General features: G+C 68.0%; 55 protein-coding genes, 1 tRNA gene, 1 other RNA gene and 1 riboswitch (2 of these 58 only partly in view). Of the genes, 27 read left to right on the forward strand and 30 right to left on the reverse strand.

From position 1 onward, the window contains the following. From dcd to apbC, 3 genes are all read right to left on the reverse strand, one after another. On the reverse strand, positions 1 to 271 hold the 5' end (the start) of the coding sequence (dcd, locus tag BCO18175_RS30130) for a dCTP deaminase (RefSeq protein WP_006398615.1). 299 nt of this gene lie to the left of the window's left edge; the window shows 271 of its 570 coding nt (coding positions 1-271); it begins with the start codon at positions 269 to 271; its stop codon lies off the left edge, out of view. Between the two features lie 112 nt (positions 272 to 383). Continuing rightward, the gene (gene sodC, locus BCO18175_RS30135) at positions 384 to 920 is read right to left on the reverse strand and encodes a superoxide dismutase [Cu-Zn] (RefSeq protein ID WP_174916422.1); all 537 of its coding nucleotides are present in this window, start codon (positions 918 to 920) and stop codon (positions 384 to 386) included. Between the two features lie 133 nt (positions 921 to 1,053). Beyond that, positions 1,054 to 2,145 (reverse strand): iron-sulfur cluster carrier protein ApbC, encoded by a 1,092-nt coding sequence (gene apbC, locus BCO18175_RS30140; protein ID WP_174986327.1) that lies wholly within the window; start codon positions 2,143 to 2,145, stop codon positions 1,054 to 1,056. A 351-nt stretch (positions 2,146 to 2,496) separates the two neighbouring features. Here apbC and BCO18175_RS30145 point away from each other — a divergent pair, with 351 nt between their 5' ends. Both BCO18175_RS30145 and metG read left to right on the forward strand, forming a co-directional pair. Continuing rightward, positions 2,497 to 3,141, forward strand: a complete 645-nt coding sequence (locus tag BCO18175_RS30145) for an OmpA family protein (protein ID WP_174986329.1) — start codon at positions 2,497 to 2,499, stop codon at positions 3,139 to 3,141. A gap of 376 nt (positions 3,142 to 3,517) precedes the next feature. Continuing rightward, entirely contained in the window at positions 3,518 to 5,674 is a 2,157-nt protein-coding gene (gene metG / locus BCO18175_RS30150) for a methionine--tRNA ligase (RefSeq protein ID WP_174986331.1), read from the forward strand. A 57-nt stretch (positions 5,675 to 5,731) separates the two neighbouring features. Here the strand turns inward: metG and BCO18175_RS30155 are convergent, their stop codons facing one another. After that, positions 5,732 to 9,814, reverse strand: coding sequence for a translocation/assembly module TamB domain-containing protein (locus tag BCO18175_RS30155; protein ID WP_174986333.1), 4,083 nt, complete (start codon positions 9,812 to 9,814; stop codon positions 5,732 to 5,734). A gap of 28 nt (positions 9,815 to 9,842) precedes the next feature. Beyond that, complete coding sequence (locus BCO18175_RS30160) at positions 9,843 to 11,657, reverse strand: autotransporter assembly complex protein TamA (RefSeq protein WP_174986334.1); 1,815 nt, start codon at positions 11,655 to 11,657, stop codon at positions 9,843 to 9,845. A 266-nt stretch (positions 11,658 to 11,923) separates the two neighbouring features. Between BCO18175_RS30160 and BCO18175_RS30165 the strand changes: the two genes are divergently transcribed. The 4 genes from BCO18175_RS30165 (at position 11,924) to panD (ending at position 14,526) form a co-directional block, all read left to right on the forward strand. Beyond that, positions 11,924 to 12,112: a DUF3460 family protein gene (locus BCO18175_RS30165; RefSeq protein ID WP_174916416.1), complete on the forward strand. Its 189-nt coding sequence runs from the start codon at positions 11,924 to 11,926 to the stop codon at positions 12,110 to 12,112. Between the two features lie 4 nt (positions 12,113 to 12,116). Next, positions 12,117 to 12,989: a segregation and condensation protein A gene (locus tag BCO18175_RS30170; RefSeq protein WP_174916415.1), complete on the forward strand. Its 873-nt coding sequence runs from the start codon at positions 12,117 to 12,119 to the stop codon at positions 12,987 to 12,989. Positions 12,990 to 13,254: 265 nt separating this feature from the next. Beyond that, entirely contained in the window at positions 13,255 to 14,094 is an 840-nt protein-coding gene (gene panC, locus BCO18175_RS30175) for a pantoate--beta-alanine ligase (RefSeq protein WP_174986336.1), read from the forward strand. A 45-nt stretch (positions 14,095 to 14,139) separates the two neighbouring features. Continuing rightward, on the forward strand, positions 14,140 to 14,526 hold the full coding sequence (gene panD / locus BCO18175_RS30180; RefSeq protein ID WP_039368025.1) for an aspartate 1-decarboxylase: 387 nt from the start codon (positions 14,140 to 14,142) through the stop codon (positions 14,524 to 14,526). A gap of 126 nt (positions 14,527 to 14,652) precedes the next feature. On the opposite strand, the gene BCO18175_RS30185 is transcribed toward panD, so the two are convergent. The 4 genes from BCO18175_RS30185 to BCO18175_RS30200 form a co-directional block, all read right to left on the reverse strand. After that, positions 14,653 to 15,321: a ParA family protein gene (locus BCO18175_RS30185; protein WP_174986338.1), complete on the reverse strand. Its 669-nt coding sequence runs from the start codon at positions 15,319 to 15,321 to the stop codon at positions 14,653 to 14,655. Between the two features lie 136 nt (positions 15,322 to 15,457). Next, positions 15,458 to 15,871: a DoxX family protein gene (locus BCO18175_RS30190; protein ID WP_174986340.1), complete on the reverse strand. Its 414-nt coding sequence runs from the start codon at positions 15,869 to 15,871 to the stop codon at positions 15,458 to 15,460. A gap of 149 nt (positions 15,872 to 16,020) precedes the next feature. Beyond that, entirely contained in the window at positions 16,021 to 16,161 is a 141-nt protein-coding gene (locus BCO18175_RS30195; RefSeq protein ID WP_174986342.1) for a hypothetical protein, read from the reverse strand. 81 nt (positions 16,162 to 16,242) lie between these two features. After that, positions 16,243 to 17,745: a cobyric acid synthase gene (locus BCO18175_RS30200; protein WP_174986343.1), complete on the reverse strand. Its 1,503-nt coding sequence runs from the start codon at positions 17,743 to 17,745 to the stop codon at positions 16,243 to 16,245. Between the two features lie 74 nt (positions 17,746 to 17,819). On the opposite strand from BCO18175_RS30200, the gene cobU reads away from it, so the two are divergent. The 4 genes from cobU to BCO18175_RS30220 are packed head-to-tail and all read left to right on the forward strand — an operon-like array spanning position 17,820 to position 21,235. After that, positions 17,820 to 18,374: a bifunctional adenosylcobinamide kinase/adenosylcobinamide-phosphate guanylyltransferase gene (cobU, locus tag BCO18175_RS30205; RefSeq protein WP_174986345.1), complete on the forward strand. Its 555-nt coding sequence runs from the start codon at positions 17,820 to 17,822 to the stop codon at positions 18,372 to 18,374. Further along, positions 18,368 to 19,312, forward strand: coding sequence for an adenosylcobinamide-phosphate synthase CbiB (gene cbiB, locus BCO18175_RS30210; RefSeq protein WP_174986347.1), 945 nt, complete (start codon positions 18,368 to 18,370; stop codon positions 19,310 to 19,312). Before cobU ends, cbiB begins: the two co-directional genes overlap by 7 nt. Beyond that, entirely contained in the window at positions 19,305 to 20,324 is a 1,020-nt protein-coding gene (gene cobD, locus BCO18175_RS30215) for a threonine-phosphate decarboxylase CobD (RefSeq protein WP_174986349.1), read from the forward strand. The genes cbiB and cobD overlap by 8 nt, the downstream gene beginning before the upstream one ends. Then, complete coding sequence (locus BCO18175_RS30220) at positions 20,321 to 21,235, forward strand: cobalamin-binding protein (RefSeq protein WP_174986351.1); 915 nt, start codon at positions 20,321 to 20,323, stop codon at positions 21,233 to 21,235. The genes cobD and BCO18175_RS30220 overlap by 4 nt, the downstream gene beginning before the upstream one ends. An 89-nt stretch (positions 21,236 to 21,324) precedes the next feature. Here BCO18175_RS30220 and cobC read toward each other — a convergent pair whose 3' ends face one another. The 5 genes from cobC to BCO18175_RS30245 are packed head-to-tail and all read right to left on the reverse strand — an operon-like array spanning position 21,325 to position 25,578. Next, positions 21,325 to 21,909, reverse strand: coding sequence for an alpha-ribazole phosphatase (gene cobC / locus BCO18175_RS30225; RefSeq protein ID WP_174986354.1), 585 nt, complete (start codon positions 21,907 to 21,909; stop codon positions 21,325 to 21,327). Continuing rightward, positions 21,894 to 22,670 carry an adenosylcobinamide-GDP ribazoletransferase gene (locus tag BCO18175_RS30230; protein WP_174986356.1) on the reverse strand — a complete coding sequence of 259 codons (777 nt, stop codon included), beginning with the start codon at positions 22,668 to 22,670 and terminating at the stop codon, positions 21,894 to 21,896. The genes cobC and BCO18175_RS30230 overlap by 16 nt, the downstream gene beginning before the upstream one ends. Then, positions 22,660 to 23,715, reverse strand: a complete 1,056-nt coding sequence (gene cobT, locus BCO18175_RS30235; RefSeq protein WP_174916403.1) for a nicotinate-nucleotide--dimethylbenzimidazole phosphoribosyltransferase — start codon at positions 23,713 to 23,715, stop codon at positions 22,660 to 22,662. The genes BCO18175_RS30230 and cobT overlap by 11 nt, the downstream gene beginning before the upstream one ends. Before the next feature lie 52 nt (positions 23,716 to 23,767). Next, positions 23,768 to 24,583 carry an ABC transporter ATP-binding protein gene (locus tag BCO18175_RS30240; RefSeq protein WP_174986358.1) on the reverse strand — a complete coding sequence of 272 codons (816 nt, stop codon included), beginning with the start codon at positions 24,581 to 24,583 and terminating at the stop codon, positions 23,768 to 23,770. Beyond that, positions 24,580 to 25,578: a FecCD family ABC transporter permease gene (locus BCO18175_RS30245; RefSeq protein WP_174986359.1), complete on the reverse strand. Its 999-nt coding sequence runs from the start codon at positions 25,576 to 25,578 to the stop codon at positions 24,580 to 24,582. Before BCO18175_RS30245 ends, BCO18175_RS30240 begins: the two co-directional genes overlap by 4 nt. 159 nt (positions 25,579 to 25,737) lie before the next feature. Then, positions 25,738 to 25,988: riboswitch (cobalamin riboswitch) on the reverse strand. A gap of 154 nt (positions 25,989 to 26,142) precedes the next feature. On the opposite strand from BCO18175_RS30245, the gene BCO18175_RS30250 reads away from it, so the two are divergent. From BCO18175_RS30250 to BCO18175_RS30270, 5 genes are all read left to right on the forward strand, one after another. Beyond that, the gene (locus BCO18175_RS30250) at positions 26,143 to 26,493 is read left to right on the forward strand and encodes an ATPase (RefSeq protein WP_174916400.1); all 351 of its coding nucleotides are present in this window, start codon (positions 26,143 to 26,145) and stop codon (positions 26,491 to 26,493) included. Further along, positions 26,490 to 26,804: a cell division protein ZapA gene (locus tag BCO18175_RS30255; protein ID WP_006478091.1), complete on the forward strand. Its 315-nt coding sequence runs from the start codon at positions 26,490 to 26,492 to the stop codon at positions 26,802 to 26,804. Before BCO18175_RS30250 ends, BCO18175_RS30255 begins: the two co-directional genes overlap by 4 nt. A gap of 80 nt (positions 26,805 to 26,884) precedes the next feature. Continuing rightward, a non-coding RNA gene (gene ssrS / locus BCO18175_RS30260) (6S RNA) lies at positions 26,885 to 27,066 on the forward strand. A gap of 71 nt (positions 27,067 to 27,137) precedes the next feature. Then, a complete protein-coding gene (locus tag BCO18175_RS30265) occupies positions 27,138 to 27,599 on the forward strand; it encodes an EVE domain-containing protein (protein WP_174916399.1) in 462 nt (153 codons plus the stop codon). A gap of 181 nt (positions 27,600 to 27,780) precedes the next feature. Continuing rightward, positions 27,781 to 28,521 carry an SIMPL domain-containing protein gene (locus BCO18175_RS30270; protein ID WP_174916398.1) on the forward strand — a complete coding sequence of 247 codons (741 nt, stop codon included), beginning with the start codon at positions 27,781 to 27,783 and terminating at the stop codon, positions 28,519 to 28,521. A 111-nt stretch (positions 28,522 to 28,632) separates the two neighbouring features. On the opposite strand, the gene lgt is transcribed toward BCO18175_RS30270, so the two are convergent. Then, positions 28,633 to 29,523 (reverse strand): prolipoprotein diacylglyceryl transferase, encoded by an 891-nt coding sequence (gene lgt / locus BCO18175_RS30275; protein ID WP_174986361.1) that lies wholly within the window; start codon positions 29,521 to 29,523, stop codon positions 28,633 to 28,635. Between the two features lie 89 nt (positions 29,524 to 29,612). Next, complete coding sequence (locus BCO18175_RS30280) at positions 29,613 to 30,527, reverse strand: LysR substrate-binding domain-containing protein (protein WP_174916396.1); 915 nt, start codon at positions 30,525 to 30,527, stop codon at positions 29,613 to 29,615. 135 nt (positions 30,528 to 30,662) lie between these two features. Here BCO18175_RS30280 and ilvD point away from each other — a divergent pair, with 135 nt between their 5' ends. Then, on the forward strand, positions 30,663 to 32,336 hold the full coding sequence (gene ilvD, locus BCO18175_RS30285; RefSeq protein ID WP_174986363.1) for a dihydroxy-acid dehydratase: 1,674 nt from the start codon (positions 30,663 to 30,665) through the stop codon (positions 32,334 to 32,336). A gap of 127 nt (positions 32,337 to 32,463) precedes the next feature. Beyond that, positions 32,464 to 32,790: a c-type cytochrome gene (locus tag BCO18175_RS30290; protein WP_174916394.1), complete on the forward strand. Its 327-nt coding sequence runs from the start codon at positions 32,464 to 32,466 to the stop codon at positions 32,788 to 32,790. A 140-nt stretch (positions 32,791 to 32,930) separates the two neighbouring features. Here the strand turns inward: BCO18175_RS30290 and BCO18175_RS30295 are convergent, their stop codons facing one another. Genes BCO18175_RS30295 through BCO18175_RS30305 form a run of 3 tightly spaced genes read right to left on the reverse strand, consistent with a single transcriptional unit; the run spans position 32,931 to position 35,695 of the window. Next, positions 32,931 to 33,707: a DUF2486 family protein gene (locus BCO18175_RS30295; RefSeq protein ID WP_174986365.1), complete on the reverse strand. Its 777-nt coding sequence runs from the start codon at positions 33,705 to 33,707 to the stop codon at positions 32,931 to 32,933. Positions 33,708 to 33,732: 25 nt separating this feature from the next. Then, entirely contained in the window at positions 33,733 to 34,149 is a 417-nt protein-coding gene (locus tag BCO18175_RS30300) for a DNA polymerase III subunit chi (protein ID WP_174916392.1), read from the reverse strand. A gap of 34 nt (positions 34,150 to 34,183) precedes the next feature. Further along, the gene (locus BCO18175_RS30305) at positions 34,184 to 35,695 is read right to left on the reverse strand and encodes a leucyl aminopeptidase (protein ID WP_174986367.1); all 1,512 of its coding nucleotides are present in this window, start codon (positions 35,693 to 35,695) and stop codon (positions 34,184 to 34,186) included. 122 nt (positions 35,696 to 35,817) lie between these two features. Here BCO18175_RS30305 and lptF point away from each other — a divergent pair, with 122 nt between their 5' ends. The 3 genes from lptF to BCO18175_RS30320 are packed head-to-tail and all read left to right on the forward strand — an operon-like array spanning position 35,818 to position 38,472. Further along, the gene (lptF, locus tag BCO18175_RS30310; protein WP_174986369.1) at positions 35,818 to 36,909 is read left to right on the forward strand and encodes an LPS export ABC transporter permease LptF; all 1,092 of its coding nucleotides are present in this window, start codon (positions 35,818 to 35,820) and stop codon (positions 36,907 to 36,909) included. A gap of 3 nt (positions 36,910 to 36,912) precedes the next feature. After that, positions 36,913 to 38,061 (forward strand): LPS export ABC transporter permease LptG, encoded by a 1,149-nt coding sequence (lptG, locus tag BCO18175_RS30315; RefSeq protein WP_174986371.1) that lies wholly within the window; start codon positions 36,913 to 36,915, stop codon positions 38,059 to 38,061. Positions 38,062 to 38,088: 27 nt separating this feature from the next. Then, positions 38,089 to 38,472 carry a sirohydrochlorin chelatase gene (locus BCO18175_RS30320; RefSeq protein ID WP_174967696.1) on the forward strand — a complete coding sequence of 128 codons (384 nt, stop codon included), beginning with the start codon at positions 38,089 to 38,091 and terminating at the stop codon, positions 38,470 to 38,472. 81 nt (positions 38,473 to 38,553) lie between these two features. Here the strand turns inward: BCO18175_RS30320 and cobA are convergent, their stop codons facing one another. The 6 genes from cobA to BCO18175_RS30350 all read right to left on the reverse strand — a co-directional run bounded on the left by cobA (position 38,554) and on the right by BCO18175_RS30350 (position 44,748). Beyond that, positions 38,554 to 39,303: a uroporphyrinogen-III C-methyltransferase gene (cobA, locus tag BCO18175_RS30325; protein WP_174986373.1), complete on the reverse strand. Its 750-nt coding sequence runs from the start codon at positions 39,301 to 39,303 to the stop codon at positions 38,554 to 38,556. A gap of 70 nt (positions 39,304 to 39,373) precedes the next feature. Beyond that, entirely contained in the window at positions 39,374 to 40,690 is a 1,317-nt protein-coding gene (locus BCO18175_RS30330) for a sulfate adenylyltransferase subunit 1 (RefSeq protein WP_174986376.1), read from the reverse strand. Between the two features lie 22 nt (positions 40,691 to 40,712). Then, positions 40,713 to 41,675: a sulfate adenylyltransferase subunit CysD gene (cysD, locus tag BCO18175_RS30335; RefSeq protein ID WP_174967693.1), complete on the reverse strand. Its 963-nt coding sequence runs from the start codon at positions 41,673 to 41,675 to the stop codon at positions 40,713 to 40,715. 76 nt (positions 41,676 to 41,751) lie between these two features. Continuing rightward, positions 41,752 to 42,504 carry a phosphoadenylyl-sulfate reductase gene (locus BCO18175_RS30340; protein ID WP_174967692.1) on the reverse strand — a complete coding sequence of 251 codons (753 nt, stop codon included), beginning with the start codon at positions 42,502 to 42,504 and terminating at the stop codon, positions 41,752 to 41,754. Continuing rightward, entirely contained in the window at positions 42,501 to 43,043 is a 543-nt protein-coding gene (locus BCO18175_RS30345) for a DUF934 domain-containing protein (protein ID WP_174967691.1), read from the reverse strand. The genes BCO18175_RS30340 and BCO18175_RS30345 overlap by 4 nt, the downstream gene beginning before the upstream one ends. A gap of 25 nt (positions 43,044 to 43,068) precedes the next feature. After that, entirely contained in the window at positions 43,069 to 44,748 is a 1,680-nt protein-coding gene (locus BCO18175_RS30350; RefSeq protein ID WP_174986377.1) for a nitrite/sulfite reductase, read from the reverse strand. A gap of 214 nt (positions 44,749 to 44,962) precedes the next feature. Here BCO18175_RS30350 and BCO18175_RS30355 point away from each other — a divergent pair, with 214 nt between their 5' ends. The 4 genes from BCO18175_RS30355 (at position 44,963) to BCO18175_RS30370 (ending at position 47,621) form a co-directional block, all read left to right on the forward strand. Further along, on the forward strand, positions 44,963 to 45,904 hold the full coding sequence (locus BCO18175_RS30355) for a CysB family HTH-type transcriptional regulator (protein ID WP_085041128.1): 942 nt from the start codon (positions 44,963 to 44,965) through the stop codon (positions 45,902 to 45,904). Positions 45,905 to 45,969: 65 nt separating this feature from the next. Next, on the forward strand, positions 45,970 to 47,127 hold the full coding sequence (locus BCO18175_RS30360; RefSeq protein WP_174986379.1) for an ABC transporter substrate-binding protein: 1,158 nt from the start codon (positions 45,970 to 45,972) through the stop codon (positions 47,125 to 47,127). Between the two features lie 96 nt (positions 47,128 to 47,223). Beyond that, positions 47,224 to 47,308, forward strand: a tRNA-Leu gene (locus BCO18175_RS30365). A gap of 145 nt (positions 47,309 to 47,453) precedes the next feature. After that, entirely contained in the window at positions 47,454 to 47,621 is a 168-nt protein-coding gene (locus tag BCO18175_RS30370) for a hypothetical protein (protein WP_174967688.1), read from the forward strand. A gap of 37 nt (positions 47,622 to 47,658) precedes the next feature. On the opposite strand, the gene BCO18175_RS30375 is transcribed toward BCO18175_RS30370, so the two are convergent. Continuing rightward, the gene (locus tag BCO18175_RS30375) at positions 47,659 to 48,561 is read right to left on the reverse strand and encodes a LysR family transcriptional regulator (protein ID WP_174986381.1); all 903 of its coding nucleotides are present in this window, start codon (positions 48,559 to 48,561) and stop codon (positions 47,659 to 47,661) included. 118 nt (positions 48,562 to 48,679) lie between these two features. Here BCO18175_RS30375 and BCO18175_RS30380 point away from each other — a divergent pair, with 118 nt between their 5' ends. Together BCO18175_RS30380 and BCO18175_RS30385 are read left to right on the forward strand one after the other, a co-directional pair. Then, positions 48,680 to 49,417: an SDR family oxidoreductase gene (locus BCO18175_RS30380; protein ID WP_174986383.1), complete on the forward strand. Its 738-nt coding sequence runs from the start codon at positions 48,680 to 48,682 to the stop codon at positions 49,415 to 49,417. A 39-nt stretch (positions 49,418 to 49,456) separates the two neighbouring features. Continuing rightward, complete coding sequence (locus BCO18175_RS30385; protein ID WP_174986385.1) at positions 49,457 to 50,356, forward strand: SDR family oxidoreductase; 900 nt, start codon at positions 49,457 to 49,459, stop codon at positions 50,354 to 50,356. 36 nt (positions 50,357 to 50,392) lie between these two features. Here BCO18175_RS30385 and BCO18175_RS30390 read toward each other — a convergent pair whose 3' ends face one another. Further along, on the reverse strand, positions 50,393 to 51,283 hold the full coding sequence (locus BCO18175_RS30390) for an alpha/beta fold hydrolase (protein ID WP_174986387.1): 891 nt from the start codon (positions 51,281 to 51,283) through the stop codon (positions 50,393 to 50,395). A gap of 106 nt (positions 51,284 to 51,389) precedes the next feature. Here BCO18175_RS30390 and BCO18175_RS30395 point away from each other — a divergent pair, with 106 nt between their 5' ends. Further along, a complete protein-coding gene (locus BCO18175_RS30395) occupies positions 51,390 to 52,286 on the forward strand; it encodes a LysR family transcriptional regulator (protein WP_174986389.1) in 897 nt (298 codons plus the stop codon). A 43-nt stretch (positions 52,287 to 52,329) separates the two neighbouring features. Here BCO18175_RS30395 and BCO18175_RS30400 read toward each other — a convergent pair whose 3' ends face one another. The 3 genes from BCO18175_RS30400 to BCO18175_RS30410 all read right to left on the reverse strand — a co-directional run. After that, positions 52,330 to 53,259 (reverse strand): LysR family transcriptional regulator, encoded by a 930-nt coding sequence (locus BCO18175_RS30400; RefSeq protein WP_174986392.1) that lies wholly within the window; start codon positions 53,257 to 53,259, stop codon positions 52,330 to 52,332. A gap of 166 nt (positions 53,260 to 53,425) precedes the next feature. After that, the gene (locus BCO18175_RS30405; RefSeq protein WP_174986394.1) at positions 53,426 to 54,199 is read right to left on the reverse strand and encodes an SDR family oxidoreductase; all 774 of its coding nucleotides are present in this window, start codon (positions 54,197 to 54,199) and stop codon (positions 53,426 to 53,428) included. 179 nt (positions 54,200 to 54,378) lie between these two features. Continuing rightward, positions 54,379 to 54,421, reverse strand: the 3' portion of a protein-coding gene (locus BCO18175_RS30410) for a DinB family protein (RefSeq protein WP_174967681.1). Its footprint extends 458 nt past the window's final position; the window shows 43 of its 501 coding nt (coding positions 459-501); its start codon lies beyond the right edge, outside the window; it ends in the stop codon at positions 54,379 to 54,381.

Below are 54,421 nucleotides of genomic sequence, written 5' to 3' on the forward strand. Positions count from 1 at the left end.
CGAACGAGTTCGGCGGGATGATGCACACGTCGCCCTTGAAATCGACAAACGAACCCTCGTCGAAGTTCTTCGGATCGACGATCGTCGAGTTGATGTTCGTGAAGATCTTGAATTCGTCCGCGCAGCGGATGTCGTAGCCGTAGCTCGACGTGCCGTAGCTGACGATCCGGCGGCCGTCCTCGGACGCGCGAACCTGATCGGGCACGAACGGCTCGATCATCTTGTGCTCTTCGGCCATGCGCCGAATCCATTTGTCGGACTTGATGCTCATATCTGGGCGCCTGGAAACGCTGCGTGACAGTCGGTGAGGGCCGCTCGCGCGAGGCAGCGGCCGGGAAAGGCGCACATTTTACGCGATCATCGGCCCGCGCACGCGGCGGCCGTCAACGGATCACGCCGCAGGCGAGCGCGGGCCCCGCGCCATGCTGCGGAAACGCGGGATCGCTCGCGTCGCGGTGCACCAGCGCCGCCCGGTTCATCGCCGAGCGCACGCCATCGAGGGCCAGATCGGGCGCGACGATGAAGCCGGCCGCGACGCCGTTCGCATCCGCGTGGATGTTGCCGAGATCGCCGGCGACGCGAGCGCCCGCGCGCAGCCGGTCGGCGGCCGGCGCGAACACCTGGCCGGCGCTCGAGCCGTCGCCCGCGTTGCAGTCGCCGCGTTCGTGTACCTGTAACGCGTGATCGCTGTTCGGCGGCAGGCCAGCCAGGTTGTAGGTAACCTGTACGCCGTCCGGACGCTCGACGAACGTCACCGCACCGCGCGCCTGCGAGCCGACCGTCGGCTGCAGTTGTGCGTCGGCCCGTTTTTCGTGCGACGAGGAAAAGGAAGTGCAGCCGGCCAGCAGGCCCAGCGCGGCGGCGGCCAGCAGCGCGCACTGCACGCGGCCGGCGCGCACGCCGTGATGTCGTTGTTTCATTCGATCCTCATGCCGGCTGGCGGCCGTTTGACACGACGGCCGCGCCGGGCGGGTAAAGGGACCCGGGAAAAGTCGCCATGATACCGCGCCTCGCGGCGCCGTAAACAGCCTGAGGCCCCGCCCCGCAAGGGTTTTACGTATTTTGAACAACGATCGACGGGAACTTCGACGTCATGTCGCGCGATCGCTCGGCAATCGCCAGCGCAACCCCGCGCGCGATGTCGCGGTAGCGACGTGCCAGCGCGCCGTCGGAATCGGCGGCAACCGTCGGCGTGCCGCTGTCGGCGCGCTCGCGGATCGCGATGTCGAGCGGCAGGCTGCCGAGCACGTTCACGCCGTAGTCCTTCGCCATCCGCTCGGCCCCGCCGGCGCCGAAGATGTGCTCCTCGTGGCCGCAGTTCGAACAGATGTGGATGCTCATGTTCTCGACGATGCCGAGGATCGGAATCCCGACCTTCTCGAACATCTTCAGGCCCTTCTTCGCGTCGAGCAGCGCGATGTCCTGCGGCGTCGTGACGATCACCGCGCCCGTGACGGGCACGCGCTGCGCGAGCGTGAGCTGGATGTCGCCCGTGCCCGGCGGCATGTCGACGATCAGGTAGTCGAGCTCGCGCCAGTTGGTCTGGCGCAGCAACTGCTCGAGCGCGGAGGTCGCCATCGGGCCGCGCCACACCATCGGGTTGTCTTCCTCGATCAGGAAGCCGATCGAGTTCGCCTGCAGCCCGTGGCCGACGAGCGGGTTCATCGACTGGTTGTCGGGCGACTCGGGACGCTGGCCGTGGATGCCGAGCATCGTCGGCAGCGACGGGCCGTAGATGTCGGCGTCGAGGATGCCGACCGACGCGCCTTCCGCGGCAAGCGCGAGCGCGAGGTTGACGGCCGTCGTGCTCTTGCCGACGCCGCCCTTGCCCGACGCGACCGCCACGATGTTCTTCACGTTCGGCAGCAGTTTCACGCCACGCTGCACCGTGTGCGCGACGATCTCCTGCGACACGGCGACGCGCGCGTCGCGCACGCCGGCCACGGCCTGGAGCGCTGCGGTGACGCGTGCGCGCACGTCGTCGTGCTGGCTGCGCGCGGGATAACCGAGCACCACGTCGAGCACCACGACGTCGCCGTCGATCGCGACGTTGCGCACGCCCTTGTTCGCCGCATACGGACGGCCGGTATTGGGGTCGACGACGGCCGCCAAAGCGGCGTCGACTTGTGCCCGGTCAATGCTCATCGAAACTCCGTGAAAACGTTTTTCTCGCGCGCAAACGTCAAAAAATATCAAATTACGCTGCGAAAATCGGGAAAAGTGAAAGAATCTGTTGCACGCCATTGCGCGAACGCGCGACCCGGCGCACTCTTCGCCTGCGGCATGCTATGGGGCCAAATCGGCCACTAACCGCCTATATTGTAGAGGCTGACGCGTCGCCCTGTCCCAACAGCCACGCTGACGGACAGGGCATGCGGCCACCTCGGCGGCTGCCGCGCGCACCGGCCTGCCCTCCTTTTCCGGGCGGCCCGCGCAGGGAGCCGTAACTGTTGTTGTCGTCGTTGTCGACTCGTTCAACCAAGAGAGGAATCCAAGATGAACATGAAAATCGCGACCCGCTTGTCCGTCTTCGCATTGGCCGGCGCACTGCTGGCAGGCTGCGCCACGCAGCAAGGCAACAACACGGCCGTCGGTACCGGCACGGGTGCGGCGCTGGGCGCAGGCATCGGCGCGCTGGCGGGCGGCGGCAAGGGCGCGGCGATCGGTGCAGGCGTCGGCGCACTGGTCGGCGGCGTGACGGGTTACAACTGGCAGGCGATCAAGAACAAGCTCGCACCGTCGGCAGCGAAAACGGGTACGCAAGTGACCGAGCAGCCGGACGGCTCGCTGAAGCTGAACGTGCCGAGCGCGGTGACCTTCGCGACGAACCAGTACGCGATCACGCCGGCCTTCACGCCGCTGCTGAACGACCTGGCCTCGACGCTGAGCCAGAACCCGCAAGTGACGGCATCGATCGTCGGCTACACGGACAGCACGGGCTCGGCGCAGCTGAACCAGACGCTGTCGCAGAACCGCGCGCAGAGCGTCGTGAACGCACTCGCGCAGCGCGGCGTCAACGCCGGCCGCCTGTCGGCGCAAGGCATGGGCGCGTCGAACCCGATCGCGGACAACGCGACCGAAGCCGGCCGCGCACAGAACCGCCGCGTCGAAATCTACCTGCGCGCAGCGCAGGCGCAGTAAGCGCACGACGAGGGGAAGGCGCGGGCACGCCGCCCGCGCGGCCCCGCCGGACAAGGCTTCCGGCGGAGCCGGTAACAAATCGAAAATATTTTCGAACTTCTGTCGCGGGCCGTGGTCAGTATTTACGGTACGCGGCTGGTGTTGCCGGCGCGTCACCATTCTCCTCTTGTCGTTGTTGCTCCGGGGCCGTATCCGCCCCGGTTTTTTTTGCCCGCAGAATTCATGCTGCACCGCAGCACATCACCGTCGGGCACGCCGCTTGCGCGGCCCCGCCCGTTTCGGCGCCCGGTCATGGGCGCCTGCCCGCGTCGCTGGTGCGCGCCCCTGCTAGAATCGCAGTTTCCCGTCGTTTTTCCGCCGTTCCTCTACAGACCCTATGTCCGCATCCGACCTCACTTCCGTGCAGGCTGCGGCGCCGCAAGGCGGCCGCCAGATCCTCGTTACGTCCGCACTGCCCTATGCCAACGGGCAGATCCACATCGGCCACCTGGTCGAGTACATCCAGACCGACATCTGGGTGCGGACGCTGCGAATGCATGGCCATGAGGTCTACTACATCGGCGCCGACGACACGCACGGCACGCCGATCATGCTGCGCGCGGAGAAGGAAGGCCTCACTCCGAAGCAGCTGATCGATCGCGTGTGGACCGAACACAAGCGCGACTTCGACAGCTTCGGCGTGTCGTTCGACAACTTCTACTCGACCGATTCGGACGAGAACCGCGTGCTGAGCGAGAAGATCTACGTCGCGCTGCAGGAAGCCGGCTTCATCGCCGAGCGCGAGATCGAGCAGGCGTACGATCCCGTCAAGGAAATGTTCCTGCCGGACCGCTTCATCAAGGGCGAGTGCCCGAAGTGCCACGCGAAGGACCAGTACGGCGACAACTGCGAAGTGTGCGGCTCGACCTACCTGCCGACCGAACTGCTGAACCCGTATTCGGTCGTGTCGGGCGCAACGCCGGTGCGCAAGACGTCGAAGCACTACTTCTTCCGCCTGTCCGATCCGCGCTGCGAAACGTTCCTGCGCGAATGGGTGAGCGGCCTCGCACAGCCCGAAGCGACCAACAAGATGCGCGAGTGGCTCGGCGACGCCGGCGAAGCCAAGCTCGCCGACTGGGACATCTCGCGTGACGCGCCGTACTTCGGCTTCGAGATCCCGGGCGCGCCCGGCAAGTACTTCTACGTGTGGCTCGACGCGCCGGTCGGCTACTACGCGAGCTTCAAGAACCTGTGCGACCGCAACGGCGTCGACTTCGACGCGTGGGTCCGCCCGGGCTCGACCACCGAGCAGTATCACTTCATCGGCAAGGACATCCTGTACTTCCACACGCTGTTCTGGCCGGCGATGCTCGAATTCTCGGGCCACCGCACACCGACCAACGTGTTCGCGCACGGCTTCCTGACGGTCGACGGCGCGAAGATGTCGAAGTCGCGCGGCACGTTCATCACCGCGCAGAGCTACATCGACACGGGCCTGAACCCCGAATGGCTGCGCTACTACTTCGCCGCGAAGCTGAACGCGACGATGGAAGACATCGACCTGAACCTCGACGACTTCCAGGCGCGCGTGAACAGCGACCTCGTCGGCAAGTACGTGAACATCGCGAGCCGCGCGGCAGGCTTCCTGATCAAGCGCTTCGACGGCCGCGTGCAGGACAGCGCGATGAACCATCCGCTCGTCGCGAAGCTGCGTGACGCGATTCCGCAGATCGCCGCGAACTACGAAGCGCGCGAATACAGCCGTGCGCTGCGCCACACGATGGAGCTCGCGGACGAAGTGAACGCGTACGTCGACGGCGCGAAGCCGTGGGATCTCGCGAAGGATCCGGCCAACGCAGTCGCGCTGCACGAAACCTGCAGCGTGAGCCTCGAGTCGTTCCGCCTGCTGTCGCTCGCGCTGAAGCCGGTGATGCCGCGCGTGGCCGAAGCCGTCGAGTCGTTCTTCGGGATCGCACCGCTCGCCTGGGCCGATGCCGCGAAGCCGCTGTCGTCGGAACAGCCGATCAAGGCGTACCAGCACCTGATGACGCGCGTCGACCCGAAGCAGATCGAAGCGCTGCTCGCCGCGAACCGCGATTCGCTGCAAGCCGAAGCCACCGGCGCGGCCGCCGCGAGCGCCAATGCCGCGAAGGATGCGAAGAACAATGCCAAGGCGAACGCGAAGCAGGCGGTCGTGAACGGCGCGGACGACGCACCGATCTCGATCGACGATTTCGCGAAGATCGACCTGCGCATCGCTAAGATCGTCGCGTGCCAGGCCGTCGAGGGCTCGGACAAGCTGCTGCAGCTCACGCTCGACGTCGGCGAGGAAAAGACCCGCAACGTGTTCTCGGGCATCAAGTCCGCGTACCAGCCCGAGCAGCTCGTCGGCAAGCTGACCGTGATGGTCGCAAACCTCGCGCCGCGCAAGATGAAGTTCGGCCTGTCCGAAGGGATGGTGCTCGCCGCATCGGCAACCGACGAGAAGGCCGAGCCGGGCCTCTACATCCTCGAGCCGCACAGCGGCGCGAAGCCCGGCATGCGCGTGAAGTAAGCCACGCGCTGCGCCGCTTGCACAAAAAAGCCCCGCACGAATCGTGCGGGGCTTTTTTCATGGCTGCTCGGCGCGCCGCGCCTGCCCGCCGTCACTGCCGAACCACCGGTCGAAGCGCCGCGTGTAGTTCAGGTCGACGCCCTGGAACGTGCCGCCGTACGCGGACACCGACCAGAAGCGCGTCAGGTTGATCGTCGCCTTGAACGCGTTGGCCGCCGATTGCAGCCCCTGCTCGAAGCCGAGCACGAACCGCTCGTTGATCGCCTTCGACACCAGCACGACCTGCGGATCGGTCAGCCCGACTTCGCTGCGGCCGACCGAAACCTCGTCGAGACCGAAGGTCTGCGCGACGCGCTTGCCGGTCACGCTGCCGAGCAGCCCGAGCGCCGCCGTCATCGCGCCCTGCTGGCCGACGTTGTTGCCCTGGTCGGTGCCGTGCCCGAACAGCAGCCACGACAGCTTTTCGTTGTCCGTGACGTTCGGCTCCGACACGAGCTTGACCGTCAGCGACTGGATCGTGCCCGTCACCTGCACACCGGCCTCGACCTCCTGGTTGCGCCGCATCGCGAGGATGTTGACGCCCGGGTTCGACACGGGGCCGTTGAACGTGAAGAAGCCGTTCTCGATCGCGAGCTTGCGGCCGAACGACGTGTACGTCGATCCTTCGGTCACGCGCACGTTGCCGACCGCACGCAGCGGCACGCCCGGCGCGCTCATCACGGTGATCGTACCGCGCAGCCCGAGATCCGCGCCGTGGCCCTTGAAGCGGAAGTTGTTGCCGAGGCCGATGTCGATGTTCGCGCGAGGCGCGAGCGACGGCGCCGGCTTGTCCTCGGCCGGCTTCGGCTTCGCGACCGCGGTGCCGGTCGGCGTCTCGCCGCGCACCGTGCCGCCCGGCTCCACGATCACGACATCGTCCGACAGGTGCGGCGCCGATTCCTCCGGCAGGTCGAACAATGCGCGGTCGACGACGAACTTGCCGTCGATGGACAACGCGCCGCGCGGCCCGTCGTTCGCGACGGTTGCCTTGCCCGACAGCGACAGCTTGCGATCCGGCGCCGCGAACAGTTCGAGCTTGTCCGCGACGATGCTCGCGGTCAGGTCGGGCGCCTCGCCATCGAGGCGCACACGGCCGAGCGCGCGCAACGTACCGTCGCCGCCGTGGAACTCGACCTGCTGGAATTCGACGAGGTTTTCCGACAGCTTGATGCGCACGATGCCGTCTTTCAGCTGCACGCCCTGGTCGATGAGCGTCGCGGACAAATCGTCGCCCGTCAGCATCCCCGACAGGTTCGGCTTCACCGGCGTGCCCGCGACGGTGAGCTTCAGCGCCGCGCGCCCGCCGAGCAGGTAGCTCGGCCCGAACAGGTTGCCGGTCGTCTTCAGCGCCGGGATATCGGCATCGATGCGGCCCGACAGCGGGCCGTCGTCGACCACGCCGAACATGCCGTCGCGCAGCGCGAACGGCACGGTGACGTTCGCATCGAGCGTGCCGATCCGGTTCGCCTTCGCGAGCGCCGTCACGTTGAGCCGGTTGCCGGGCGTGAAGCTCGCGCGCGCGGACAGGTCGGTCAGCCCCAGCGATGCGATGCCGCGCCCGCTCTCGATCGTCACGTCGCCGCCGCGACGCTTCATTTGCACATAGCCCGTCGAGTTCGCACCGAGCGAGAAATCCCAGTCGGCGTCGAGCACGACGTCGGTCCGCACCGGCGGCCGCTGGCCCGTCAGCTCCTGGCGGACCTCGAGGAAACGCGCGACCGACGCACCGCTCACCGAGCCCGCCGAGCGCATCTGGCCGTGATCGAACACGAACGACTTCAGGTCGATCGCCGCGCCTTCGAGCGTGAGCCGCGTCGCGCCGAGCGTCACGCGGCCGGCACCGGCCGATACCGTCAGCGGCGACTGCAGCGCGATGGCCGGCGTGCCGCGGTTCGCGAGACGCGTGACGGTACCGTCCCAGCGCATCCCGTCGCGGCTCTCCACCACACCGCCGTTCGCCGCGAGCGTCACGTCGATCACGCGGCCGCCGGCGATCCCGAGCGCCGACGCGTCGAGCGTGTGCTTCGCGCGCGTGCCGTCGAGGTTCGCGCGCAGCGATTTCAGCTTCAGCGAGCCGAGTGCGATGTCGGACGCGTCGACCGTGAACACGAGCGCGCCGTGCGCGCCGTCGCGGATGTCCGCGCGGCCCTGCGCGGCACCGATCCGGTTCGAGCCGACGACGACGTGCTCGGCCTTGTAGGTGGCCGTCACGTTCGGGTGCGCGAAGCTGCCGGTCAGGTCGCCCTGCGCCTGCACGAGCCCTTCCACGCCGAAGCCGAGCCGGTCGAGCTGCGGCGCGTCGACGACGAAGCGCAGCCGGTCGCCCGGCGCGCCGAAGCTGCCGCGCAGATCCACGTGGTTGCCCGCGATCGACAGGGTCGCGTTGCTCGGCAAAATGCGCGAGCCGGCGAGCTGCACGACGCCGGCGCCGGTCAGCGGCACGCCGTCGTACAGGCTGTCGCCGAGCTTGAAGGTCGCCTTCGTCGACACCTGCGGCGCAAATGCGCCCGACGCCGTCAGCGTGCCCGACACGCGCGTCTCGCCGCGCTGGGCCGGTGCCTTCGCGACCTTGGCGGGCGCCTTGCCGCCACCCGCCTTCGGCGCGCTCATCGCGGCGAGCAGCAGCGGATCGAAGGCGGTCAGCGTCGCCTTCGCGTCGTAGCTCGAATGCGCATCGTGGCGGAACACGCCCGTCAGGTCGATGCGGCCCTTGCCCGCTGTCACGCGCGCGTCGGTCAGCACGGTCTGCTGCGACGTCAGCGCAACCTTCGCGCGGGCGCCGAGCGCGAGCTTCGGGTCGTTCAGGTTGAAATCGACGCTCGTCACGTCGCCCGCGAGCGTCACGCCGAGCGGGCCGGCGAGGCGCATCGGCCGCAGCTCGGCGACGAAGGCATTCAGGTCGAGGTTCGCGACCTTCAGGTCGAAGCGGCCCTTGCCGCCCGTCAGCGTGCCGCTACCCGTCACGCTGCCGTCGCGGATCAGCTTCAGCGCAAGCGCGTCGATCCGCTGCGCGTGCGCGTCGAGATGCACGTTCGCGTGCGCGTCGATCACCGGCAGCAGGTGGTCGCCGAGCGTGCCGGGCTTCGCATTGACGATCGACACCGGGCCCGTCACCGCGAAACCCTTCGCGGGCTCGGCCCCGGCCGGCGCGATCACGGGCGCGAGTTCCGCGCGCACCGCGAGATCGGCGGCCGGCGCGCCGGGCGCGAGCGCCTGCGGGTTCACGTGGTCGAACGCGAGGGACGCGCGCGTGAGCGGCACCGCGCCGAACGGCGCGGCCTCGACGTGCGCGCGCCCGTTCAGCTTCATCCCGCTCGCGTCGACGTCGGCAACGAGCGCCTCGAGCGAGCCCGACACGCGCGCGCGCGCATCGACCGGCTCGTCGGACAGCTTGCCCGCATAAGTGGCTTCGCCCGTCAGCGCGAACGGCTTCACGCCGTCGAGCTTCGCGCGCGCGGTCAGCGCGCCGTACGGCGTATCGACGCCGTCGAGCACGAGTTCATGGTGACGGCCGTCGCTGCGGCCGTTCAGCGCGATATGGTCGAGCTGCGTCGTCGACCCGCCATCGTGGATCGCAAGGTGATCGACGCGCAGGTCGTCGATGCGCAACTGCAGCGGCAGGCTCAGGTCCTGCGGCGTCGTACTCGGCGTCGACGGCCCCGGCGGGATCCGCACGTCGATCGTGCCGGCGCGAAGATAGGCGATGGACAACCGCCACGGCGCGCGGGTCAGCGCCCAGCGGCCGTCGAGCCGGTCGATGCGGATTTCGGTGCCGGTGCCGTCGGGGCTGGTCCACGCGAATCCGCGCAACCGCACGCCGGTCGCGAGCGAGCCGCCGTCGAGCGTACCCGCGAGCCGCGCGCCGAGCACGCGCTCGGCCACCTGCCACGCGAGCCGCGTGCCGTGCTCGGTCGTCACCGCGGCCAGCACGAGCCCGATCGCCAGCACGACGAGCAGCACGACCGTCGCGAGCGTCCACGCGACGAAACGCCCGATGCGCGCAACGGGCCCGCGACGCGGCGTACGCGGCGGCGCGTCGGGCGCGCCGTCGGGCGAGTCCGGATCGTGAGGCGGCGGCGTGTCGTTCGGGTCCTTCGTCATGCGGTTCGTCGTCGATGAAACGGTACGGTCAGAAAGCGATGCCGAGCGTCAGGTACGGGCGCACGCTATGGTTGCGCAACCCGTACGCGACGTCGACGTTGATCGGGCCGACGGGGCTGCGCCAGCGCGCGCCGATGCCGACACCCGGGTAAAACACGCGCTCGCCCCACGCATCGGTGGCAGTGCCGATGTCGAAGAACGTCGCGGCGCCCCAGTCGCGGTTGAACCAGTGCTGGTATTCGGCGGTGCCCGTCATCAGGTACTTGGTCGGCAGCACGGAGCCGTCGACGCTGTTGCCGATGCTCTGGTAGCCGTAGCCGCGCACCGAGTTCGAGCCGCCCGCGCGGAACAGCAGCGACGCCGGCACGCCGGTCGAGCTGCCGCTCGTGAACACGCCGCCGAGCTCCGCGCGGAACACGAACAGGTCGCGCTTGCCGATCGGCAGGTACTGCTGGCCGCGCGCGTAGCCGCGGATGAAGGACTGGTCGGTCAGCACGCCCTTGACGGCGAAGCCGGCCTCGGCGTGGATCAGGTTGCCCGAACGCGGGAACAGCGGATCGTCGACGTTGCGGCGCGTCCACGCCCATTGCGGCACGAGCGCGCGGCTCGTGGTCGGCCCGGCGCCGTTCTGGTCGAGCCGGTCCTGGTAGAACATCAGCGAATACGAATAGTCGATGAACTGGCCGGTGCGCGTGCGCTGCGCGCCGATCCGCGCGCTGTAGATGCGCGTGTCCGACACGTTGGTGTTCGTGTACGACGCGAGCACGCTGTTGGTCCAGCCCTTCTCGCCCGGCGGCATCGACAGCTGGACCTGTCCGTATTGCTGGATCTGGTCGAGCCGGCCCGACACGGTCAGCGGCCACGCGGCGCCGAACGTGTCGAGATACGTATAGGAGCCCTGCACGTGCGGCCCGGTATCGGTGGCAAAGCCGACGCCGCCGCGGATGTTGTTGTACGGGAACTCGCTGACCTTCACGTGCACGGGCGTGCGCTCGGGCTTCGCCGTATCGTCGCCGACGTCGATCGCGACGCTCGCGTAGTACGGCGTGTTCTGCAACTGCCGCTGCAGTTCGGTGATCCGCTGCACGTCGTAGATCTCACCTTCCGACAGCGGATTGACGTTCGTGACGATCTTTTCCGGATAGCGCCGCACGCCGTCGACGTCGACCTTGCCGATCGTAAACGTCGGGCCGCTGTCGAACGTGACCGCGAGCGTCGCGCGCTGCGTGCGCGGGTCGACGCGCGCCTCCGACGATGTGATCTTCGCGCCGAGATAGCGACGCGACTGCAGTTGCCTGAGCGCGGCGCCCTTCGCGCCGTCCCAGTCGGACTGCGTGAACGGATCGCCCGGCTTCAGCGAAAACGCGAAACGGGTCGCGGCTTCCTGCTTCGGATCCTCGGTGTCGATCGGCCCCTTGAACGTCAGGTCGACGGTCGACACGACGGTCTGCTTGCCCGGATCGACCGCGATGCGCACGTCGCGCTTGCCGTCGCGCGTGCGCACGTCGGTGCGCACGACCGGCGAGAAATAGCCGGCCGTCGCGGTCAGGTCGCGCACCTGCTGCGGCGTGGCGGTAACGAGGAAGTCGAACTGGTCGTCGCTGATGTCGTCGCGCTTCGCGAAGCGCGCGATATCCAGATGCGACTTGAGCAGCTTGCGAACCGAGCTCGGCGCGTCGATGTCGACGTCGTACTTCGCGTGGGCCGGCAACGCGAAGCACGCGGCCAGGCAACCCGCGAGGGCCACCCGCGCGGCGCGGGCCGCGGCGCCGGCGCGATTGCAATCCACGCGCGGGCCCGCGTCATGTGCCGTGTGTGCTTGCTGGTTCGACTGCCCCGCCAAATATGACCTCGCCCTCGGTTATCACGGTTTTGTGGAAAACCCTGTATTTGACCACAGGGTGCCGGCGTCAAATCTTAATGTTTGTAAACCGCGGCACGAGCGAGCGTGGCCGCAACGTCATGCCTGACGGCGCGCTCCCGGGTGCCGCCTGCACGCCAGCCCGCGGATTCGACGCGCGATTGACGCCGGCCGTTCCCGCGATGCGGTAAAATCCCGCCATCGTGAATCCGGCGCATCGTGCGCCGCCCGAAACGGAAAACCCAGCCATGCCGTACCAGTCCGATGTCACGCAGTTCCTGAACCAGCTCAAGCAGCAGAAGCCGACGCTCGAGGAAGAGCAGCGCAAGGGCCGTTCCCTGCTGTGGGACAAGCAGCCGATCGACCTCGAAGAGCGCGCCGAGCAACAGGATTCGCGCGTGAAGCAAACGTCGTACGTCTACTACCAGAACTTCTGACGACGTGAGCGCCGCCGACGAGGCCAGCGCCGCCCGGCAGGACGACGCGATCGCCGCGCCCGCGGGCGCCGATTCGACGCCCGACACGGTCGACGGTGTCGCGGCGTTCGCTCGCCTGTACGGCGAGCCGCTCTTCAAGCTGCCGCAGGATCTCTACATCCCGCCCGATGCGCTCGAGATCTTCCTCGAGACCTTCGAAGGCCCGCTCGACCTGCTGCTCTACCTGATCCGCAAGCAGAACTTCAACGTGCTCGACATCCCGATGGCGCAGGTCACCGCGCAATATCTGGGCTATGTCGACCAGATCCGCACGTCGAACCTCGAGCTCGCGGCCGAGTACCTGCTGATGGCCGCGATGCTCATCGAGATCAAGTCGCGGATGCTGCTGCCGGTCAAGAAGGCCGACACCGGCGAGGAAGCCGAGGATCCGCGCGCCGAACTCGTGCGCCGCCTGCTCGAATACGAGCAGATGAAGCTCGCCGCGCAACGGCTCGACCAGCTGCCGCAACTCGGCCGCGACTTCCTGCGCGCCGAGGTCTACATCGAGCAAAGCGTCACGCCGCGCTTCCCCGACGTGGATTCGGACGACCTGCGCGCCGCATGGGCCGACGTGCTCAAGCGTGCGAAGCTCGTCCAGCACCACAAGATCTCCCGCGAGGAGCTGTCGGTGCGCGAACACATGAGCCTGATCCTGCGCCGGCTGCAGAACGCACGCTTCATGGAGTTCGCCGAGCTGTTCGACACGTCGCGCGGCGTGCCGGTCGTCGTCGTGAATTTCATCGCGATGCTCGAACTCGCGCGCGAATCGCTCCTCGAGATCACGCAGGCCGAGCCGTTCGCGCCGATCTACGTGCGTCTCGCGTACCTGCCCGCGTAACACCCGCGCCCGCCCTTCCCGTTCTCCCGATTCATCCCGGCACGCTCGCCGCCTCGCCGGAGCCCGGCGCAGTCGCGCGAGGGGTTGCCGGCACGCCCGATTAAAAAGTGAACGACCGTTCTTTTTTCGATGCGTTTGGCGGCCAAATCCTCTACAATCCGCCGACGCCCGATGCGCCGCCCGCGCGCCGGCGTTCTCCGCTTCGACCCCGACGCCGCTGCTGCGGCGCCAACGCGCGCCAGCGCGAGGAACCCGCTACCCGATCATGAAAGTCATCAGCTCGATCCATGAACTGCGCGACCAGCTGCGCGGACAGAACCGCACGGCGTTCGTGCCGACGATGGGCAACCTGCACGAAGGGCACCTGTCGCTGATGCGCCTCGCGCGCCAGCACGGCGACCCGGTCGTGGCGAGCATCTTCGTCAACCGGCTGCAATTCGGCCCGAACGAGGATTTCGACAAGTATCCGCGCACGCTCCAGGACGATATCGAGAAGCTGCAGAAGGAAAACGTCTACGTGCTGTTCGCGCCGACCGAGCGCGACATGTACCCGGAACCGCAGGAATACCGCGTGCTGCCGCCGGACGATCTCGGCGGGATCCTCGAAGGTGAATTCCGGCCCGGCTTCTTCACCGGCGTGTGCACGGTCGTGGCGAAGCTGATGGCCTGCGTGCAGCCGCGCGTCGCCGTGTTCGGCAAGAAGGACTACCAGCAGCTGATGATCGTGCGCCGCATGTGCCAGCAGCTCGCGCTGCCGGTCGAGATCATCGCCGCCGAAACCGTGCGTGACGAGGACGGCCTCGCGCTGTCGTCGCGCAATCGCTACCTGTCGGCCGACGAACGCAACGAAGCGCCCGAACTCGCGAAGACGCTGCAGCGCCTCCGCGAAAGCGTACTCGGCGGCGAGCGCGACCTCGGCAAGCTCGAAGAAGTGGCCCGCACGCATCTGGCCGGCCGCGGCTGGGCGCCCGACTACATCTCGATCCGCCGCCGCGCGAACCTGATCGCGCCGGACGCGGCCCAGCTCGAAGCCGGCGAACCGCTCGTCGTCGTCGCCGCAGCGAAGCTCGGCGCGACGCGCCTCATCGATAACCTGGAAATCTGACGGGCCGCCCCGCCCGCGCCTCTCACGACGCATCACGGAGACATCATGCAGCGCCACATGCTCAAATCGAAGATCCACCGCGCGGCCGTCACGCATTGCGAGCTGCACTACGAAGGCTCGTGCGCGATCGACGAAGACCTGCTCGAAGCATCGGGCATCATCGAGAACGAACGCATCGACATCTGGAACATCAACAACGGCGAGCGCTTCTCGACGTACGCGATCAAGGGTGAGCGCGGCAGCGGGATGATCTCGCTGAACGGCTCGGCCGCGCGTCGCGCGCAGCTCGGCGACCTCGTAATCATCGCGGCATTCGCGATGGTCGACGAAGCCGAACTGCAGGCGGGCTGGAAGCCGAAGCTCGTGTTCATCGACGACGGCAACAAGATCAAGGGCCACCGCGATCACGTGCCGACGCAGAACTGGACCTGACCGGCCGCCCGCGTGCCCTGGCGCGCGGGAGTGGCCGCGCCGCTTGTGATCGAAGGGCCGGATTCCGTACTCGACGGAATCCGGCCCTTTCTCATTTCATCGTGCGCCGGCCCGGCGGCCGCGCGATCAGGACGCCTTGGCGGCCTTTTCCGTCTTCGCTGCCTTCGGCGCCCGGCGTTCGGCCCATTCGACGATCGGCCGCCACTGTTCGAGATCCTTCTCGACCCGGCTCTTCGCGACGTCCCACAGCGTGAGGCCGTGCGCGGCGATCTGCACGTAGTTCTGCGTGTCGCGCACATAGCCGAGCACCGGCAGGCCGAGCCCTTCGACGAACCGGTGAAGCTGGTCCGACGAGCGCGTGCGCGCATCGACCCGCATCCCGACGATCCCGACCTCGACGTTGCCCTTGCGCACGGCCTTCTCGCCGGCGAGGCGCTCCAGAAACTGTTGCGTGGCGAGAATATCGAACATCGACGGCTGCAGCGGCACGATCACCTTGTCGGCCAGTTGCAGCGCAACGTTGAGCCGGTTGCCGTGCAGGCCGGCCGGCGTATCGATCACCGCATATTCGAGGCCGCGCGGCGGCTTCGTCGGCGCGTCCGGATCCAGCTCCCATGCCTCGATCGCCGGCAATCCGGCCGGCCGCAGGTCGAGCCACGCATGCGCGGACTGCTGCCGATCCAGGTCGGCGAGCGCGACCCACGCGCCCTGCGCCGCGAAATAGCCGGCAAGATTGGTGGACAGCGTGCTCTTCCCCACGCCGCCCTTCGGATTCGCCACCACGATCACCGTCATGAATTCCCCCGAAAAGGCCGCGCGGCGCCCGCCGCATGGCAGGCGCCGCTCGATTACGGATACAGGGAGCGATGATATCGGCAAACGGGGTGTCACTGAAACGGGTTGCGCCGCACCATGTGGGCTTACCTACCCCTTACGCACGCTGACCCGCGGCCGCCCGTGCGCCGAGCGCAAACGCGCCGCCGCCCAGCAGCGCCTGCACGGCAAGCGTGACGGCCCAGAACGCCGGATATTCCCAGCCGCCGTGCGGTGACGTGAAGCTCCAGCCGTTCGGCAGATGCGTGGCGGTCGCGCCGAGCATGAACGGCAGCAGCACGAGCGCGGCGACGCGCACACGGAAGCCCGCGAGCAGCGCCAAGCCGCCGGCCAGTTCGACGAACGTCGTCAGGTACGCGAGCCAGCCCGGCAGGCCGCTCGACGCAAAGAACTGCGCGGTGCCGGGCAGCGTGAAGACAAACACCTTCTGCGCGACGTGCGCGAGGTACAGCACGCCGAGCGCGACGCGCAGCAGGGTTGCGGCGAAATCGTTGAGGCGATTGGGGTTCATGGCGAATTCCTTCGTGAGTGGTGTGAATGGATTGCACTCTATTCGAACCAATTCGACCGATAAACGCGCAAATTCGCTTTAACTGATTCCCATACGGAGTTAATCAGGACGTAAAAAGGGGCATGACCGATCATGCCCCGCAACCTGCTTCAGTAACCGCTCTTGCCTTGTGAGGCGTCGCCGGAACCGGACTGGCTGCCGCCCGGTGCGTATGAATCGCACGCATGCGCAACCGCCGACACGCCCAACAGCGCCGCGAGCAGCACGCTCCACCACCATCGAGCCTTCATCGTCGCACTCCTCCAGGCGGACATCCGCCCTCCTGTGTTGTACGCGATCCGGCGGAAAAAGCGAGCACGGCCCGCGCCGCGTCAACGAAACTCGGCGTACAGCGCGTCGAGGTCGAGATGGTCGGCGAACGTGTCGGCCAGCCGCTCGAGCGATGCCTCGCGCAGCGCCGGATAGTCGATGCGCTCCGCGCCGTCGAGCCCGGCCCACGCGAGCAGCGCCGTGCAGGCGTCGGGCGAGTCGAACAGCCCGTGCACGTAGGTCGCGAGGATCTGGCCATCGGCAGAAACCGCGCCGTCGGGGCGTGTGCCGCCGTGCGCGGCATCGGCTGCCAGCGCCAGCGCGGGCGACGCGAGCGCGGGCCCGTGCGTGTCGCCCATGTGGATCTCATAGCCGCGCACCACGGCCCCGCCCGGCAGCGCGAGATGCCCCGTCACGTTCTTCAGCGTCTTGTCGGGCTGCAGCGTCGTATCGAAATCGAGCAACCCGAGCCCCGGCACGCTGCCGGGCGCCCCTTCGAGGCCGAGCGGATCGTCGAGCGTGCGGCCGAGCATCTGCATCCCGCCGCAGATGCCGATCACCTTGCCGCCGTAGCGCAGGTGCCGACGGATCAGCGTGTCCCAGCCCGCGTCGCGCAGCCATGCGAGATCGCGCTGCACGCTCTTGGAGCCGGGCAGGATCAGCAGGTCGGCATCCGGCACGGGGCCGCTCTTCCAGTACGTGAATTCCACCTGCGGATGCGCGCGCAGCGGATCGAAATCGGTGTGGTTGCTGATGCGCGGCAGCGCCGGCACGACGACACGCAGCACGCCGGCGTCGCCCCGTGCGGCGGCGCTGCGCGCCTGTGCGGGCAGCATGTCCTCGGCGTCGAGCAGCAGGCCGTGCAGGTACGGCAGCACGCCGAACACGGGCTTGCCCGTTTGCGCGCGCAGCCAGTCGAGCCCCGGTTCGAGCAGCTTGAAGTCGCCACGGAAGCGGTTGATCACGAAGCCGCGCACACGCGCGCGCTCGCTGTCAGACAGGCACGCGAGCGTGCCGACCAGGTGCGCGAACACGCCGCCGCGGTCGATGTCGGCGACCAGCACGACCGGGCAGTCGACGCGTTCGGCAAACCCCATGTTCGCGATGTCGCCGTCGCGCAGGTTGATCTCCGCCGGGCTGCCCGCGCCCTCGACGATCACCGTGTCGTAGCCGGCGCGCAGGCGTGCGTACGACTCGAGCACCGCCTCGAACGCGACCGGCTTGTAGTCGTGATACGCGCGCGCATTGAGGTTCATGCGCGCCTTGCCGTGAATGATGACCTGCGCGCCGCGGTCGCTCGTCGGCTTCAGCAGCACGGGGTTGAAATCCGTATGCGGTGCAACGCCCGCGGCCAGTGCCTGCAGCGCCTGCGCGCGGCCGATCTCACCGCCGTCGGCCGTCACCGCGCTGTTGAGCGCCATATTCTGCGGCTTGAACGGCGCAACGCGCGCGCCGGCGCGGCGCGCCAGCCGGCACAGGCCCGCGACCAGCGTGCTCTTGCCCGCGTCGGACGTCGTGCCCTGGATCATCAGCGTGCCGCGCGGCCGCGGTTCGGGTGCATTCATCGTGTAAAAGTCGTCGCGAAGCAAAGGCCGCATTATCCCCCGCGCCGGTATGCCCGCGCCGTTACAATCACGCGATGATTCCGCACGACCTCACCTTCGTCCTCGGCGGCGCGCGCTCGGGCAAGAGCGCGCACGCCGAGCGGCTCGCCGCCGACAGCGGGCGCCCCGTCACCTACATCGCGACCGCAACCGCCGCCGATGCCGAATTCGCGCAACGCATCGCGCACCATCGCGCGCGCCGGCCGGCCGAATGGGGTTTCGCCGACGCGCCCGTCGATCTCGCCGGTACGCTCGCGCGGCTCGACGATCCGCACGCGTGCCTGCTCGTCGATTGCCTGACGCTGTGGCTCACGAACCTGCTGTGCCCGGCCGACGGCGAACCGCTCGACGATGCGCAGTACGCGGTGCAGGTCGACCGGCTCGAACAGGCGTTGCGCGGCGCACGCGCGAAGGTCATCGTCGTCAGCAACGAGATCGGGCTCGGCGTCGTGCCGCTCGGGTCGGTCACGCGCCGCTATGTCGACGAACTCGGGCGCCTGAACCAGCGTGTCGCCGCGCTCGCGACGCGCGTGACGCTGCTCGTCGCCGGGCTGCCGCTCGACCTCAAGACGGGAGCACCGTCATGCTGATGCTGTCGCTGCCCGTCGTCGCGATGTTCGCGGTCGCGGCCGCGATCGTCGACCGCGCGATCGGCGAACCGGCCGGCTGGCATCCGCTCGTCGCGTTCGGCCGTCTCGCCGCGCGTATCGAAGGCGCGCTGAACACGGGCCGCCGCGGCCGCGTGGTCGGCGTCGCCGCGTGGATCGCTGCGGTCGTGCCGCCGGTCGCCGTCGCGGCATGGCTCGCGGCCGTGCTGCCTTGGCCGCTCGCGGCCGCGCTGCACATCGCGCTGCTGTGGTTCGCGCTCGGCGCGAAAAGCCTTGCCGACCACGTCGCGCCGATCGCCGCGGCACTGCTGCGACATGACCTCGGCGCCGCCCGCGCGCTGACCGCGCGCATCGTGTCGCGCGACACGAGCGACGCGGACGAAGGCGCGCTGTCGCGCGCGGCCGTCGAATCGGCACTCGAGAACGGCAACGACGCGATCTTCGGCGCACTGTTCTGGTTCGTCATCGCGGGCGGCCCCGGCGCGCTGCTGTTCCGGCTCGCGAACACGCTCGACGCGATGTGGGGCTACCGCACGCCGCGCTTCCTGACCTTCGGCTGGGCCGCCGCGCGCCTCGACGACGCGCTGAACTGGATTCCCGCGCGCCTCACGGCCGCGAGCTACGCGCTGCTCGGCGACACGGCCGCCGCATGGCGTTGCTGGCGCACGCAGGCACGCCACTGGGACAGCCCGAACGCGGGCCCGGTGATGGCCGCCGGCGCCGGCAGCCTGAACGTGCAGCTCGGCGGCCCGGCCGTCTATCACGGCGAGATCGAGGATCGTCCCGCGCTCGGCACCGGCGCAGCGGCGACCGCCGTCCACATCGTCGCCGCGCTGTCGCTCGTCACGCGCACGCTGGCCCTGTGGCTCGCGGTGCTGGTCGCGAGCGGCGCACTCGTCATGGCCACCCATCATGTCTGACACCCGCATCGTGCATGGCGGCAACCTCCATGAGGCCGCCCGCCGCCACGGCATTCCGTACGACACGTGGCTCGACCTGTCGACCGGCATCAATCCGGCCGGCTATCCGGTGCCGCCCGTCCCGGCCGACGCATGGCGCCGGCTGCCCGACGACGGCGACGGCCTCGCGGCCTGCGCCGCGCAGTACTACCACGCGCCCGATCCCGCGCACGTGCTGCCGGTTGCCGGCAGCCAGGCTGCAATCCGCGCATTGCCCGCTTTGCTGCCGACCGGCGACGCCGGCGTCGCGGCGCTCGCGTACGGTGAATACGCGCCTGCCTTCGCGCGCCACGGCCATCGCGTCGTCACGCTCGACATCGGCGCGGACGCGCTGCCTGCGACGCTGCACCACGTCATCGTCGGGAATCCGAACAATCCGACCGCCGAGTTCGTGCCGGCCGGGCGCCTGCTCGGCTGGCATGCGCAGCTGGCGGCACGCGGCGGCACGCTGATCGTCGACGAGGCATTCGCCGATACGGGTGCGACGCAGTCGCTTGCGCCTCACGTCGATCGCCCGGGGCTCGTCGTACTGCGTTCGGTCGGCAAGTTCTTCGGGCTCGCCGGCATCCGCGCAGGCTTCGTGCTCGCGTGCCCTGAGCAGATCGTCGCACTGCGCGACATGCTCGGCGCATGGACGGTCGGCGGCCCTGCCCGCCACGCAGTTGCCGCGGCGTTCGCCGACCGCGCATGGCAGGCCGCCGCCCGCGAACGGCTCGCGGCCGACGGCAAGCGGCTGGGCGCATTGCTGCGCGCGCACGGCTTCGCTGCCCGCGCGACGCCGCTCTTCAGCTGGACCGACGACCCGCGCGCCGCGGCGCTGCATGTAGCACTCGCGGCACGTGGAATCTGGACACGGCACTTCCCGACACCGTCGAGCGTACGCGTGGGCCTGCCGGGCACCGAAGCGGAATGGCAGCGCCTCGGCGACGCGCTCGCGCACAGCGTGCCGCTGCTGCAACGGGAATCCGCATGAGTCTGCGCATGTTTCGCCGGCTGACGCCGGTCGCGATGCTGACCACACTCGCTTACGCACCGCTCGTCCACGCCGATGTCACGGCGCGCGACGACGCCGGTAATACCGTCACGCTGCCCGCGCCCGCGCAGCGCGTGATCAGCCTCGCGCCGCACGCGACCGAGCTGGTCTATGCGGCCGGCGGCGGCACGAAGCTCGTCGGCACCGTCACGTACAGCGACTATCCGCCCGCCGCGCAAGCGATACCGCGCGTCGGCGACAACAAGGCGCTCGACCTCGAACGGATCGCCGCGCTGAAGCCCGACCTGATCGTCGTCTGGCGGCACGGCAATGCCGAGCGGCAGACCGATGCACTGCGCGCACTGCACATCCCGCTGTTCTTCAGCGAACCCAAGCATCTCGACGACGTATCGTCGTCGCTGCGCCGGCTCGGCACGCTGCTCGGCACGCAACCGGCGGCCGATGCGGCCGCGGCCGCCTATACGCACGACATTGCGGCGCTGCGCACGCGTTACGCCACGCGAGCGCCGGTCACGATGTTCTTCCAGGTCTGGGATCGGCCACTGATGACGCTCAATGGCGCGCACCTGATCAACGACGTGATCGAGCTGTGCGGTGGCCGCAACGTGTTCGCATCGCTCAAGCCGCTCGTGCCGACCGTCAACGACGAGGCCGTGCTCGCGGCGAATCCGGAGGCGATCGTGACGACCAGCGCGGGTACGACGCGCTCGGACGAACCGCTGCCGAGCCTGGCGCGCTGGCGCGTGTGGCCCGCATTGACGGCCGTGGCGCGCAACAACCTGTTCGCGATCGACGGCGATCTGCTGACGCGGCCGTCGCCGCGGATCGCGCGGGGCGCGGCCGCGCTGTGTGAAGACCTCGATGCCGCGCGTGCGCGGCGCCCGCGCTGATTTCCGGCGGCTCGCGCGTTCATCGCGCTTCAGTTGCCTGAAACGGATTGAGCTCGCGCTGCGTCGTTCACATGCGAACGCCAGCGCACCTATTCGTCCCAGTGCACCACTTCCCATGTTCGCGCGGCAGCATCCGCACGCAGCCAGACGACACCACCTGTCGGTACGGGCCGAGACAACAGCGTATCGAGCGGCACGCGTAGTACATGCGATGCGAACGCGCGGATCACACCCGCATGCGTGACCGCCCATTGCGGCCGGTCGAATTGCGCCACGGCATCGGCCCGCCCCGCGACCCGCGCGGCAAACCGCGCGACGCTTTCGCCGCCATGCGCACACGCATGCATCAGGTCGGTCGCCCACGCATCCAGCGCCGCGCGATCGATATCGTCCCAGCGCCGCATTTCCCACGCGCCGAAATCCATTTCCTGCCAGTCGGCATCGCGCCGCAACGGCACACCGCATGCCTGCGCGAGCCGTTCCGCAACCGACGCGCAGCGCGTCAGCGGGCTCGTCCAGACATGTTCAGGAAGGGGCGCGCGGAGCGCCGACAGATGTGCGTGCACGGCCTGCACACCGGCGTCGGCCGGCGCGGCGAGCGGCACGTCGCTGCGTCCGTAGCAGATGCCCGGCTCGACGCCGACGGCAGGATGACGGATCAGGACGACGTCCATCCGAGCACCACGAGATAGAGCGCCAGTTCGCACAGTTGCTGCGTGAAGCCGAGACAGTCACCTGTATAGCCGCCAATCCGCTTCACGAAATAGCGGGCGGCCCATGCGCGCACGAGCACGAGCGCACCGCATGCGGCGACGCCCATGCGCCAGTCGGGCCAGAACAGCCAGGGCAATCCGAACAGCGCCGCGACGCAAGCCGCGCGTGCGCCCATCCGTTGCGCGACCGGTTTCGCCTTGCCTTCGGACCGCACGTAGTCGAGCGTCATCAGCAAACTCACCGCTGCCGCGCGGCTCGCCGCATGCGCGGCGATCATCGTCCACGCGGCACGCAACGGCAGCATGGACGCAAGCGCCTGCCATTTCACGCCGAGCGAGATCACGAGTGCGACCGCGCCGAACGTGCCGATCCGCGAGTCGTGCATGATGCGCAGCACGTCGTCGCGCGTATAGCCGCCGCCGAACGCATCGCAGCTGTCGGCAAGGCCGTCTTCGTGGAATGCACCGGTCGCGAGCAGCGTCGCGGCCATCGACAGCCCGACCGCGATCGACGGGGGCAGCACGCGCAACGCGACGAGATACACGAGCGCGCCCCAAGCGCCCACGCATGCGCCGACGAGCGGGAAATAACGCGCGGCCTGGTCGAGATCGCCGGCCGCGTAGCCGATCGAGCGCGGCACCGGCACGCGCGTGAAGTAGCCGAGCGCGACGAAGAAGTAGCGCAACTCGGCCCGCACGCCGCGCGCGCGATCAGGCGTCACGATTGTCGACGCCGGCGGATTCGAAGCTCGCCATTTCCGTGAGAAACGCCGCCGCCGCACGCACGAGCGGCAGCGCGAGCGCCGCGCCCGTGCCTTCGCCGAGCCGCAGGTCGAGCGCGAGCAGCGGCTTCGCGCCGAAATGCTCGAGCATGCGCCGATGCCCGGCCTCGTGCGACGTATGCGAGAACACGCAGTAGTCGCGCACGCCGGGCGCGATGCGCTCGGCGACGAGCAGTGCAGCCGTCGCGATGAAGCCGTCGACGAGGATCGTCATCCGCTCGCTTGCGGCCGCGAGATACGCGCCCGTCATCATCGCGATCTCGAAGCCGCCGAACGTCGCGAGCACGTCGAGCGGCGCAATCGCGTGCGAATGCTTGACGAGCGCACGGCCGAGCACCGCGCGCTTGTGCGCGAGGCCCTGGTCGTCGAGGCCCGTGCCGCGCCCGACGCACGCGTCGATCGGCACGCTGAGCAGGCGGCTCATCAGGCACGCGGCCGACGACGTGTTCGCGATCCCCATCTCGCCGAAGCCGATCACGTTCGTGCCGAGCGACGCATGCAGGCGCACGCGCGCCGCGCCGGCCGCGAGCGCCGTCATCGCCTCGTCGCGCGTCATCGCCGGCTCCGCCGCGAAGTTGCGCGTGCCGCGTGCGACCGGCAGCGACACCAGCCGGTCGGACACCGGCAACGGCGACGCGACGCCCGCATCGACGATCTCGAGCGTGCTCTGCGCGACGCCCGAGAATGCGTTGATCGCCGCGCCGCCGGCGAGGAAGTTCGCGACCATTTGTGCGGTCACCGCTTGCGGATAAGGACTCACGCCCTCGGCGGCAATCCCGTGATCACCGGCAAACACGATCATCACGGGACGCTGCACGACCGGCCGCTCGGTGTGCTGGATCAGGCCGATCTGCAGCGCGACCGCCTCGAGCTGGCCGAGGCTGCCGGGCGGCTTGGTCTTGTGGTCGATCACGTGCTGCAGGCGCTTGCGCAGCACATCGTCGAGCGGCGCGATTGCGGGCGGGAAGGGGGTCGGGGTCGTCATCGAAGAGCCGGGTCGTTGGCGCGGCGTGCGCCGCGCACCGAAAAAGGAAAGGTCATTGTCGCTCGGGCCATGCCGGCAGCAGCGCATCGCGGCCGTTCTCGCGGATCAGCACGAGCGGATAACCGAACGCATCGCTCGCGCGCTCGGGTGTCAGTACGTCGTGCACGGGGCCGGCCCACGCGTGGCCGCGGCCGTCGAGCAACAGCGCATGCGTCGCGAAACGCCGCGCGAGATTCAGATCATGGCACGAGAACAGCACCGTGCGCGGGCCCGCGTCGAGCCATGCGGCCAGCGCGGTCAGGCAATCGATCTGGTGATGCAGGTCGAGATGCGCGAGCGGTTCGTCGAGCAGCATCAGCGGCGCGTCCTGGCACAGCGTCGCGGCCAGCGCGACGCGCTGGCGCTCGCCGCCCGACAGCGACAGCACGTCGCGCGACGCGAGCGCGGTCAGGTCGAATGTCGCCAGCGCGTCGCGCGCGGCCGCGCGGTCGCCGTCACGCTCCCAGCCCCAGCCGCCGAGATATGGAAAGCGGTTGAGCAGCACCGTGTCGAACACGGTCGCGCTGAATGCGTCGTGCAGTTGCTGCGGCATCAGCGCGCGGCGCTGCGCGAGTTGCTCGGGTGGCCACGCGGCAAGCGGCCGGCCGTCGATCTCGACCCGTCCGCCGGCCGGCGGCTGCAGCCCGGCGAGGGTTGCAAGCAGCGTCGTCTTGCCCGCGCCGTTCGGCCCGGCGACGCACCAGATCTCGCCGGGACGAAACGCCCGGCTGAAGCCGTCGAGCAGCGTGCGCGCGCCGGCCTTCAGCGTCAGGTGGACGGCCGCGTAGTTCATGTCGTCAGTGGTGGCATGCAGTGCGGCCCCCGTCATCGCATCGGCCTCCTCAACAACATCCACAGGAACACCGGCACGCCGATCAATGCGGTCATCACGCCGACCGGCAGTTGCGCGGGCGCGATCGCGGTGCGTGCGAGCAGGTCGGCCGCCATCACGCCGCCGCCGCCCGCGAGCATCGCGGCCGGCAGCAGCATCCGCTGGTCGTTGCCGAAGGCGAGCCGCAGCGCATGCGGCACGACGAGGCCGACAAAGCCGATCGTGCCGGCTGTCGTCACCGCGGCCGCGGCGGCCAGCGACGCGACGAGATAGATCCGCACCCGCAGGCGCGCAACGGGCACGCCGAGCGCGAGTGCGGTCGCGTCGCCGCGCAACAGCACGTTCAGTTGCGGCGCGGCCGGCAGCGCGACGCATGCGGCCAGCAACAGCGCACCCCACGCGAACCACGGCGCGGTCACGCCGTTCAGGTCGCCCGTCAGCCAGAAGATGATCCCGCGCAGCCGTGCTTCGGGCGCGAGCGACAGCAGCAGTGTGACGAGCGCGCCCCACCCCGCCGCGATCACGACGCCCGTGAGCAGCAGCCGCGGCGACGCGTCGCGCGACTCGCCACGCCACAGCTCGCGGCGCGCGAGACCGAGCACGAGCGCGACCGACACGAGCGAGCCGGCGAACGCCGACGCATCGACGAGCCACCACGCGCCGCCCGCGATCATCGCGACGAGCGCGAAGCCGGCCGCACCGCCCGACACGCCGAGCACGTACGGCTCCGCGAGCGGATTGCGCAACAGCACCTGCAGCAGTGCACCGGATAGCGCGAGCAGCGCGCCGCATGCAAAGCCCGCGAGCGCGCGCGGCAGGCGCAGCGTGCGGACGATATCGGCGAACAGCGCGTCGCCGCCATGCGGCACGAGCGACGCGAGCGCCTGCCATGGCGACATCGGCACACTGCCGATCGACAGCGACGCGACGAACAGCAACGCGACCGCCGCAGCCAGCGCGGCCCAGATCGCGGTGGCGCGTGCGGCGCTCATGCCGCGCGCGGCGCCGCACACGACGTGTGGCGCACCTGCTTGCGGCTGCCGGCCGGTCGTGACTTGAGCGCCGCGCGGACGATTGGGGTCAGCATCGAAGAAGATTCCATCAAGCATTGCGCGCCCCGCCTCCCCGCAGGCCACGCGTCACGAAGCCCCTGCGGGCTTCCCGTCTCGGCCGGTATCCGGGCTGGCGGCGGTCCGGCTCGCCTTCCCGCGCGATGACGCGCAGTGGCCCGCGTCCGCATGCACGACCTGCACGCGAAACGCGCCCGAGCCGGCCTGCGTCACGGGACGCGGCCGCTTACCGTTGCGGGGGCAGCGCAGGTTGGCGGGCTTCCGGCGCCCACGCCCTGCTTCCCGTTTAACCGCGCGTTCCACGCGCGAGCACCGAGGCGGCGCCAGTTTAGGAGCGGGTCGCGCGAGCGTCAAGGAAGCGTCCGGACACGCATGGGAAGCGCTGATTCGCGGCAAGAAGCAGGGGTGTTACGACTGGAAACGTTACAGATGTCGGATTGCGCGTTATTCCGCGCTAAAATGCTGGGTCTTTAGAGGACGCAGCAAATGCTCAACGAACTCGAAACCCTATCTCAAAATATTGGCCGTCTGATTTCGCTGAACAAGCGCTATCACTCGGAACGGCTCGCGCTCGAGGAGCAGGTCGCGCAATTGCGCGCGGATGCGGACGCAGTCCGCACGGAACTCGCGCAACTGCGCGACGAACGTAATGCGCTCGCAGCCGAGCGCGACACTTTGTCGGCAAAGATCGACGACGCCCAGGTGAAACTGAACGCGATTCTCGAAAAGCTCCCGCGCTCGAAAAGCGCGGAGCAAGCCGACAACCAGCTCGACCTGCTGGATGCACAGGCGCGTGCGGATGGCGATGACGCGGCCAGCCACGGAGAACATGCATGAGCACCAAGCAGATCGAAGTCTCGATTCTCGGTCAGCCCTATCGGCTCGCCTGTTCGGCCGAGACCGAAGCGGCGCTGCTCGAAGCAGTCGCGCGCGTCGACGCCGAAATGTCGAAAATCCGCTCGAACAGCTCGGTACGCGGCACCGATCGCATCGCCGTGATGGCGGCGCTGTCGCTCGCGTCCGAATTGCTGCGGCTGCAAACGAGCGTGCGGCACGGTGAAGCATTTCCGGCGGAAGAAATCCGTCGTACAATGCACCAGATGAACGAACAGCTCGGCGCGGTGCTCGCACAGCACGAGACGCAGTAACGTTTGATCGATGCGTCGATTCCCCTTGATCTCGGCGATCAACGGTGGTCAAATTGGCGCAACGAAACACAGTTCAGTCAGCTTCCCTGCCTGGTTCGCCAAGGTCATATATTCCTTGAACCAATGCCATGTGCACGGTTGCGGAAATTTGTAGCACGGGCGCGCGCGTCACTCTGTCTGATGTACCCGAAGTGCTGCTAACTGCGACCAATTCTGAACCCCAGGTTCAGGATGCCGGCCTAGCGGCCAAGGCGGGGGCCTATCCAACGGCATCGGGCGAAGCCCGGTGCCGTTTTCTTTTGTAGCAGCCTCTTTCTGCGTCGATCACGATCCATGCAATACTGGCTGATGAAGTCCGAACCGGACGAAGCAAGCATCGACGATCTCGCCAACGCACCGCAGCGCTCGCTGCCGTGGACCGGCGTGCGCAACTATCAGGCGCGCAATTTCATGCGTGACACGATGAAGATCGGCGACGGCGTGCTGTTCTATCATTCGAGCTGCCCCGAGCCGGGCATCGCGGGCCTCGCCGAAGTGTCGTCGACGCCCTACCCCGATCCCACGCAGTTCGATCCGAAAAGCCCCTATTACGACCCGAAGTCGAATCAGGAAGCGCCGCGCTGGCTGCTCGTCGACGTGCGTTACGTGAAAAAATCGCCGCTCGTGCCGCTTGCGGCACTGCGCGAACACGACGAACTCGCCGACATGCGCGTGCTCGCGCGCGGCAACCGGCTGTCGATCACGCCCGTCACGCGCGCCGAATGGCGCTTCATCACCGAAAAGCTGATGAAGTAGGCGCACGCCAAAGGTCAAATCTGGTCAGTACGCGCCGCCGTCACGGAACTCGCGGCACTTTCGCGCAGCCTAAGCAACCGCTGCCGGCCGATCGGGCCGGCTGTCGTTTTTTTCGTCGCGCGGCCCGCCCGCGTCGTGCGCGCGCAATCCGCGTGCACGCCCTCGCACAAGGAGTCCAACAATGACCAAGAAATCCGCACTCGCGCTGTCGCTCGCCCTTGCCGCCGCCGTTCCCGTCGCGCTGACGCTCGCGTCGCCCGCCGCGCACGCGCAATCCGCGAACCCGCACTTTCCGGAGCCGGCAGGCGTGCTGTCGCTGTCGTCGCAGGCCAGCGCCGACGTGCCGCAGGACATCATCCACATCACGCTGTTCTACGAGCAGCAGGCCAAGGATCCGGGCAGCCTCACCGCGCAATTGAACCAGCGCGCCGACGCAGCCCTGTCGCAGGCGAAGGGCGTGTCGGGCGTCACCGCACACACGGGCGCATTCTCCGTCTATCCGAGCACCGATCGCGACGGCAAGATCTCCGCATGGCGCGGCCGCACCGAGGTCGCGCTCGAATCGCGCGATTTCGCCGCAGCGTCGAAGCTTGCGGGCCAGCTGTCGAACCTGATGCAGGTCGCGAACGTCGAGTTCTCGCTGTCGCCCGAAGCGCAGCGCGCGGCCGAGCAGAAGCTGACGACCGAAGCGATCAAGTCGTTCCGCGCCCGCGCGGACGAAGCCGCGAAGGCATTCGGCTACAGCAGCTACACGATCCGCGACGTGAACGTCGGCGGCGGCCGCAACGTGCAGCCGTACCCGCGCATGATGGCGATGGCCGCAGCACCGATGGACAGCGCAAAGATGAGCGCGCCGATCGCGGTCGAAGGCGGCAAGGCCACCGTGTCGGTCACCGTCAACGGCTCCGTGCAGATGAAGTAACGCGCAGCGCACGGCAGTCCGAAATGAAAAACGCCGGCCCTCGGGCCGGCGTTTTTCATTTGCGTGCGCGTTGTCGATGCACGCGCCGATCGCACGTGCATCGGCATCACATCATGCAGCGGCATTCGCCGCGCGGCGGCGATACGCCCAGACCATCAAGGCGATGCCCGTGAGGATCATCGGCAGCGACAGCCACTGCCCCATCGACAGGCCGAGCGCGAGCAGGCCGAGGAAGTCGTCGGGCTCGCGCGCGAACTCGACCGTGAAACGTGCGAGGCCGTAGCCGATCAGGAACAGCGCGGAGATCGCGCCCATCGGCCGCGACTTGCGCGAGAAGAAGAACAGCGCGAAGAACAGCGCGATGCCCTCGAGCGCGATTTCATAGAGCTGTGAAGGATGGCGCGGCAGCATCTGGTATTGCATGAACACGTCGGCGAGATGCCACTTCTCGACGAGCTCCGGATGCTTCGGCAACCATGCCGCATCATCGCGCATCGCGCCCGGGAACAGCATCGCCCACGGTGCGGACGGATCGGTCACGCGGCCCCACAGTTCGCCGTTGATGAAGTTGCCGAGCCGCCCGGCCGCGAGCCCCGTCGGCACCATCGGCGCGACGAAATCGGTGACCTGCAGCCAGTGGCGCTTGCGCTGCCACGCGAACAGCACCATCGCGAGCGTCACGCCGAGGAAGCCGCCGTGAAACGACATGCCGCCTTCCCACACCTTGAACACGTCGAGCGGATGCGAGAAGTAGAAATCGGCCTTGTAGAACAGCACATAGCCTAGCCGGCCGCCGAGCACGGTGCCGAGCACGCCGTAGAACATCATGTCGTCGATGTCCTTCGCGGTCCAGCCCTGCGCCGCGACGTGCGGCAGCTTCAGGCGGATCCGGCCGACGACGATCGCCGCAATGAAGCCGACGAGATACATGAGCCCGTACCAGCGCACGGCCAGCGGCCCGAGATGGATCGCAACGGGGTCGAAATTCGGGTGAATGATCATGGGTTAGCGAAGAAGTTTTCGAATGCGGTACGGCCGTCGCAAACGCGCAGCACCGCGCTTTGGACGGCACCGGCGCGTCATCGTTCACGTCATGTGGCGACGCCCTGCGCGCGCACGACGTCGATGAAGCCGGCCAACACGGGGCTCACGTCGCCGGTGCGCCACACGAGGCCCGTCTCGACGACCGGCGCGTGACCGGCGAGCGGCCGGTAGACCACGCCGGTGCGCCGCAGGTTACGCAGCGATTGCGGCACCAGTGCGACGCCCATGCCGGCCGACACGAGGCTGACGATCGTCTGCATCTGGATCGCCTCCTGGCCGATGCGCGGGGTTTCCCCCGCCGCGCCGTAGCAGCCCGTAATGATGTCATAAAAGCCGGGCGCCAAACGACGTGGAAAGATCACGAGCGGCAACGCGGCGACCTCCGCGAGATGGACAGGCTCGTCTTCGGGCGCGTCGCTCGCTGCCGCCGGCATCGCCACCACCAGCGGCTCGCGCACGACGGGCAGGTACGACAACCCGGCCGCGTGGCGCGGCGGCACGGGCGGAATGACGAGCCCCGCATCGATGCGGCCGGCGACGAGTTCATCGATCTGCACGTCGCTCGTCGCCTCCGCGAGTTGCAGCCGCACCTGCGGATAGCGCGCGCCGAACGCCCGCAGCAGCGAAGGCAACAGCCCGTAATCGGCGGTCGACACGAACGCGAGCGACAGCGAGCCGGCCTCGCCGCGTGCGAGCCGTCGTGCAAGCGGCGGCAACGCATCGGCCGACGCAAGCAGCCGGCGCACGTCGGGCAACAGCGCCGCGCCGACCGCCGTCAGCGCCACCGAGCGCTTGGTGCGCACGAACAGCGCGACGCCGAGCGCATCCTCGAGCGCGCGGATCGCCTGCGATAGCGGCGGCTGCGTCATCGACAGGCGTTCGGCCGCGCGGCCGAAATGGCGCTCGTCGGCGACGGTCGCGAAATAGCGCCACTGGCGCAGGTCGGGAGTCGGATCGGCCATGGCTCTCTCATTCGAAAAACGACTTAATAAGCGACAAATAATATATTGGACATCCCAATCCGGACACTCCATTCTTGATTGATCCGAACCGGCGCGCCGTTCACCGGCGTTGCCCAGACAACGATGGAGTCCCCCATGGCTTACAACCGTCGCTCGAAGCACATCACGCAAGGCGTGGCCCGCTCGCCGAACCGCTCGATGTATTACGCACTTGGCTACCAGAAGGACGATTTCGACAAGCCGATGGTCGGCATCGCGAACGGCCATTCGACGATCACGCCGTGCAATTCCGGCCTGCAGCGCCTGTCGGACGCGGCCGTCACGGCCGTGAAGGCGTCCGGCGCAAACCCGCAGATCTTCGGCACGCCGACCATTTCGGACGGCATGTCGATGGGCACCGAAGGCATGAAGTACTCGCTCGTGTCGCGCGAGGTGATCGCCGACTGCATCGAGACCTGCGTGCAGGGGCAATGGATGGACGGCGTGGTCGTCGTCGGCGGCTGCGACAAGAACATGCCGGGCGGGATGATCGCGCTCGCGCGGCTGAACGTGCCGGGCATCTACGTATACGGCGGCACGATCCGCCCCGGCAACTGGAAAGGCCGCGACCTGACGATCGTGTCGTCGTTCGAGGCGGTCGGCGAATTCACCGCGGGCCGGATGTCGCAGGAGGATTTCGAAGGCGTCGAGCAGAACGCCTGCCCGACGTCGGGGTCGTGCGGCGGGATGTACACCGCCAACACGATGAGTTCGTCGTTCGAGGCGCTCGGGATGTCGCTGCTCTATTCGTCGACGATGGCGAACCCCGACCAGGAGAAGGTCGACTCGGCCGCCGAATCGGCGCGCGTGCTCGTCGAAGCCGTGAAACGCGACCTGAAGCCGCGCGACATCATCACGAAGGAATCGATCGAGAATGCGGTGTCGGTGATCATGGCGACGGGCGGCTCGACCAACGCGGTGCTGCACTATCTCGCGATCGCGCACGCGGCCGAGGTCGACTGGACGATCGAGGACTTCGAGCGCATCCGCAAGCGCGTGCCCGTGATCTGCGACCTGAAGCCGTCGGGGAAGTACGTCGCGACCGACCTGCATCGGGCCGGCGGGATTCCGCAGGTGCTGAAGATCCTGCTCGACGCGGGGCTGCTGCACGGCGACTGCATGACGATCACCGGCCGTACGATCGGCGAAGAACTGCAGGACGTGCCCGGTGTGCCGCGCACGGACCAGGACGTGATCTTCCCGATCGACCGTGCGCTGTACAAGGAAGGCCACCTGGCCATCCTGAAAGGCAATCTCGCGGAAGACGGCGCGGTCGCGAAAATCACCGGCCTGAAGAATCCGGTGATCACGGGCCCGGCACGCGTGTTCGACGACGAGCAGAGCGCGATGGATGCGATTCTCGGCGACCGGATCCGCGCCGGCGACATCCTCGTGCTGCGCTACCTCGGCCCGAAGGGCGGCCCCGGCATGCCGGAAATGCTCGCACCGACGTCCGCGATCATCGGCAAGGGGCTCGGCGAATCGGTCGGCTTCATCACGGACGGCCGTTTCTCGGGCGGGACCTGGGGGATGGTGGTCGGCCACGTCGCGCCCGAGGCGTTCGTCGGCGGCACGATCGCGCTCGTGCAGGAAGGCGACTCGATCACGATCGACGCGCACCGGCTGGTGCTGCAGCTGAACGTCGACGACGCGGAACTCGCGCGCCGTCGCGCCGCATGGCAACAGCCGGCGCCGCGCTACACACGCGGCGTGCTCGCGAAATTCGCGGCGCTGGCCCGGCCCGCGAACAAGGGCGCCGTCACGGGTTGACGCGGGCGCATCAAAACATGCGACCCCGATAAACATGGCCGCAGGGGGAACGCGCAAAACGCGCTTTCCCTTTGCTTTTATAATGCGCGGACCATGTAGCCGGCCGTCCCCGCCGGCGGAGAACCGCATGAAACACTCGATATTGCGCGTCCTGCTCGCCACGCTGCTGATCGGCAGCGCGGCGGCGGCGCGTGCCGACCAGGCCGACGGGCTCGCGCTTGCCCAGCGCAAGAACTGCATGGCCTGCCACGCGATCGGCAAGCCGCTGATGGGCCCGTCGTTCCGCGACATCGCCGGCAAGTATGCGGCGCGCGGCGACGCCGTCGATTACCTTGCCCAGTCGATCGTGAAAGGCAGCGTCGGCGTATGGGGCAGCGTGCCGATGCCCGCCAATACGCAACTGACGAACAGCGAAGCCCACACGCTCGCGCAATGGGTGCTGTCGGTGCGCTGACCGGACACCCTGGGCCGGAATAGCCTCCGTGCGGGATGCTGCCGACAGGCGGGCCTGCCCGGGCTGGCTCAAACCTCGCCGACCGCTTCACCGCCCCTTACTGGAATCGCTCCCCGTTTTCCGCCGGAACGGCCGCACACTCAACCTGAGTGACCGGCGCGGCGGCGTGCGATCTCTTCGTCGACCGCGTCGCGAACCCAATCCATCACCTCGGTTTCCAGCGCCAGCGCCACTTCGCGCGTGATCTGGCCGACCAGCCAGGCCGAATGCTCATGCAGCGCATCGCGACAACGGGCCTCGATGGCGTCGCGCCCTTCCCCGGTCAGATAGTTCGTCAGGCGATTGCGCAGGCGCTCGGCGATGTGCTGCGCATCTTCCGGCGTCAGGCCAGCTGCGGCCTGCACATCCGGCTGCGGCGCGGCGGCCGGTACGACGGCCTCCGGCATGTGCGCTTCATGCGCGTGCCCGACCGCCTCGTGTGCCACCGCGGCAAACGCGTGTTGCGGCACATCGTCGTCGGCCAGCGACGATTGCAGCGGCGCACTCATCGCCGCCGAATCTTCGGCCACCACATGCTCCGCGGCGCCGGGTTCGGCCGGCGCATCGGTCTCGCCCATGGAAGCCGCCGCAGCGGTCGCCACGTCGCCCGGCAGTTCGACCGCCGGCAGTTCGACCGCCGGCACGTGCGGCGTCGGCACGGGTTCGACCACGACGGAATCGGGGTCAAGTTCACTTTGAACGGAATCGGCCGGCGCCGCACTGACGGCGTGCGGGGCGACCACGTCGGTGAGCACCGGAATCGCCGCACCGGCAGGCGGTTGCGGCACAGCGGGCGCGATCGAGCGCGCCGGCACCGGCTTGCCCGGCACCAGCACGTCGGTCAGCGTCGGGATCGAGGATGAATCGGCTTCGGTCACGGGAACACTCCGTCGACGGTTGCGGCTAGCCGCCCTGCTTGTAGTTGTTCAGCGCGTAGCCGCGGTCGCGGTAGAACCGGTAGCGGTCGCGGCCCGCGGCCAGCTCGTCCGGCGCGTTGCCGACCACTTCGAGCAGGCGCTCGAAGCGGGCGAACTGCGCGGGCACGGCTGCGCCGAGGTTCAGCAGCACATGATGATGCGGTGCGCGGTCGAGATCCGCGGCCAGCACGATCGGCGTGCCGGCTGCATGCTCGCTGTCGACACCGCAATGCGGGATGAAATCGAGCGGCGAAAACGTCCAGAGCCGCTCGTCGAGCGCGCGCAGGCGCGCGGGCTCGGCGAGCACGACGACCGGCTGCCCGGCCTGGTAGGCCTTGCGCAGCAGCCGGCACGCGTACTCGAGCGAATCGCCGACGTTCGAGTGGAAATCGATCCGCGTCATCGCCCGTGCACCCGCATCGTCGTCAGCACCGCCATCACTGGCCGGCGCGATCGATCAGGAACTGCGCGAGCAGCGGCACCGGACGGCCCGTCGCGCCCTTCGCCGCACCACCCTTCCATGCGGTGCCCGCGATGTCGAGGTGGGCCCACGGATAGCTTTCGGTGAAGCGCGACAGGAAGCACGCGGCCGTCACGGCGCCGGCCGGACGCCCGCCGATGTTCGCGAGATCCGCGAAGTTCGACTTCAGCTGATCCTGGTACTCGTCGTCGAGCGGCATACGCCATGCCGGGTCGTTCGCTTCGCGCGACGCGTCGAGCAGTTCGCCCGCGAGCGCGTCGTCCGTCGAGAACAGGCCGCTGTTGTGGCCGCCCAGCGCGATCACGCACGCGCCCGTCAGCGTGGCAACGTCGATCACGGCGGCCGGCTTGAAGCGCTCGGCATACGTGAGCGCGTCGCACAAGATCAGGCGGCCTTCGGCGTCGGTGTTCAGCACCTCGATCGTCAGGCCCTTCATGCTGGTGACGATATCGCCCGGCTTCGTCGCGTTGCCGCCCGGCATGTTCTCGCAGGTCGGCACGATCGCGACGACGTTGATCTTCAGCCCCATCTCGGCAACCGCACGCATCGTGCCGAGCACGGAACCGGCGCCGCACATGTCGTACTTCATCTCGTCCATGCCCTCGCCCGGCTTCAGCGAGATGCCGCCCGTGTCGAACGTGATGCCCTTGCCGACCAGCACGACCGGCGCGGCCTTCACGGCGGCGCCCTGGTAGTGCAGCACGATGAACTGCGGCGGCTCGACCGACGCGCGCGCGACCGACAGGAACGAGCCCATCTTCAGCGCCTGGATCTGCTTGAGCCCGAGCACTTCCGCCTTCAGGCCCCAATCCTTCGCGATCTTCTTCGCGGTGTTGCCGAGGTAGGTCGGCGTGCAGACGTTGCCCGGCAGGTTGCCGAGGTCGCGGGTGAGATCCATCCCGTTCGCGAGCGCAACGGCCTGCTTGACCGCGACCTTCGCGGCCTTTTCGTCGGACGGATCGACACTGAACACGACGCGCTTGAGCGTATGCGACGCCGGTTCCGGCTTGCTCTTCATCTGCGTGAAGCGGTAGGTCTCGTTGCGCAGCGCAAGAATCGCCGCGCGCACGCCCCAGTCGGAGCTGCGCTCGTCGACCGGCAGTTGCGCGAGCGTGAACGTAACCTGGACGACCTTGGTCGCCAGCAGCGCGCGCCATGCGGCCGTCACGGCATCGTTATAGGCTTTCTGATTGAAAGCATCCTGCTTGCCGAGGCCGACGAGCAGCACGCGCGACGCGCCGATGCCCGACACTTCGTGCAGGAACAGCGTCTTGCCGCGCTTGCCGTCCATGTCGCCGGCCTTCACCACGCGCGAAATCAGCCCCTTGGTGGCCGTGTCGATGTCGAGCGCCGCGCCCGAGAGGGTCTGCGCCTCGAAGATGCCGAGCACGATGCAGTCGGACTTCCCGGTCAGGAACCCCTTGGCCTCGCCTTTGCTCCAATCACAGCCTTTTATGCTAAAGTCCATCGCGCTTGTCCTCGGATAAAATCTGGGCTAAGGATGAAAGCCGCAATTATCCGCTATTTTTCCCGTGGCGGCGCGAGCGCTCCACCACGCGTGCGCAGCCTCCCGCCCTCTTCTCATCAAGAATGATCTTCGAACGCTCCCTCCAGCGCGAGCTTGCGTATACGGCTGGCGCCGTGTTCATGGTGCTGCTCACGATCATGCTCACGACGATGATGATCCGCATCGTCGGCTACGCCGCGTCCGGTGAAATCGATCCGCGGGACGTCCTCGTGCTGATCGGCCTCACCGTGATCGGCTACCTCGCCGTGATGCTCGTCGTCACGCTGTTCGTGTCGATCCTGTTCGTGCTGACCCGGTGGTACCGGGACTCCGAAATGGTCGTGTGGCTCGCGTCGGGCGTGAGCCTCACGCGCCTCATCAAGCCGATCGGCGTGTTCGCCACGCCGATCGTGCTGCTGATCGCCTTCTTCGCGTTCGTCGGCTGGCCGTGGTCGAACCAGCAGAGCAAGATGATCAAGGCGCGCTTCCAGCAGCGCGACGAGATTTCGCTGCTCGCGCCGGGCCAGTTCCGCGAGTCGGCCGCGAACCACCGCGTGTTCTTCATCGAGAAGATGACGCCCGACCAGAGCAAGGTGCAGAACGTGTTCGTGACCTCGACCGAGAACGGCAAGGTCAACGTGGTCGTGTCGCAGACGGGCCATACGGAAACGCACGACGGCAGCCGCTTCGTCGTCCTGGAGGACGGCCGCCGCTACGACGGCACGCCCGGCCAGCCGAACTTCAAGATCATGGAGTTCGAGCGCTACGGCGTGAAGATCACGAGCACGCCGGTCACCAACGTGCCGACCACCAACAGCACACCCACCCTGGACCTGCTGCGCAACCCGACGCGCGACAACCTCGCGGAATTCGCGTGGCGCGCGGGGCTGCCGCTGATCGCGATCAACCTGTTGGTGCTCGGCATTCCGCTGTCGTACCAGAACCCGCGCCGCAGCCGCACGATCAACCTCGTAATGGCCGTGCTGATCTACCTCACGTACTCGAACCTGCTGAACGTGGTGCAGTCGCAGATCGAGCAGGGCAAGATGTCGTTCGGCGTCGGCCTGGTCGGCCTGCACGCGCTCGTCGCGGTGATCGTCGCCGTGATCTTCTGGTTGCGCGTGCGCAATCGTCCGCTGTTTACACGCGCGCTGTTCGGCCGCTCGGGGGCATGATCGATGCGGCTCTATGAAAAGTACTTCGCGCGGCAGATCTACGTCACGTTCGTCTTCATCCTGTTCGCGTTCTCGGGCCTGTTCTTCTTCTTCGACCTGATCAGCGAACTGAACTCGGTCGGGCACGGCAACTACAAGTTCGGCTACGCGGTGCTGCGCGTCGCGCTGCAGACCCCATCGCGCTTCTACGAGATCATCCCGGTCGCCGCGCTGATCAGCGCGATCTACGTGTTCGCGCAAATGGCTGCGAACTCGGAATTCACGATCTTCCGCGTGTCGGGCCTCGCGACCAACCAGGCGCTGCGCTCGCTCCTGAAGATCGGCGTGCCGCTCGTGATCGTCACCTACCTGATCGGCGAATTCGTCGGCCCGTACGCCGACCAGCTGTCCGAACGCGTGCGGCTGCAGGCGCTCGGCGCGTCGGTGTCGTCGAACTTCCAGTCGGGTGTGTGGGTGAAGGACACGCTCGCGGCCCGTGAAAACGGCGAGCAGGTCACGCGCTTCGTCAACGTCGGCAGCCTGTCGCCCGACTCGACGATCAGCAACGTGCGCATCTACGAATTCGATTCGAAATTCGAGCTGCGCAACGTGCGGATCGCGCAGACGGGCCGCTACGAGCCGCCCGGCCACTGGCTGCTGAAGGGCGTCACCGAAACGGAGCTGACGCCGATCAAGCCGATCAGCGGCCAGCCGGCCGACGCGCTGAATCCCGTGTACCGGTCGCAGCAGGTATCGCTGCCCGAATACCGGCTGCGCTCGGACCTGACGCCGCAGATCCTGTCGGTGCTGCTCGTGTCGCCGGAGCGCATGTCGATCATCAACCTGTTCCGCTACATCCAGCATTTGCGCGAGAACCAGCAGGACACGCAGCGCTACGACATCGCGCTGTGGCGCAAGCTGCTGTATCCGTTCGCGGTGTTCGTGATGCTCGTGCTGTCGCTGCCGTTCGCGTACCTGCACACGCGTGCGGGCGTGGTCGGCGTGAAGGTGTTCGGCGGCATCATGCTCGGCATGAGCTTCCAGCTCCTCAATACGCTGTTCTCGCACATCGGCACGCTGAACACGTGGCCCGCGCCGCTCACCGCGGCGACGCCGGGCCTGATCTATCTCGCGCTCGGCCTGTTCTCGCTCAAGTGGGTCGACCGGCACTGAGCGCCGCGTCATGACGGAGGCTTCGACATGAGTTCGCACGGCATCGTCCTGTTCGGCCATGGCGCCCGCGACCCACGCTGGGCCGAGCCGTTCGAGCGGCTCGCCGCGCGGCTGCGCGGCGCCCCCTCCCCCGCTGCGCACGTGTCGCTCGCGTTCCTCGAGCTGATGACGCCGTCGCTCGGTGACGCGATCGCCGCGCAGGTCGCGGCCGGTTGCTCGCACATCACCGTGGTGCCCGTGTTCTTCGGCCAGGGCGGCCATGTCCGCCGCGACCTGCCGCAGCTCGTCGACGCATGCCGCGCCGCGCATCCGGGTGTCGAGATCCGCTGCGCGACGGCCGTCGGCGAAGACGACGGCGTGCTCGACGCGATCGCGCGCTACTGCATCGACCAAATCGGCGACGACGCGTAAATCACGCAGTCGCGGCCCACAAAGAAAAAGCGCTGGCTTGCACCAGCGCTTTTTTCGTTTGGGACTCCAGCCGGATCCCGCTCAGGCGGCATTGCGCAGCGAATCGCCCGCCTTGGCCTGCCCGGCGCGCTCGGCGAACGCGTCGCCGATCATCAGCAGGCTCGGTTCCGCAGGATCGAGCCACGCCTGCGCGTCGCCCGCCGCCATCTGCGCGAGCGTCAGCGTCAGCGTGCGCTCGCGCGCGGTGCTGCACGCCTCGACGATCGCCACGGGCGTCGCCGGCGCGCGGCCCGCGTCGATCAGTTCCTGCGCGATGCCGGGTGCGCTGTCGCGGCCCATGTAGTAGACGATCGAATCGGCGCGCGCAGCTTCGCGGATCTCGTCACTGCCCGGCGCGCGGCTGTGCGTCGCGAACGCAACGCTGCGCGACACGCCGCGTAGCGTCAGCGAACGCTTCAGCGTCGCCGCGCCGGCCAGCGCCGCGGTGATGCCCGGCACGACCTCGTAGTCGATGCCGGCCGCTTCCAGTGCGCGCATCTCCTCTTCGGCACGACCGAACAGCATCGGGTCGCCGCCCTTCAGCCGGACGACGCACGCATGCTCGCGTGCCGCATCGACGATCTGCTTGTTGATGAAGTGCTGCGCGGTCGAGCGCTGCCCGCAGCGCTTGCCGACCGCGATCCGGCGCGCGTTCGGCGCGTAGTCGAGCATCGCGGGCTCGACGAGCGCGTCGTGCAGCACGACGTCCGCCTGCTCGAGCAGCCGCGCGCCGCGCACCGTGATGAGGTCGGCCGCGCCCGGCCCTGCTCCGATCAGATACACCTTGCCCATGTTTGTCGCTTCGCCTTCCAGCGGACGTCGGCTCCGGCCCGCGCCGCCGCAAGGCGGCGCGGTTTCCCGGTTACGCCGAGAACGCCCGGATCATCCCTGCGGCGACCGTGTGGTGCGTCGCCTCGTCGATCAGCACGAACGCGCCGGTACCCGGATGCGCGTCGTACGTGTCGCAAACGATCGGCTTCTGCAGCGTCAGCGCGACGCGGCCGATGTCGTTCATCTTCAGCTCGTGACGGTCGGTCGCGTGCGACAGCGTGTGCACGTCGAGCACCTGCTTGACGCCGCCGATCTTCGCGAACACCGTGCTGGTGGTCTGCTTCAGCAGGTACTTGCGCTGCGGCGACAGCGGCGTCTCGTCGAACCAGCACAGATCGGCTTCGAGCTTCTTCGCCGGCTCGACCGGCTCGCCGGACGTGACGAACATGTCGCCGCGCGACACGTCGACGTCTTCCGCGAGGCGGATCGTCACGGTCTGGCCCGCGAACGCGTGCGGAACGGACGCGGTGCCGCCCGGCACCGGCGCGACGATCTCGGCGATCGTTGCCGTGCGGTTCGACGGCAGCACGGCGATCGCGTCGCCGACCTTCACTTCGCCCGACTCGATACGGCCCATGTAGCCGCGGAAATCGTCGGCCGAGCTGCCGTCCTGGCGCGCGACCCACTGCACCGGGAAGCGCAGCGCGTCATGCGCCTGCGTCTCGACCGGCAGCGATTCGAGCACGTCGAGCAGCGGCTCGCCCGCGTACCACGGCATGCGCTCGCTCGCGCCGACGATGTTGTCGCCCTTCAGCGCCGACACCGGCACGAAGCGCACGTCGCTCAGGCCGAGCTGCTTCGCGAGCGTGACGTACGCGTCGCGGATCTCGTTGAAGCGTGCTTCGCTGTAGTCGACGAGGTCCATCTTGTTGATCGCGACGATCACGTGCTGCAGCGCAAGCAGCTTGACGATCGCGCTGTGGCGCTTGGTCTGCGGCAGCAGGTCGGCCACGCCGTTCTCGATCGTCACGCGCGTCGCGTCGATCAGGATGATCGCCGCGTGCGCGGTCGATGCGCCCGTCACCATGTTGCGCGTGTACTGCTCGTGGCCCGGCGTATCGGCGATGATGAACTTGCGCTTCGCGGTCGCGAAGTAGCGGTACGCGACGTCGATCGTGATGCCCTGCTCGCGCTCGGCTTCGAGGCCGTCGGTCAGCAGCGCGAGGTCGAGCTCGTCGCCGACCGTACGCTTGTTCTTCGCGCGCGACAGCGCGGACAGCTGGTCGGACAGCACGGCCTTGCTGTCGTACAGCAGGCGGCCGATCAGTGTGCTTTTGCCATCGTCGACGCTGCCCGCGGTGATGAAGCGCAGCACGCCGAGGTCTTCGTTGTTCTCGATGATGCTCATGGTGTGAATGTCCTCGTGTGCTTCAGAAATAACCTTGCTTCTTGCGCTGTTCCATCGCGGCTTCGGATGCCTGGTCGTCCATCCGGGTCGCGCCGCGCTCGGTGATCTCGGTCACCGCCGTCTCGGCGATGATCTTCTCGACGTCGTCCGCGTCGCTCTCGACCGGGCACGTGCAGGAAATGTCGCCGACCGTGCGGAAGCGCACCTGCGCGAGCTCGCTCGTCTCGCCGTCACGCATCGGCGTGAGCGGCGTGACGGGCACGAGCAGCCCGTTGCGGCGCACGATCTCGCGCTCGTGCGCGTAATAGATCGACGGCAGTTCGAGGTTTTCGCGCGCGATGTACTGCCACACGTCGAGCTCGGTCCAGTTCGAGATCGGGAACACGCGCAGGTGCTCGCCCTTGTGCAGGCGCGCGTTGTACAGGCTCCACAGTTCCGGGCGCTGTGCCTTCGGATCCCACTGGCCGAATTCGTCGCGGAACGAGAAGATGCGTTCCTTCGCACGCGCCTTCTCTTCGTCGCGGCGCGCGCCGCCGATCAGCGCCGTGTAGCCGTACTGCTCGATCGTCTCGAGCAGCGTGACGGCCTGCGCGGCATTGCGCGAATCGGTTTCGCGGCGCAGCACGACCGTGCCGCGCTTGATCGAATCCTCGACATGGCCGACAACCAGCTCGGCGCCGAGCTCTTTCGCGCGGCGATCGCGGAAGTCGATCACTTCTTCGTAGTTGTGGCCCGTGTCGATGTGCACGAGCGGGAACGGCAGCGTCGTCTTGCGGTTCGCGCCGAGGCCGAATGCCTTCAGTGCCAGATGCAGCACGACGACCGAATCCTTGCCGCCCGAGAACAACAGTGCCGGCTTGCTGCATTCGGCGACCAGTTCGCGCAGGATGTGGATCGACTCGGCTTCGAGCCAGTCGAGGTGGCCCATGCGGTTGTCGGCACCGGTGGGCGGGGCAAAGGCGGATTGCTCGAGCGTCGTGCTCATGATTTCAGTCCTTCTCTTCTGGGTTCGTGCCGCCCGCTGTCGCAGGCGGCGCAATATTCAGTTTCTTGTCAGGCTTTCAGTGCGAGGCGCCGGCAACGGCTTCCGCGGGAATCGGCGTGATCGTCGTGATGTGCAGCCCGCATTCCTTCGTATCGCGCGACTCCCACCACCAGCGGCCCGCACGGCTGTCCTCGCCGGGACGGATCGCCCGCGTACAAGGCTCGCAGCCGATACTCGGGTAGCCGCGCGCATGCAGCGGATTCACCGGCACGTCAAACGCGTTAAGGTACGTCCACACGTCGCTTTCCGTCCAGTCGGCGAGCGGGTTGTACTTCGCGATCCCGCGCGCTTCGTCCTGTTCTTCCTCGTGCAGCTCGGCACGCGTGACCGACTGTTCGCGGCGCTGGCCCGTGACCCATGCGCCGACGTCCGACAGCGCGCGGTTCAACGGCTCGACCTTGCGGATGTGGCAGCACGACTTGCGCAGCTCGACGCTCTCGTAGAACGCGTTCAGGCCGTGCTCGGCGACGTACTGGTCGACCGCGTCCTGTTGCGGATGGAACTGCTCGATCTCGTAGCCGTAGCGCTCGCGCACCCGGTCGATCATGCCGAGCGTTTCCGCGTGCAGGCGGCCCGTGTTCAGCGAGAAGATGCCGATTCGCACGCCCTTCGACAGGATCGCATGCGTCAGCAGCATGTCTTCCGCCGCGAGGCTGCTCGCGAACTTCACCTTCTCGTGGCGGGCACCGATCTGCGCGAGCAGCGCGTCGAGGCGCTCGACCTTCGCGGCGAGTTCCGGCGTCAGCGCGGTGGCGGTCGCGGTGCTCATGCGCCCACCTTGGCGTCGGCCGCGGCGGCGCGGCGGCGGAACAGCGGCGCCGGCTCGTCGAACGCGCCCTGGTAACGCTGCGTGAATTCCGTGAACGCATTCAGCGCGTCGTGGATGTCCTTGTCGGCGCGCACCGCATACGCGTCGAAGCCGCAACGCGACATGTACAGCAACTGGTCGCGCAGCACGTCGCCGATCGCGCGCAGTTCACCCGTCCAGCCGTGACGCTCGCGCAGCAGGCGCGCGATGCTGTAGCCGCGGCCGTCCGCGAAGCGCGGGAACTCGACGGCGATCAGCGAAATCGCGCCGAAATCGGCCACGAGATCGGCCGGCTCGCTGTCCGGTGCGAGCCACACGCCGAGCTCGTCCTTCGTCTTCGCGGCGACGAGCGCCGCGCGCTCGGCCTGCCACAACGCGAACGGCACCAGCACCTTGCCGGCCGGCAACGCGTCGACCGCGGGCAGCGCACCGTCTTCCGCCGCGCGCACGACCTGCCATGCATCGTCGATCACTGCGCGGTTCTTGATAATCGAAGCCATCTGCTAATTCCTTCTACCCGGTTGGTTACGCGTTCACTGCCTGGCGCGCCGCATACACGCGCTCCTTGAACGGCGCGATGCCGATGCGGTCGTACGTGTCGACGAAGCGTTCGCCGTCGACGCGCGATTCGACGAACGTGTCGATCAGCTTCGCGATCACGTCGGGCACTTCTTCCGCCGAGAACGACGGCCCGATCACGCGGCCGAGGCGCGCGCCGTTCTGGCCCGTGCCCTGCTCGCCGCCGAGCGACACCTGGTACCACTCGGCGCCGTCCTTGTCGACGCCGAGGATGCCGATGTTGCCGACGTGGTGGTGACCGCACGAGTTCATGCAACCGGAAATGTTCAGCGACAGGTCGCCGAGGTCGTACACATAGTCGAGATCGTCGAAACGCTGCTGGATCGCCAGCGCGATCGGGATCGACTTCGCGTTCGCGAGCGAGCAGAAGTCGCCGCCCGGGCACGCGATGATGTCGGTCAGGAGGCCGATGTTCGGCGTCGCGAAACCGGCGGCCTTCGCCTTTTCCCACACCGCGAACAGGTCGCGCTTCTTCACGTTCGCGAGAATCAGGTTCTGCTCGTGCGACACGCGCAGCTCGCCGAACGAGTATGCGTCGGCCCAGTCGGCCACCAGCTCCATCTGCTGGTCGGTCGCATCGCCCGGAGCGACGCGGTGATCCTTCAGCGACAGCGTGACGGCTGCGTAGCCGGCCACCTTGTGCGGCGCGACATTACGCTCGACCCAGCGCGCGAATGCCTTGTTCTCGAGCAGGTGCTGTTCGAACGATGCGTCGGTGTCGGCCAGCTTCTCGTAGACGGGCGGCTGGAAGTACTGCGACACGCGATCGACTTCCGCCTGCGTGAGCGTCGACGGGCCGTCCTTCAGGTGCTGCCACTCTTCCTCGACCTGCTGCGCGAACTTCGCGGGCGACAGCGCCTTCACGAGGATCTTGATACGCGCCTTGTACAGGTTGTCGCGGCGGCCGTAGCGGTTGTATACGCGCAGCACGGCTTCGCAGTAGGTGATCAGGTGCTGCCACGGCAGGTCTTCCTTGATCACCGCGCCGATGATCGGCGTCCGGCCGAGGCCGCCACCCGCGAGGATGCTCGCGACCACCTCGCCCTGCGCGTTCTTCTTCAGGTACACGCCGAGGTCGTGGATCTGCACGGCCGCGCGGTCGTCCTTCGAGCCCGACACCGCGATCTTGAACTTGCGCGGCAGCCACGCGAATTCGGGATGGAACGTCGACCACTGACGCAGGATTTCCGACCACGGACGCGGATCGATCTCTTCGTCCTGGGCAACACCCGCGAACTGGTCGGCCGTGATGTTGCGGATGCAGTTGCCCGACGTCTGGATGCCGTGCATCTGCACCGACGCGAGCTTCGCGAGGATCTCGGGCGTGTCTTCCAGCTCGATCCAGTTGAACTGGATGTTCGAGCGGGTCGAGAAGTGGCCGTAGCCGCGGTCGTGTTCGCGGGCGATGCGCGCCAGCATCCGGAGCTGGTCGCTGCGCAGGTTGCCATACGGAATCGCGATGCGGTGCATGTACGCGTGGCGCTGCATGTACAGGCCGTTCTGCAGGCGCAGCGGACGGAACTCTTCTTCGCTCAACTCGCCCGACAGCCGGCGGCGCACCTGATCGCGGTACTGCGCGACACGCTCGTCGACGATCGTCTGGTCGTATTGGTCGTACTGATACATTCGGGGACCCCAGGGTTTTCGTGGTGACCGCGCGACGTCCTAGCCACGTCGCGCCCGAATCTCCGTTCCGCTGTCACCGCCCCCATCCGCTGCCGGGTGGATTGCTAATGACGAAAACAGATATCCATATTTGAAAAACTCCGGTGAATCGTAATAAACTCGCCTTATATTTCAAACGACTAAAAAATTCTGTTGATATGCGGAAGGGTTATAAATGAACCTGCACCAATTTCGCTTCGTGCGCGAGGCCGTCCGGCAGAATTTCAACCTCACCGAGGCCGCCAAGGCGCTCTACACGTCGCAACCGGGGGTATCGAAGGCGATCATCGAGCTCGAGGACGAGCTGGGCGTGGAGATCTTCACGCGGCACGGCAAGCGCGTGCGCTCGCTCACCGAGCCGGGCAGGATCATCCTCGCGTCGGTCGAGCGGATTCTCCAGGAGGTTGAAAGCCTTAAAAGGGTCGGGAAAGATTATGCGGCGCAGGATCAGGGCAACCTGACCATCGCCGCGACCCACACACAGGCCCGCTACTCGCTGCCGGCCGCGATTGCCGAATTCAAGAAGCGCTTCCCGAAGGTCCACCTGTCGATCCTGCAGGGCAGCCCGACACAGGTCGCCGAGATGGTGATCCACGACCAGGCCGATCTCGCGATCGCGACCGAGGCGATTTCCGACTACAAGGAACTCGTGTCGCTGCCCTGCTTTCAGTGGCACCACGCAGCCGTCGTGCCGGCCGACCATCCGCTGCTCGAGCGCAAGCCGGTCACGCTCGACGATCTCGCGCAGTACCCGCTGATTACGTACGACGACGCGTTCGCGGGCCGCAAGAAGATCAACCATGCGTTCGCGCTGCGCGGGCTGTCGCCGGACATCGTGCTCGAGGCGATCGACGCCGACGTGATCAAGACCTATGTCGAACTCGGTCTCGGCGTCGGGATCATGGCCGACATCGCGTTCAATCCCGAGCGCGACCGCAACCTGCGGCTGATCCCGGTCGGCCACCTGTTCGGCAGCAACGTGACGCGCGTCGCGCTCAAGCAGGGCGCCTACCTGCGCGGCTATGTGTATACGCTCGTCGAACTGCTGTCGCCGACGCTGAACCGCAAGCTGATCGAGCAGGCGCTCAAGGGCGAATCCGAATCGTACGAACTCTGAGCGGCGTGTATAAACACGGGGGCGCACATCGCGCCCCTTTTTTGCTGTCCGACGGAGAATTCCGCATGACGCTTCCCGCCCTGTTGCGCCGCGCCGCCGGCACCGCCCTCGTACTGGCCTGCGCAGCCGCGCATGCCGACCTGAAGGTCGGCGTCGACCTGTCGTCGACCGGCCCGGCCGCCGCGATCGGCATCACGAGCAAGAACGCGATCCTGATGTGGCCGAAGACGATCGCCGGGCAGCCCGTGCAGGTGACGGTGCTCGACGACGCGTCCGACCCGGGCACCGCGGTGCGCAACATCCGCAAGCTGGTCGACGAGGATCGCGTCGACGTCGTGGTCGGGCCGAACATCACGCCGGCCGCACTCGCGGCGCTCGATGCGGTGGCCGCCGCGCAGACGCCGATGATCACGCTGGTCGGCTCCGGCGCGATCGTCGAGCCGCAGGAAGGCGCGCGGACCTGGGCATTCAAGATGGCGCAGAGCGACCGCGCGATGGCCGACGTGATGACGCGCACCATGTCGAACCGCGGCGTGAAGACGGTCGGCTTCATCGGCTTCGCGGACAGCTACGGCGACAGCTGGCTGAACGAATTCACGCGCTTCGCGGACCTGCGCAAGATCCGCGTCGTCGCGACCGAGCGCTTCAACCGCACCGACGCGAGCGTGACGGGCCAGGCGCTGAAGCTGATCGCCGCGAAGCCCGACGCGATCCTGATCGCGGGCTCCGGCACGCCGGCCGTGCTGCCGCAGCGCACGCTGATCGAACGCGGCTACAAGGGCCCGATTTACCAGACGCACGGGATCGCGACGCCGGAATTCATCAAGCTCGGCGGCAAGGACGTCGACGGCACGCTGTTCCCGACCCAGCCGGTGGTCGTCGCGCGCACGCTGCCGGCCGATCATCCGGCCCGCAAGGCCGCGCTCGCGTTCGTCGACGCATACGAGGCGAAGTACGGCGCCGGCACGGTCACGCAGTTCGCGGGCGACGCGGCGGGCGTCTACCCGCGCCTCGCCGACGCGGTCGGCCGCGCGCTGAAGGCTGCGCAACCCGGCACGCCGGCGTTCCGCGCGGCGCTGCGGCACGAGCTGGAACGCGCGCACGAGCTCGTCGTGCCGAATGGCGTCGTCAACACGAGCGACAAGGATCATGTGGGGCTCGACCAGCGCGCGAGCGTGATGGGGATCGTCAAGCAGGGCCGATTCGTCTACCTCAGTCAGTAACGTGCACGGCCGGCAACCGGGCAGCTTGCCCGGCGCCGGGATTTCGGACATAATCCGCGTTTCGCCGCGCACAATCGCATGCGCGGCCAGGATCAAGCCCAGGTGGTGAAATTGGTAGACGCAGGGGACTCAAAATCCCCCGCCGCAAGGCGTGCCGGTTCGATTCCGGCCCTGGGCACCAGCATTCTCGCAGCGTAATGCGCTGCGCCTCCCGAAACCCGCGCAAGCTCGCCGCTTCGCGGGTTTTTTGTTTTTGCCGTGCGCCGCAACGCGCGCCCCGCGCAACAGTCCAAGCATCATGAGGATGCGCGGCACGGAGGCACGCCATGTCCATCCGCACGATTTCATCCCCGCTCTGCCGCCGGGTGCTCGCCGTGGCGCTGTCGCTCATGCTGGCCGGATGCGACGTACTGACCGCGCCGCCGGTGCCCGACTGGCCGGGCCCGCACGCGCCCTACCCGTTCCCGGACAGCATTCCGCATCGCACCGAATGAACGCGCGGGATCGCCGCCTGCCGCCGCGCCTGCTCACTCAGGCCATCAATGCCCGAACGAAGTCGAGAAACACGCGCACCTTCGCGGAAACGAGATTGGACGCGTGGTGATACGCGTAGAGCGGAAACGTCTCGTCCGCCCACTCCGGCAGCAGCAGCACCAGCCGCCCGTCGGCAAGGATGTCGCGCGCATAGAGTTCCAGCAGTTGCGCAATCCCCGCGCCGCCCAGGCACGCGCCGAGCAGCATGCCCGTGTCGTTGACCATCAGCCGGCCGGCGGCATCGAACGGCACCACCTCCTTGCCGCGATGGAATTCCCATTCGAACGGCCGGCCCGTCACCGGATCGCGGATCAGCACGCAACGATGCCCGTTCGCGAGATCCCGCGGGTGCCGCGGTTCGCCATGACGCGCGACGTAGGCCGCCGACGCGCAGGTGAGCACGCGCGTTTCCAGCAGCAGCCGCGCACGGTATGACGACGGCTCCGGAATGCCGAACCGCACCGCCACGTCGAAGCCGTCGGCGACGAGATCGCCCATCCGGTCGCGCACGCTGATCTCGACGGACAGGTCGGGAAAGCTATCGAGAAACTCCGCCATCTTCGGCGCCAGCACATAGTGGCCGAAGGTCGCGTCGACGTTGACGCGCAGCCGCCCCCTGACACGCGCCTTCGACTGGCCAGCGTCGATCGCCGCGTCCTCGATACTGGCCAGCAGCGGCGCGACCGCCTCATAGAAGCGCCGCCCTTCGTCGGTGAGCGTGATCGCGCGCGCCGTGCGGTTGAAGATCCGGATGCCGACGCGCTCTTCCAGCCGGGCGACGGCACGGCTCACCGCCGGCTGCGTCAACCCCATCGCCTCGCCGGCGCGCGCGAACGTACCGGCCTCGATCACCGCCGAGAGCACGCCGATGCCGCTCAAAAGCCTGCTGTCGAATGCCATGAGACATACTTTGAGTCATTCTTGATCTGATCATTATTCATTATTTTTATTCATCGAGGAAGCCTACGATTAGTCCTGTCGCCGGATCGCACGGCACTCACGAATCAAGGAGCAGGACATGAGCACATCGGAACAGGTCGCCCTCGTCACGGGCTCGTCGCGCGGCATCGGCGCGGAAATCGCCCGCCGTCTCGCCCGCGACGGTTTCAGGGTCGTCGTGAACTATGCGGGCGGTGCCGGCCCCGCGCAGGAAGTGGTCGACGCGATCGTCGCCGACGGCGGCACGGCCGTCGCGGTACAGGCGGACGTCGCCGATCCGGCCGCGGTGGCCGCCTTGTTCGACGCGGCCGAGCAGGCGTTCGGCCGGATCGACGTGGTCGTCAACAGCGCGGGCGTGATGAAGCTCGCCCCCCTCGCCGAGTTCGACGACGCCGCGTTCGACCAGACCGTCGCGATCAACCTGAAGGGTGCGTTCAACGTCAGCCGCGAGGCGGCGAAGCGCGTGCGCGACGGCGGCCGCATCGTCAACCTGACCTCGAGCGTGATCGGCATGCGCCTGCCGACCTACGGCGTGTATATCGCGACCAAGGCGGCCGTCGAAGGCATGACGCAGGTGCTCGCGCAGGAGATGCGCGGCCGCGGCATCAGCGTGAACGCCGTCGCGCCGGGGCCGGTGGCGACCGAATTGTTCCTGCACGGCAAGAGCGCCGAACTCGTCGACCGGATGGCGAAGATGAACCCGCTGGAGCGGCTCGGCCAGCCCGCGGACATCGCCAGCGTCGTCTCGTTCCTCGCCGGCCCCGACGGCGCGTGGGTCAACGGTCAGGTCCTGCGCGCCAACGGCGGCATGTGCTGACGGGCCGCGTGCCGAGCCCCCTTTTACCGGAGATCGATCATGAAGGAAGTCATTCTCGTCACGGGCGCGTCCAGCGGCTTCGGCCTGCTGACCACCCAGGCACTCGCCCGCGCCGGCCATACCGTCTATGCGTCGATGCGCGAAAGCACCGGCCGCAACGCACCGCGCGTCGCCGCCATCGCCGCCTACGCGCAGGAACACGGCGTCGACCTGCGCACCGTCGAGCTCGACGTCGGCGACGACGTGTCCGTCGGTGCCGCCATCGATCGCGTGATCGCGGACAACGGCCGTCTCGACGTCATCGTCCACAACGCCGGCCACATGGTGTTCGGCCCGGCCGAAGCGTTCACGCCCGAGCAGATCGCCCAGCTCTACGACATCAACGTCGTGTCGACCCAGCGCGTCAACCGCGCGGCGCTGCCGCACCTGCGCCGCCAGGGCCGCGGCCTGCTCGTCTGGGTGTCGTCTTCGTCGGCGCGCGGCGGTACGCCGCCATTCCTCGCCCCGTACTTCGCCGCGAAGGCCGCGATGGATTCGCTCGCGGTGTCCTATGCGGCCGAACTCGCCCGCTGGGGCGTCGAGACGTCGATCGTCGTGCCGGGCGCCTTCACCCAGGGCACGAATCACTTCGCCCACGCGGGCAAGCCGGCCGACGCGGCCGTTCAGGCCGCCTACGTCGACGGCCCCTATGCGGGCGTCGCCGAGCAGGCGCTGCAGGGCCTCGCCGCGCTCGAACCGGCGGACGCCGATGCCGGCACCGTCGCGACGGCGATTGCCGACATCGTCGCCGCACCCGCGGGCAAGCGCCCGTACCGCGTGTTCGTCGATCCGTCGCAGGACGGCGCGGAAGAAGTGTTCCGCGTCGGCGATCGCATCCGCCGCGAGATGTTCAGGAACATCGGCCTCGCCGACCTGCTCGCGGCCCGCGTCGGCGGCTGATCCGCTGCGCGCCGGGCCGGCCGGCGCGCTTCGGCATCAGTCTCGCTCGCAGAACCCGAGGATCGCGTCGGCAACCGCCGCCGGCGCCTCGCGCTGCGGAAAGTGTCCGACGCCATCCAGCACCTGCCGCGCGTATCTCCCCGCAAAGAACCGCTCGCGCCCGGCCGAACTGTCCGGATGATTGCAGGTGTCCGCGCCGCCGTGCAGCACGAGCGTCGGCAGCGCCAGCACCGGCGCGGGGTTCAGCCGCGCGTCGTCGTCGGCATAGGCCGGCGCGCCCGGGGCGAATCCCCACCGATGCCGGTACGAATGCAGCACGACGTCGATCCAGTCGGGCCCGTCGAACGCAGCGGCGGCCGCGTCGAAATCGCTGTCGCGATACCAGCCCGGTGGCGACCACGTGTCCCACATCAAGCGGGCAAACGCGCGGCGATCGTCGCGCAACGCCTGCTCTCCGCGCGGCGTCGCCATGAACCAGTGGTACCAATAGTTGCGCGCCTGCTGCAGCGACAGCGGCTGCCCGGGATCGTTGGTGCCGTACCCGACCGACAGCATCACGAGATGCGATGCGGCGTCATCGCGCAGCCCGCACGCGTTCGCGACCGCCCGCGCGCCCCAGTCGTGCCCGACCAGTACGGGCCGCTCGATGCCGAGCACATCGACGAAGTCGAGCAGGTCGCGCCCGAGCGCCGCGAGCTGGCCGCTGCGCGGCACGGATGCGTCGCAAAAGCGGGTCGGCGCAAAACCGCGCAGCGCGGGCGCGAGCACGCGGTAGCCGCGCGCGGCGAGCGCCGCGGCCACGGGCTCCCAGCCGACCGGGCTGTCCGGCCAGCCGTGCAGCAGCACAGCCACGCGCTCGCCGCGCGGGTTCCATTCGAGATAGGCAATGTCGAGCGACGCGGTCGTCGCATACGCATAGGTCGTCATCGTGTACTCCGTTGGGTCGATCCGAGTGCACGATGGTAGGCTGCCATTTCATCACGATTCACGGAGTATCATTGTTCATTATTCGAGTATTGCGTTGAATTGATCCATGGAACCGCTGACCGATCCCGCGTCGACCTCGCTCGACATCACGTTGCTGCGCACCTTCCTCGAAGTCGTCGACAGCCGCGGGTTCGCGCCGGCCGCGGAACGGCTCGCGCTGACGCCGTCCACCGTCAGCGGCCACATCAAGCGGCTCGAACAGGCGGCCGGCACGGTGCTGCTCGCGCGCACGACTCGCCGCATCGCGCTCACGCCGGCCGGCGACACGCTGTACGCGTACGCGCGCAACATCGTCGACATGGAGCGCGAAGTGCGTGCGAGGCTGCGCGGCGCGCCGGCGCACGGGCCGCTGCGGGTCGGCGCGTCGGAGGATTTCGCGGGCGCGTGGCTGCCGCACGTGCTGCGCACGTTCCGCGACCGCCACCCGCGCACGTCGATCGAGCTGAAGGTCGGCATCACCGCGTCGCTGCTGCGCGAGCAGACGCTCGGCCGGCTCGACGTCGTATTCGGCAAGCAGTGCCGGCAGGTCGACACCCCGGGCGAACTGCTGTGGGAAGAACCGCTCGTGTGGGCGTTCGCGTCGGATCGCACGCTCGACGCCGGCGACGACGTGCCGCTCGCGCTGTTTCCGCAGCCGTGCGTCTATCGGGAAGCCGCCGTCGCGGCGCTCGCCGCCGCGTTGCGTCCATTCCGCGTGCTGTTCGAGAGCAGCAGCATGGCCGGCTGCGTGTCGGCCGCGCTCGCGGGTTTCGCGGTCACCGCGCTGGCGCGCAGTCAGTTGCGCGACGGCCTGCGCGAATGCGGGCCGCAGGATGGTCTGCCGGCGCTGCCGGCCGCGCGCTTCTACGCGTTCGCGGCGAAACCGGATGGCGCCGGCGCGACGTTGATCGATGCGGTGCGGGAAACCGGGCGCAGCCGGCAGTTCGCGGCGCTGCCCGGCTGAAACTGGCGCGACCACCGCACGTAACGCAAACCGGCCGTGCCGGTCAGTCGCCCTCCGCGCCCTCCCCACTCTTCGTCAGCGCGCTCGTCATCAGTTCCCCGAACCACTCGATGAACGCATTGAGCCGGCGCGAGCGATGGCGCCGGTGCGGATATACAGCTGACACGTCCATCGGTGCGGCGCGGTGGCCGGGCATCACGTCGACGAGTGCGCCGCTGGCGAGCAGATGCTCGACGTCGAAGCGCGGAATCTGGATCAGCCCCATCCCGGCGATGCAGCTGGCGATATAGGTTTCGGCGTTGTTGACGATCACGCGGCTCGGCAGCGCGAGCGTGTGCCGCTCGCCGTCCGCGCAGTATTCCCAGTCGAGCTCACGCCCCGTCGTCGGCGACGCATAGCCGATCGCCCAGTGTCCGTGCGCAAGCGCATCCGGATGCTCGGGCACGCCGCATTCGCGCAGGTAGTCGGGGCTCGCGCAGTTGATCAGCGTGAACTGCCCGAGCGGCCGCACGACGAGGCTGCTGTCCGCGAGCCGCCCGACGCGGATCGCACAGTCGACGCCCTCCTGCACCAGGTCGATCGAACGATCCGTCGAGCCGAGCGACAGTTGCAGCTTCGGATACCGGTGAAACAGCGACGGCAGCGCGGGTGCCACCATGCGGCGCGCGATCCGGCTCGGCACGTCGACGTTCAGGCGGCCGATCACGTCGCGATCGCGGCGGCGGAACAGGCGGTCGAGTTCGTCGGCCTCCGCGAGCAGGCGCCGGCCGCGTTCGAGCAGCAGCGCGCCGTCGGCAGTGAGCTGCACCTGGCGTGTCGTGCGGTGCAGGAGGCGTGTGCCGAGCCCCGTCTCCAGTTGCTGAACAGCCGCCGACACGGTCGCGCGCGGCACGTCGAGCGCGTGCGCGGCCTTGATGAAGCTGCCCATCTCGGCAACCTGCAGGAAGATTCTGACCTGATCCAGCTTGTCCATCGGCGGAGAACGTAGGTTCGGACGATCGTCACCGCCGGCCGTCGCGCGTCGCGGCAAGCTCCGGCGGCACAGGGAAAACGGGCGCGCAGCCGCGAGGCCGCGCGCCCGTCCATTGTCCACGCAAACGAGCCATTGCGGTGCGCCGCGCGGCCCGTTGCCGGGTGGGTTACTTGGTCGTATAGCCGCCGTTGATCAGGATCGTCTGGCCGGTGATCCACCAGCCGTCGGTGACGAGATGGCGGATGAACGGCACGACGTCCTCGATGTCGGTCAGGCCCGTCTTGCTGAACGGCGACAGCGCGGCCGCCGTCTTGTGATACGCGACCGCATCGGCGCCTTCGGCCGGGTAGAAGAACGGCGTGTCCATCGGGCCCGGCCCGACGGCCGTCACCGAGATCCCGCGCGCGCCGTACTCCTTCGATGCCGCGCGCGTGAAATGCTCGACCGGCGCCTTCGACCCTTCGTACGCCGCATAGAACGGTGTGAACGCGCCGAGCAGCGACGTCACGAGCGTGACGAGCTTGCCGTGATCCTCGAGGTGCCGCCCCGCTTCCTTGATGAAGAAGAACGCGGACTTGCTGTTGACCGCGAACATGTCGTCGTACTCGGTCTCGCTGATCTCGGTGAACGGCTTCTTCAACACCTTGCCGACCGTGTTGATCGCGATGTCGATCTTGCCGAAGCGCTGCTTCGCGTCGTCGAACAGCTTCTCGACCGCGGCGGCCGTCGTCAGGTCGGCCTGGAACGTCGCGGCTTGAGCGCCGGCCGCGCGCACCGCGGCGGCCGTTTCCTCGGCCTGCGCCTGCGATGCGGCGCTGTTGTAGTGAATCGCCACCGCCTTCGCGCCGTGGCTCGCCAGATCCCGGGCGATCAGGCCACCGAGATTCTTTGCGCCGCCTGCGATCAGGACGACCTTGTCTGCGAGCGTATGAGTTGCCACGGTTGACTCCTTTTCTCGTTGAACGAAGCTTGGAGTGTAGGCACGCGCGACGCACCGGTCAGCCGGTCGCGGCTGGATGGATTATCCAGAAAAACGATCCAATCGCAGCGAAGCAATGCAGCCTGCCGCACCGACAACCCCGCCGGAATCTGCGACCGATTCGGCGAATGCCGGCCGGCTCAGCGCGCGTACAGCGCCGCGTCGATCTTGCCGAGCAGCCAC

Origin of the sequence: Burkholderia lata (assembly GCF_902499335.1) — a bacterium.
Classification (GTDB): domain Bacteria; phylum Pseudomonadota; class Gammaproteobacteria; order Burkholderiales; family Burkholderiaceae; genus Burkholderia; species Burkholderia lata_B.

Excerpts from the sequence above, each read along its gene's own strand:
- BCO18175_RS30255 (WP_006478091.1), top strand. The coding sequence starts at position 26,490 with ATGAGCACCAAGCAGATCGAAGTCTCGATTCTCGGTCAGCCCTATCGG.
- cobU (WP_174986345.1), top strand. The coding sequence starts at position 17,820 with ATGATTCCGCACGACCTCACCTTCGTCCTCGGCGGCGCGCGCTCGGGC.
- BCO18175_RS30340 (WP_174967692.1), bottom strand. The coding sequence starts at position 42,504 with ATGAGCACCGCGACCGCCACCGCGCTGACGCCGGAACTCGCCGCGAAG.
- apbC (WP_174986327.1), bottom strand. The coding sequence starts at position 2,145 with ATGAGCATTGACCGGGCACAAGTCGACGCCGCTTTGGCGGCCGTCGTC.
- BCO18175_RS30345 (WP_174967691.1), bottom strand. The coding sequence starts at position 43,043 with ATGGCTTCGATTATCAAGAACCGCGCAGTGATCGACGATGCATGGCAG.
- BCO18175_RS30240 (WP_174986358.1), bottom strand. The coding sequence starts at position 24,583 with ATGACGGGGGCCGCACTGCATGCCACCACTGACGACATGAACTACGCG.
- cobD (WP_174986349.1), top strand. The coding sequence starts at position 19,305 with ATGTCTGACACCCGCATCGTGCATGGCGGCAACCTCCATGAGGCCGCC.
- BCO18175_RS30195 (WP_174986342.1), bottom strand. The coding sequence starts at position 16,161 with ATGAAGGCTCGATGGTGGTGGAGCGTGCTGCTCGCGGCGCTGTTGGGC.
- BCO18175_RS30350 (WP_174986377.1), bottom strand. The coding sequence starts at position 44,748 with ATGTATCAGTACGACCAATACGACCAGACGATCGTCGACGAGCGTGTC.
- BCO18175_RS30395 (WP_174986389.1), top strand. The coding sequence starts at position 51,390 with ATGGAACCGCTGACCGATCCCGCGTCGACCTCGCTCGACATCACGTTG.
- sodC (WP_174916422.1), bottom strand. The coding sequence starts at position 920 with ATGAAACAACGACATCACGGCGTGCGCGCCGGCCGCGTGCAGTGCGCG.
- BCO18175_RS30280 (WP_174916396.1), bottom strand. The coding sequence starts at position 30,527 with ATGGCCGATCCGACTCCCGACCTGCGCCAGTGGCGCTATTTCGCGACC.
- BCO18175_RS30400 (WP_174986392.1), bottom strand. The coding sequence starts at position 53,259 with ATGGACAAGCTGGATCAGGTCAGAATCTTCCTGCAGGTTGCCGAGATG.
- BCO18175_RS30220 (WP_174986351.1), top strand. The coding sequence starts at position 20,321 with ATGAGTCTGCGCATGTTTCGCCGGCTGACGCCGGTCGCGATGCTGACC.
- BCO18175_RS30290 (WP_174916394.1), top strand. The coding sequence starts at position 32,464 with ATGAAACACTCGATATTGCGCGTCCTGCTCGCCACGCTGCTGATCGGC.
- BCO18175_RS30190 (WP_174986340.1), bottom strand. The coding sequence starts at position 15,871 with ATGAACCCCAATCGCCTCAACGATTTCGCCGCAACCCTGCTGCGCGTC.
- BCO18175_RS30305 (WP_174986367.1), bottom strand. The coding sequence starts at position 35,695 with ATGGACTTTAGCATAAAAGGCTGTGATTGGAGCAAAGGCGAGGCCAAG.
- BCO18175_RS30380 (WP_174986383.1), top strand. The coding sequence starts at position 48,680 with ATGAGCACATCGGAACAGGTCGCCCTCGTCACGGGCTCGTCGCGCGGC.
- BCO18175_RS30200 (WP_174986343.1), bottom strand. The coding sequence starts at position 17,745 with ATGAATGCACCCGAACCGCGGCCGCGCGGCACGCTGATGATCCAGGGC.
- panD (WP_039368025.1), top strand. The coding sequence starts at position 14,140 with ATGCAGCGCCACATGCTCAAATCGAAGATCCACCGCGCGGCCGTCACG.
- BCO18175_RS30355 (WP_085041128.1), top strand. The coding sequence starts at position 44,963 with ATGAACCTGCACCAATTTCGCTTCGTGCGCGAGGCCGTCCGGCAGAAT.
- lptF (WP_174986369.1), top strand. The coding sequence starts at position 35,818 with ATGATCTTCGAACGCTCCCTCCAGCGCGAGCTTGCGTATACGGCTGGC.
- BCO18175_RS30155 (WP_174986333.1), bottom strand. The coding sequence starts at position 9,814 with ATGACGAAGGACCCGAACGACACGCCGCCGCCTCACGATCCGGACTCG.
- cobT (WP_174916403.1), bottom strand. The coding sequence starts at position 23,715 with ATGACGACCCCGACCCCCTTCCCGCCCGCAATCGCGCCGCTCGACGAT.
- lgt (WP_174986361.1), bottom strand. The coding sequence starts at position 29,523 with ATGATCATTCACCCGAATTTCGACCCCGTTGCGATCCATCTCGGGCCG.
- BCO18175_RS30270 (WP_174916398.1), top strand. The coding sequence starts at position 27,781 with ATGACCAAGAAATCCGCACTCGCGCTGTCGCTCGCCCTTGCCGCCGCC.
- ilvD (WP_174986363.1), top strand. The coding sequence starts at position 30,663 with ATGGCTTACAACCGTCGCTCGAAGCACATCACGCAAGGCGTGGCCCGC.
- BCO18175_RS30245 (WP_174986359.1), bottom strand. The coding sequence starts at position 25,578 with ATGAGCGCCGCACGCGCCACCGCGATCTGGGCCGCGCTGGCTGCGGCG.
- BCO18175_RS30185 (WP_174986338.1), bottom strand. The coding sequence starts at position 15,321 with ATGACGGTGATCGTGGTGGCGAATCCGAAGGGCGGCGTGGGGAAGAGC.
- BCO18175_RS30385 (WP_174986385.1), top strand. The coding sequence starts at position 49,457 with ATGAAGGAAGTCATTCTCGTCACGGGCGCGTCCAGCGGCTTCGGCCTG.
- BCO18175_RS30390 (WP_174986387.1), bottom strand. The coding sequence starts at position 51,283 with ATGACGACCTATGCGTATGCGACGACCGCGTCGCTCGACATTGCCTAT.
- BCO18175_RS30145 (WP_174986329.1), top strand. The coding sequence starts at position 2,497 with ATGAACATGAAAATCGCGACCCGCTTGTCCGTCTTCGCATTGGCCGGC.
- panC (WP_174986336.1), top strand. The coding sequence starts at position 13,255 with ATGAAAGTCATCAGCTCGATCCATGAACTGCGCGACCAGCTGCGCGGA.
- BCO18175_RS30330 (WP_174986376.1), bottom strand. The coding sequence starts at position 40,690 with ATGAGCATCATCGAGAACAACGAAGACCTCGGCGTGCTGCGCTTCATC.
- BCO18175_RS30320 (WP_174967696.1), top strand. The coding sequence starts at position 38,089 with ATGAGTTCGCACGGCATCGTCCTGTTCGGCCATGGCGCCCGCGACCCA.
- BCO18175_RS30265 (WP_174916399.1), top strand. The coding sequence starts at position 27,138 with ATGCAATACTGGCTGATGAAGTCCGAACCGGACGAAGCAAGCATCGAC.
- metG (WP_174986331.1), top strand. The coding sequence starts at position 3,518 with ATGTCCGCATCCGACCTCACTTCCGTGCAGGCTGCGGCGCCGCAAGGC.
- cobA (WP_174986373.1), bottom strand. The coding sequence starts at position 39,303 with ATGGGCAAGGTGTATCTGATCGGAGCAGGGCCGGGCGCGGCCGACCTC.
- BCO18175_RS30370 (WP_174967688.1), top strand. The coding sequence starts at position 47,454 with ATGTCCATCCGCACGATTTCATCCCCGCTCTGCCGCCGGGTGCTCGCC.
- cysD (WP_174967693.1), bottom strand. The coding sequence starts at position 41,675 with ATGAGCACGACGCTCGAGCAATCCGCCTTTGCCCCGCCCACCGGTGCC.
- cobC (WP_174986354.1), bottom strand. The coding sequence starts at position 21,909 with ATGGACGTCGTCCTGATCCGTCATCCTGCCGTCGGCGTCGAGCCGGGC.
- BCO18175_RS30250 (WP_174916400.1), top strand. The coding sequence starts at position 26,143 with ATGCTCAACGAACTCGAAACCCTATCTCAAAATATTGGCCGTCTGATT.
- BCO18175_RS30300 (WP_174916392.1), bottom strand. The coding sequence starts at position 34,149 with ATGACGCGGATCGATTTCCACTCGAACGTCGGCGATTCGCTCGAGTAC.
- BCO18175_RS30165 (WP_174916416.1), top strand. The coding sequence starts at position 11,924 with ATGCCGTACCAGTCCGATGTCACGCAGTTCCTGAACCAGCTCAAGCAG.
- BCO18175_RS30360 (WP_174986379.1), top strand. The coding sequence starts at position 45,970 with ATGACGCTTCCCGCCCTGTTGCGCCGCGCCGCCGGCACCGCCCTCGTA.
- BCO18175_RS30375 (WP_174986381.1), bottom strand. The coding sequence starts at position 48,561 with ATGGCATTCGACAGCAGGCTTTTGAGCGGCATCGGCGTGCTCTCGGCG.
- cbiB (WP_174986347.1), top strand. The coding sequence starts at position 18,368 with ATGCTGATGCTGTCGCTGCCCGTCGTCGCGATGTTCGCGGTCGCGGCC.
- lptG (WP_174986371.1), top strand. The coding sequence starts at position 36,913 with ATGCGGCTCTATGAAAAGTACTTCGCGCGGCAGATCTACGTCACGTTC.